General features: G+C 47.7%; 43 protein-coding genes, 1 tRNA gene and 1 rRNA gene (1 of these 45 running past the window's edge). 37 read left to right on the plus strand and 8 right to left on the minus strand.

All coding sequences use genetic code 11. The features are described 5' to 3' along the window. A protein-coding gene (potA, locus tag ACLTOQ_RS11755) for a spermidine/putrescine ABC transporter ATP-binding protein (protein WP_021914657.1) crosses the window boundary here: on the minus strand, window positions 1-559 show its 5' portion. 515 nt of this gene lie to the left of the window's left edge; the window shows 559 of its 1,074 coding nt (coding positions 1-559); the start codon lies at window positions 557-559; the stop codon falls past the left edge of the window. A gap of 122 nt (window positions 560-681) precedes the next feature. Next, window positions 682-1,221, minus strand: coding sequence for a helix-turn-helix domain-containing protein (locus ACLTOQ_RS11760; RefSeq protein ID WP_021914656.1), 540 nt, complete (start codon window positions 1,219-1,221; stop codon window positions 682-684). A 472-nt stretch (window positions 1,222-1,693) separates the two neighbouring features. On the opposite strand from ACLTOQ_RS11760, the gene ACLTOQ_RS11765 reads away from it, so the two are divergent. Next, window positions 1,694-2,755: a lactonase family protein gene (locus ACLTOQ_RS11765; protein WP_412287223.1), complete on the plus strand. Its 1,062-nt coding sequence runs from the start codon at window positions 1,694-1,696 to the stop codon at window positions 2,753-2,755. 132 nt (window positions 2,756-2,887) lie between these two features. Here the strand turns inward: ACLTOQ_RS11765 and aroC are convergent, their stop codons facing one another. Then, window positions 2,888-3,988: a chorismate synthase gene (gene aroC / locus ACLTOQ_RS11770; protein WP_337426264.1), complete on the minus strand. Its 1,101-nt coding sequence runs from the start codon at window positions 3,986-3,988 to the stop codon at window positions 2,888-2,890. Window positions 3,989-4,127: 139 nt separating this feature from the next. On the opposite strand from aroC, the gene ACLTOQ_RS11775 reads away from it, so the two are divergent. The 13 genes from ACLTOQ_RS11775 to ACLTOQ_RS11835 all read left to right on the plus strand — a co-directional run bounded on the left by ACLTOQ_RS11775 (window position 4,128) and on the right by ACLTOQ_RS11835 (window position 19,452). Further along, window positions 4,128-5,246, plus strand: coding sequence for an acyltransferase (locus tag ACLTOQ_RS11775; RefSeq protein ID WP_412287221.1), 1,119 nt, complete (start codon window positions 4,128-4,130; stop codon window positions 5,244-5,246). Window position 5,247: 1 nt separating this feature from the next. After that, window positions 5,248-6,405, plus strand: coding sequence for a tRNA guanosine(34) transglycosylase Tgt (gene tgt / locus ACLTOQ_RS11780; RefSeq protein ID WP_117961350.1), 1,158 nt, complete (start codon window positions 5,248-5,250; stop codon window positions 6,403-6,405). Between the two features lie 76 nt (window positions 6,406-6,481). Continuing rightward, window positions 6,482-6,823 (plus strand): preprotein translocase subunit YajC, encoded by a 342-nt coding sequence (yajC, locus tag ACLTOQ_RS11785; RefSeq protein WP_118763487.1) that lies wholly within the window; start codon window positions 6,482-6,484, stop codon window positions 6,821-6,823. Between the two features lie 191 nt (window positions 6,824-7,014). Next, on the plus strand, window positions 7,015-7,995 hold the full coding sequence (locus tag ACLTOQ_RS11790) for a dipeptidase (RefSeq protein WP_412287220.1): 981 nt from the start codon (window positions 7,015-7,017) through the stop codon (window positions 7,993-7,995). Window positions 7,996-8,094: 99 nt separating this feature from the next. Then, window positions 8,095-9,084: a LacI family DNA-binding transcriptional regulator gene (locus tag ACLTOQ_RS11795; protein WP_118497224.1), complete on the plus strand. Its 990-nt coding sequence runs from the start codon at window positions 8,095-8,097 to the stop codon at window positions 9,082-9,084. 103 nt (window positions 9,085-9,187) lie between these two features. Further along, the gene (locus tag ACLTOQ_RS11800) at window positions 9,188-9,751 is read left to right on the plus strand and encodes a hypothetical protein (protein ID WP_349174118.1); all 564 of its coding nucleotides are present in this window, start codon (window positions 9,188-9,190) and stop codon (window positions 9,749-9,751) included. After that, complete coding sequence (locus ACLTOQ_RS11805; RefSeq protein WP_349174120.1) at window positions 9,741-10,775, plus strand: DUF4097 family beta strand repeat-containing protein; 1,035 nt, start codon at window positions 9,741-9,743, stop codon at window positions 10,773-10,775. Before ACLTOQ_RS11800 ends, ACLTOQ_RS11805 begins: the two co-directional genes overlap by 11 nt. Window positions 10,776-10,926: 151 nt before the next feature. Next, window positions 10,927-12,327: a PTS transporter subunit EIIC gene (locus tag ACLTOQ_RS11810; protein ID WP_412319509.1), complete on the plus strand. Its 1,401-nt coding sequence runs from the start codon at window positions 10,927-10,929 to the stop codon at window positions 12,325-12,327. A 171-nt stretch (window positions 12,328-12,498) separates the two neighbouring features. Next, the gene (gene leuB, locus ACLTOQ_RS11815; protein ID WP_412319511.1) at window positions 12,499-13,581 is read left to right on the plus strand and encodes a 3-isopropylmalate dehydrogenase; all 1,083 of its coding nucleotides are present in this window, start codon (window positions 12,499-12,501) and stop codon (window positions 13,579-13,581) included. A 31-nt stretch (window positions 13,582-13,612) separates the two neighbouring features. Beyond that, on the plus strand, window positions 13,613-15,280 hold the full coding sequence (gene ilvD, locus ACLTOQ_RS11820) for a dihydroxy-acid dehydratase (RefSeq protein ID WP_021914643.1): 1,668 nt from the start codon (window positions 13,613-13,615) through the stop codon (window positions 15,278-15,280). Between the two features lie 21 nt (window positions 15,281-15,301). Then, on the plus strand, window positions 15,302-16,978 hold the full coding sequence (gene ilvB / locus ACLTOQ_RS11825) for a biosynthetic-type acetolactate synthase large subunit (protein ID WP_412270459.1): 1,677 nt from the start codon (window positions 15,302-15,304) through the stop codon (window positions 16,976-16,978). A 209-nt stretch (window positions 16,979-17,187) separates the two neighbouring features. Further along, complete coding sequence (gene serC, locus ACLTOQ_RS11830; protein WP_118497209.1) at window positions 17,188-18,270, plus strand: 3-phosphoserine/phosphohydroxythreonine transaminase; 1,083 nt, start codon at window positions 17,188-17,190, stop codon at window positions 18,268-18,270. A gap of 18 nt (window positions 18,271-18,288) precedes the next feature. Further along, window positions 18,289-19,452: a 3-phosphoglycerate dehydrogenase family protein gene (locus ACLTOQ_RS11835; protein WP_412319512.1), complete on the plus strand. Its 1,164-nt coding sequence runs from the start codon at window positions 18,289-18,291 to the stop codon at window positions 19,450-19,452. Window positions 19,453-19,592: 140 nt separating this feature from the next. Here ACLTOQ_RS11835 and ACLTOQ_RS11840 read toward each other — a convergent pair whose 3' ends face one another. Continuing rightward, the gene (locus tag ACLTOQ_RS11840; protein WP_412287215.1) at window positions 19,593-19,856 is read right to left on the minus strand and encodes a hypothetical protein; all 264 of its coding nucleotides are present in this window, start codon (window positions 19,854-19,856) and stop codon (window positions 19,593-19,595) included. An 81-nt stretch (window positions 19,857-19,937) separates the two neighbouring features. Between ACLTOQ_RS11840 and glgB the strand changes: the two genes are divergently transcribed. The 4 genes from glgB (at window position 19,938) to ACLTOQ_RS11860 (ending at window position 27,399) form a co-directional block, all read left to right on the plus strand. Next, window positions 19,938-22,637, plus strand: coding sequence for a 1,4-alpha-glucan branching protein GlgB (gene glgB / locus ACLTOQ_RS11845; RefSeq protein ID WP_412319513.1), 2,700 nt, complete (start codon window positions 19,938-19,940; stop codon window positions 22,635-22,637). After that, window positions 22,634-23,569 carry a mechanosensitive ion channel family protein gene (locus ACLTOQ_RS11850; protein ID WP_412287213.1) on the plus strand — a complete coding sequence of 312 codons (936 nt, stop codon included), beginning with the start codon at window positions 22,634-22,636 and terminating at the stop codon, window positions 23,567-23,569. The genes glgB and ACLTOQ_RS11850 overlap by 4 nt, the downstream gene beginning before the upstream one ends. Before the next feature lie 199 nt (window positions 23,570-23,768). After that, window positions 23,769-25,514, plus strand: a complete 1,746-nt coding sequence (locus ACLTOQ_RS11855) for an ABC transporter ATP-binding protein (RefSeq protein WP_412287212.1) — start codon at window positions 23,769-23,771, stop codon at window positions 25,512-25,514. Further along, window positions 25,504-27,399 (plus strand): ABC transporter ATP-binding protein, encoded by a 1,896-nt coding sequence (locus tag ACLTOQ_RS11860; RefSeq protein ID WP_412319514.1) that lies wholly within the window; start codon window positions 25,504-25,506, stop codon window positions 27,397-27,399. The genes ACLTOQ_RS11855 and ACLTOQ_RS11860 overlap by 11 nt, the downstream gene beginning before the upstream one ends. A 217-nt stretch (window positions 27,400-27,616) precedes the next feature. Here the strand turns inward: ACLTOQ_RS11860 and ACLTOQ_RS11865 are convergent. Then, window positions 27,617-27,689, minus strand: a tRNA-Thr gene (locus ACLTOQ_RS11865). 169 nt (window positions 27,690-27,858) lie between these two features. Here ACLTOQ_RS11865 and ACLTOQ_RS11870 point away from each other — a divergent pair. The 7 genes from ACLTOQ_RS11870 to ACLTOQ_RS11900 all read left to right on the plus strand — a co-directional run bounded on the left by ACLTOQ_RS11870 (window position 27,859) and on the right by ACLTOQ_RS11900 (window position 34,940). Next, complete coding sequence (locus ACLTOQ_RS11870) at window positions 27,859-29,145, plus strand: aminotransferase class I/II-fold pyridoxal phosphate-dependent enzyme (protein ID WP_337562398.1); 1,287 nt, start codon at window positions 27,859-27,861, stop codon at window positions 29,143-29,145. A gap of 242 nt (window positions 29,146-29,387) precedes the next feature. Beyond that, window positions 29,388-30,185, plus strand: coding sequence for a threonine/serine exporter family protein (locus tag ACLTOQ_RS11875; RefSeq protein ID WP_262585714.1), 798 nt, complete (start codon window positions 29,388-29,390; stop codon window positions 30,183-30,185). Next, window positions 30,182-30,640: a threonine/serine exporter family protein gene (locus ACLTOQ_RS11880; RefSeq protein WP_021914633.1), complete on the plus strand. Its 459-nt coding sequence runs from the start codon at window positions 30,182-30,184 to the stop codon at window positions 30,638-30,640. The genes ACLTOQ_RS11875 and ACLTOQ_RS11880 overlap by 4 nt, the downstream gene beginning before the upstream one ends. Next, on the plus strand, window positions 30,627-30,800 hold the full coding sequence (locus ACLTOQ_RS11885) for a DUF6472 family protein (RefSeq protein ID WP_021914632.1): 174 nt from the start codon (window positions 30,627-30,629) through the stop codon (window positions 30,798-30,800). Before ACLTOQ_RS11880 ends, ACLTOQ_RS11885 begins: the two co-directional genes overlap by 14 nt. Window positions 30,801-31,182: 382 nt before the next feature. Beyond that, window positions 31,183-31,353 carry a hypothetical protein gene (locus tag ACLTOQ_RS11890; RefSeq protein WP_412319516.1) on the plus strand — a complete coding sequence of 57 codons (171 nt, stop codon included), beginning with the start codon at window positions 31,183-31,185 and terminating at the stop codon, window positions 31,351-31,353. Next, window positions 31,334-33,616: a hypothetical protein gene (locus ACLTOQ_RS11895; RefSeq protein ID WP_337598188.1), complete on the plus strand. Its 2,283-nt coding sequence runs from the start codon at window positions 31,334-31,336 to the stop codon at window positions 33,614-33,616. The genes ACLTOQ_RS11890 and ACLTOQ_RS11895 overlap by 20 nt, the downstream gene beginning before the upstream one ends. 73 nt (window positions 33,617-33,689) lie before the next feature. Then, on the plus strand, window positions 33,690-34,940 hold the full coding sequence (locus tag ACLTOQ_RS11900; protein ID WP_021914630.1) for an HlyC/CorC family transporter: 1,251 nt from the start codon (window positions 33,690-33,692) through the stop codon (window positions 34,938-34,940). Window positions 34,941-35,097: 157 nt separating this feature from the next. Here the strand turns inward: ACLTOQ_RS11900 and ACLTOQ_RS11905 are convergent, their stop codons facing one another. Both ACLTOQ_RS11905 and ACLTOQ_RS11910 read right to left on the minus strand, forming a co-directional pair. Beyond that, window positions 35,098-35,904 (minus strand): ABC transporter permease, encoded by an 807-nt coding sequence (locus ACLTOQ_RS11905; RefSeq protein WP_412319517.1) that lies wholly within the window; start codon window positions 35,902-35,904, stop codon window positions 35,098-35,100. Beyond that, entirely contained in the window at window positions 35,891-36,658 is a 768-nt protein-coding gene (locus ACLTOQ_RS11910) for an ABC transporter ATP-binding protein (RefSeq protein WP_337426291.1), read from the minus strand. The genes ACLTOQ_RS11905 and ACLTOQ_RS11910 overlap by 14 nt, the downstream gene beginning before the upstream one ends. Window positions 36,659-36,955: 297 nt before the next feature. Here ACLTOQ_RS11910 and asd point away from each other — a divergent pair, with 297 nt between their 5' ends. The 8 genes from asd to ACLTOQ_RS11950 all read left to right on the plus strand — a co-directional run bounded on the left by asd (window position 36,956) and on the right by ACLTOQ_RS11950 (window position 46,069). Next, complete coding sequence (asd, locus tag ACLTOQ_RS11915) at window positions 36,956-38,041, plus strand: aspartate-semialdehyde dehydrogenase (RefSeq protein ID WP_337598776.1); 1,086 nt, start codon at window positions 36,956-36,958, stop codon at window positions 38,039-38,041. 74 nt (window positions 38,042-38,115) lie between these two features. Further along, complete coding sequence (locus ACLTOQ_RS11920; protein ID WP_337598774.1) at window positions 38,116-40,257, plus strand: DNA topoisomerase; 2,142 nt, start codon at window positions 38,116-38,118, stop codon at window positions 40,255-40,257. Between the two features lie 57 nt (window positions 40,258-40,314). Then, entirely contained in the window at window positions 40,315-40,989 is a 675-nt protein-coding gene (locus ACLTOQ_RS11925; protein WP_021914625.1) for a hypothetical protein, read from the plus strand. Window positions 40,990-41,214: 225 nt separating this feature from the next. Continuing rightward, window positions 41,215-42,267, plus strand: a complete 1,053-nt coding sequence (locus tag ACLTOQ_RS11930) for an ABC transporter substrate-binding protein (RefSeq protein ID WP_337622700.1) — start codon at window positions 41,215-41,217, stop codon at window positions 42,265-42,267. A 156-nt stretch (window positions 42,268-42,423) separates the two neighbouring features. After that, on the plus strand, window positions 42,424-43,353 hold the full coding sequence (locus ACLTOQ_RS11935) for an ABC transporter permease (RefSeq protein ID WP_412319518.1): 930 nt from the start codon (window positions 42,424-42,426) through the stop codon (window positions 43,351-43,353). After that, window positions 43,346-44,140 carry an ABC transporter ATP-binding protein gene (locus tag ACLTOQ_RS11940; RefSeq protein ID WP_021914622.1) on the plus strand — a complete coding sequence of 265 codons (795 nt, stop codon included), beginning with the start codon at window positions 43,346-43,348 and terminating at the stop codon, window positions 44,138-44,140. Before ACLTOQ_RS11935 ends, ACLTOQ_RS11940 begins: the two co-directional genes overlap by 8 nt. Window positions 44,141-44,346: 206 nt before the next feature. Beyond that, complete coding sequence (locus ACLTOQ_RS11945) at window positions 44,347-45,039, plus strand: iron-sulfur cluster assembly scaffold protein (protein WP_021914621.1); 693 nt, start codon at window positions 44,347-44,349, stop codon at window positions 45,037-45,039. Between the two features lie 19 nt (window positions 45,040-45,058). Then, the gene (locus ACLTOQ_RS11950; RefSeq protein ID WP_021914620.1) at window positions 45,059-46,069 is read left to right on the plus strand and encodes a GGGtGRT protein; all 1,011 of its coding nucleotides are present in this window, start codon (window positions 45,059-45,061) and stop codon (window positions 46,067-46,069) included. Window positions 46,070-46,238: 169 nt separating this feature from the next. On the opposite strand, the gene ACLTOQ_RS11955 is transcribed toward ACLTOQ_RS11950, so the two are convergent. Beyond that, window positions 46,239-47,102, minus strand: a complete 864-nt coding sequence (locus tag ACLTOQ_RS11955; protein ID WP_138344479.1) for an AraC family transcriptional regulator — start codon at window positions 47,100-47,102, stop codon at window positions 46,239-46,241. Window positions 47,103-47,304: 202 nt separating this feature from the next. Between ACLTOQ_RS11955 and ACLTOQ_RS11960 the strand changes: the two genes are divergently transcribed. The 4 genes from ACLTOQ_RS11960 to ACLTOQ_RS11975 form a co-directional block, all read left to right on the plus strand. Then, window positions 47,305-50,343, plus strand: a complete 3,039-nt coding sequence (locus ACLTOQ_RS11960) for a glycoside hydrolase family 2 TIM barrel-domain containing protein (protein ID WP_412319521.1) — start codon at window positions 47,305-47,307, stop codon at window positions 50,341-50,343. 167 nt (window positions 50,344-50,510) lie between these two features. Then, entirely contained in the window at window positions 50,511-51,908 is a 1,398-nt protein-coding gene (locus tag ACLTOQ_RS11965; protein ID WP_238033580.1) for an MFS transporter, read from the plus strand. Window positions 51,909-52,259: 351 nt separating this feature from the next. Then, a complete protein-coding gene (locus tag ACLTOQ_RS11970) occupies window positions 52,260-53,060 on the plus strand; it encodes a helix-turn-helix transcriptional regulator (protein ID WP_278608263.1) in 801 nt (266 codons plus the stop codon). 591 nt (window positions 53,061-53,651) lie between these two features. After that, a 16S ribosomal RNA gene (locus tag ACLTOQ_RS11975) occupies window positions 53,652-54,331 on the plus strand; the annotation flags it as partial.

Here is a 54,331-nt window from a genome sequence, read left to right on the forward strand (position 1 = left end):
TGCCGAGCTCATTTTTCAGACGGATCAGCTCATACTGCATGTCCTGGCGCAGCTTTAAGTCCAGGGCACCAAGGGGCTCATCGAGAAGCAGGAGCTTCGGCTCATTTACGATCGCCCGTGCAATGGCAATACGCTGCTGCTGACCGCCGCTTAGAGAATCAGGCATACGGTTTTCGTAGCCGTCAAGGTTGACCAGCTTGAGGGCATAACGGATTTTGTCCTGAATATAGCTTTTGGTCTTTCCCTTGATCTTTAAGCCGAAGGCGATATTTTCTGCGATCGTCATATGGGGAAAGAGGGCATATTTCTGGAAAACGGTGTTTAGCTGACGTTTGTTGGGCGGCATGTTTGTGATGTCCTTGCCGTTGAATAAAACGCAGCCATTATCCGGCTTTTCAAAACCGCCGATAATGCGCAGAGTTGTTGTTTTTCCGCAGCCGCTGGGGCCAAGGAGGGTTAAAAACTCGTTCTCTCGGATGTAGAGGTTCAGATCATCCAGTACGGTGTTGTCATCGTAAATTTTGGTGATGTGCTGTAAATCGATCAGCCGGTTGCTCATTGGTACTTCTCCCATGCGGTATCCGACAGCGGATACTGTCCCTTCCTTCAAATAATGAAATGTCAGCGCAAAAGACGACTTTTCCTGACAGTGTGTTTATAGTTTGCGTTAGCTTCGAACAATTAAAAGCTTGGAGGACTGGAAACCCAGATCAGGCTTGCTCCCGTCTTTTTACTTGCCGAAATATAATGTGTCGACTTAGGCGTAAAATAAAAGGATTCGCCCTTTTTGGCGCGGTAGCTCTTTTTGCCGATATGGATCGTGATGCTGCCGCTTAATATATAGCCGAACTCTTCCCCTTCGTGTGGGTTGTCTGGATAGGTGCTGCCGCCCGGTGCAAGCGTCAGGCGGATGGGCTCCATAATGTTTTTCTGGGCGTTTGGAATGATCCATTCGGTTTTGTTGCCGTATTCTTCGTCCAGCTTTTCAAAGTAGTCGCTTTCTTTAAAAACGATCTGCTCTTCCGGTTCTTCATTAAAGAAATCCTTTAAATCTGTTCCCAGTGCCTGCAGGATGTCCATCAGGGTTGCGATGGAAGGAGAGGTCAGATCCCGCTCCAGCTGAGAGATAAAGCCTTTGGAAAGCTCTGTCCGGTCAGCCAGCTCCTCCTGTGTCAGTCCCTTTTGCACTCGCAGTTCCTTTACCTTTGCTCCGATTTTCATGTCTGATCCTTCATAGTTATTTTAAACAAAAAGTTTAATGATACTAAACAAACGCACTGAGCTTTATTATACGTTTTTTGACGGGTCTGTCAATGGGGAAAATAATATTTTACATAGTTTTTTCGCGGGTGCAGGCAGAACGCCATTTTAGAGCGATTTTTGGCGCCTTGGGCTATTCCCGCGCAGGGGCAAGGCTGCGTGCGCGCAGACACGCTTTTGCTCGGATGAAAGCGCAGCGGTACATAAGGCAGCAAAGCACGCTGCCCAAGTACCGGCGCTTTCAAACGGTCTGCGGCTGCATCGCAGCCTGTCCCTGTGCGGGACCACCCCAAGGCGCCAAAAAACGGTTTTGGAGGGTTCGTTGTGAATGCAAGGATGGAACTGGAACGAAAAGTGAAAAAGGGATTAACAAAAACGGGACAGGTATGGTAAAATAAATGAGCAGAACATTTTTGCCGCAGGAGGTTTGAACATGACAAATCAGAAAAAGTACGTTGCCTATGTCTCTACCTATACAATGGGAGACAATCATGGTATTACGATTTATGATGTAGATGTAGAAAATGGAAGATTTACATTAAAGGATCGTGTCGAGATTACGAACTCATCCTATCTGACGATTTCGCACAACCGTAAATGGCTGTATTCCATTACAGACTTTGGTGTGGAATCCTATGAAATTTTAAAGGATGGACATTTAAAACCGATCAACATGGCGGGCATTAATGGCATGCGCGGCTGCTATCTTTCCACAGATTATGAAGATCGTTTTCTGTTCGTGGCAGGCTGGCATGACGGCAAGATCACAGCGCTGCGTTTAAAGGAGGACGGCAGTGTCGGAGAGATTACGGATGAGATTTTCCATCGTGGACTGGGCAGTATTGCAGAGCGGAATTTCCGTCCCCACGTCAGCTGTGTGAAGATGACGAGGGACAATCATTATCTGTGTGCAGCAGATCTTGGCATGGATCATGTCAAGGTATACCGCCTCGATCATCAGACCGGTAAGCTGACGCTGGCAGATGTTATCCGCAGTGAAATGGAATCTGCACCCCGTCATATCAAATTCAGCAGGGACGGAAGGATTCTTTACATCGTTCATGAACTGAAAAATATCATAGATGTTTATACCTATGAAGAAAAAAAGGGCAATCCGTTCTTTGAAAAGGTACAGACGATCTCCACAGTCAACGATTATCATGCGAGTAATTCCGCAGCGAGTGCGCTGAATCTTTCGGAGGATTTCCAGTATCTGATCAGTTCCAATGCGGGAGATAACAGCGTCGTAATGTACAAGATTGACCAGAAGACCGGACTTTTGACGAAACTGTTCTGTCTGCCTATCAGTGGAGAATATCCGAAGGATGCGATGCTGTTCCCGGATAATAGACATCTGGTTTCCTTAAATCATGAATCGAATACAATGACATTCTTTACAGTGCACCCGGATACCGGATTGATCGTTATGAACGGGCCGGAGATCAAGGTGGATCAGCCTAACTGCGTTATTTTCCACAGACTGGAAGAAGAATAGAATCAGAAAATTCCCCATCGGCAAAGGCCGGTGGGGAATTTTTATGGGTGCGCCTTGAAACGTGTGTGGATAGGAAAAAAATCATTGGCGTTGCAGCTGGTGCAGAGCTTCTGCCAAAGAAAACAAAAGTGCTTATTTCGTGTAGATTTTTTCAAGATGATCCATTCGTGCCCCCATATTGGACAGCATCAGGTCCAGTATGGTCAGGGCTGTCATGCTTTCTACAACCACGACTGCGCGGGGAACGATGACAGGATCGTGGCGTCCCTTGATCTGCAGCGTACGTTCAACATGGTCACGGCCGATGGTTTGCTGTGGCTGAAAGATGGATGGAGTTGGCTTGATATGAGCGCGCAGAAGGACGGGAGAGCCGTCGCTGATGCCGCCTAAAATACCGCCGGCGTGGTTGGTTTTCTTGGAAACCTGTCCATCCTTTATGCAAAAGGCATCGTTGTTTTCGGAGCCTTTGCGGGAAGAAACCTCGATGCCGTCACCGATTTCAACAGCTTTGACTGCACCGATGGACATGATCGCTGAAGCAAGCCTTGCATCAAGCTTGTCAAAGACCGGATCGCCGATCCCGGCAGGAAGACCGGTCACACAGCATTCGATCACGCCGCCGGAGGAATCCTGATTTTTGATACAGGTTTCGAGAAAGGCTTCTGCGTCGGCGGAAGCTTTTTTATCCGGCATACCAGTAGCGGTCTGAGTGATTGCTTCCCGGTCAAAGGTATCCGGATGAATGGAAACAGGACCGATCGAACGGGTATAGGCGCAGACATCGATACCGAGCCGGTTTAAGATCTTTATGGCGATTGCACCGGCGGCAACACGTCCGGTCGTTTCTCTTCCGGAGGAACGGCCGCCGCCGCGATAGTCACGAAAGCCGTATTTTTCATCAAAGGTGTAGTCTGCATGTCCGGGACGGTAGTTCTGGGCGATTTCCGTATAATCGGAGGATCGCTGAGAGGTATTATAGACGAGCAGAGAAATCGGAGTTCCTGTTGTTTTTCCGTCGAAAATGCCGGAGAGGATCTGAACCTCGTCAGCCTCCTTTCGTTGAGTGACATATTTGCCGGAGCCGGGCTTTCTCCTGTCGAGATAAGGCTGGATATCAGCCTCGCATAAGGGAAGGCCTGCCGGACAGCCATCTATGACAGCGCCGATCGCCTTGCCATGGGATTCTCCCCATGTGGAAACGCGGAAAATGGTGCCAAAAACAGAACCGGACATGAAACACACTCCTTTCGATAAGGGATTTTTCCCTATAGTATAAAACATTTTTTTGACGGATACAAGGGAATCTGTTATACTAATTTTTATCTATGCATGGTGAAAACGATTTTCTAGAGAAACGGGGTATATCTGATTTATGAAAAAAACAAGACAGGCGAATCTGGAGCTTCTCAGGCTTCTCGCCATGGTATTTGTTGTGACGGCACACCTGATGAACCATGGAAATCTGATCGGAGCTGCGAAGATGGGGACTGCTTCTTATTATCTGGTTTGGACGTTGTTTGGCGTTTCCTTTACCTGTATCAATCTGTATCTGTTGATCAGCAGCTACTTTCTGACGGAATCGAGATTCAGCCTTTGGAAGCTTGTAAAAATGGCGGTTCAGGTACTGTTTTATGCTTTGGGAATTACGACGATTTATTGGATTTTTACAGATGTACCCCATGACTTGGAATATCTGGTCTATTCGATTTTACCGATCTCATCGGATTTTTATTGGTTTGTTTCCATGTATGTAGGCATGTATGTGCTGGCACCGGTGATGAATAAGCTGATCCTGGCACTGACTAAGCGTCAGCTTGCCTGTGCGTGTGCTCTGGCTCTGGCTTTGGTGTCTGTGTGGCCAAACATTTTTTATTTTTCTTCGGCCCTTAATACCGCCGGCGGTGTAAGTATATCGTGGTTTTTGACGATTTATCTGTGCGGAGCCTATATCCGTTTGTATTATCAGCCGGATGGAAAATTCCTGAAATGGTTCCTGCCTGCAGTTGGAACCTCCCTGCTGATTCCCCTCAGCCGGTTTGTGATCGAGGCACTGCTGTCCTTTCCGTTTGGCGCGATCAGCTTTCTGGACGATCTGATGTGGGGGTATAGTGTGTTTTATGTCTATAGCTCGATTCTGGTGACAGCTACGTCGATTTTTTTGTTTCTTGCATTTTTGAATCTGAGGATTGCACCGGGAAGAGGCGCAGGCCTGATCAATCGGATTGCAGGTGCGTCCTTTGGCGTTTACCTGATCCATGATCACTACTATATCCGGGAAAGTCTCTGGACGAAAATCGACGGCGCTGCCTGGCTTGGACACTGGTATCTGCCCTTTGCCTGTATTGGGGTGATAGCAGCGATCTACCTGGTATGTACAGCGATCGAGCTGCTTCGGCAAAAACTGTTTGCACCCTTTGAAAAAAGTACGGCGATCGCAGGCTTTTTCCAAAAAGCGGATGATAAATTAAAGAAAATCTGGAATGGAGATTAAGATGAGTGAAAAGATGACCTACAAGGTATTGAAACAGGAGGGACGTGCAAAACGTGCGGTAATGGAAACTGTGCATGGTACGATCCAGACACCGGTTTTTATGAATGTCGGAACCGTTGCTGCGATCAAGGGTGCGGTTTCTACGGAGGATCTGGAAGGACTGGGCACACAGGTGGAGCTTTCCAACACCTATCATCTGCATGTGCGTCCCGGTGATGAAAAGATCAAGGCGATGGGTGGACTGCATCGCTTTATGAGCTGGAATAAGCCGATTTTGACCGATTCCGGCGGATTTCAGGTGTTTTCACTGGCTGGTCTGCGGAAGATCAAAGAGGAGGGGGTAACCTTCCGCTGCCATATCGACGGGCATAAGATCTTCATGGGACCGGAAGAGAGTATGCGGATTCAGTCCAATCTCGCATCTACCATTGCAATGGCATTCGATGAGTGTGCGCCTGCAAAAGCGGAGAGAAGCTACGTGCAGCCTTCCGTAGACCGGACGACAAGATGGCTGGAGCGCTGCAAAAAAGAGATGGCTCGCCTGAACAGCCTGGACGATACGATCAATAAGCAGCAGCTTTTGTTCGGCATTAACCAGGGTGCAATTTACTCGGATATCCGAGTAGAGCATGCCAAACGGATTACAGACCTGGATCTGGACGGTTATGCGGTCGGCGGTCTTGCAGTCGGTGAGACCCATGAGGAAATGTATCATATTCTGGAAGAGACAGTTCCCTATTTGCCCGTGGACAAACCGACCTATCTGATGGGAGTCGGTACACCTGCAAATATTTTGGAGGCAGTGGAACGCGGTGTGGACTTTTTTGACTGCGTATATCCCACCAGAAACGGACGTCATGGACATCTATATACAAACTTCGGCAAGATCAATCTGTTCAATGCGCAGTATGAGCTGGATATGCAGCCCATCGAGCCAGGGTGTCAATGCCCTGTCTGCAGACGGTATTCCAGAGCCTATATCCGTCACCTGTTAAAAGCAAAAGAGATGCTGGGCATGCGCCTGTGCGTCATGCACAACCTGTATTTCTATAATACGATGATGACAGAAATCCGGGATGCGCTGGATAAGGGAGAATTTGCAGCATATAAGAAGCGAAAACTTGACGGCATGCAAAGAATTGTGTATGATGGAAAATAGGCTACGGTAAAGAGACCGGGCAGGGAGAATCCTGCAGGGCAGGGTTTTACTTTATAAACCAGGAGGAATATAGAAAATGAGTATTTTACTGACAGCATCTGAGTCAGCAAGCGCAGGCAGCATGATTCCGCTTATTTTAATGTATGTGGTAGTTTTTGGTGTATTTTTCTACTTCGTACTGTATCGTCCGCAGAAGAAAGAGCAGAAGAAGACCAGCGCAATGCTTTCTACTCTGGAGATCGGAGATTGCGTTCTGACCACCAGCGGCTTCTACGGAATCATCATCGACATCACAGATGATACCGTTATCGTTGAGTTCGGCAACAACAAAAACTGCCGTATTCCGATGCAGAAGAGCGCGATCGTACAGGTGGAAAAGGCTGATGCAGAAGCACCTGCAGATACAAAGAAGAAATAAGACGAATTTTGAGACAGATAAAAGAACCGGAATATGCGCATGTGATAGGCTCACAGGACGTGTGTTCCGGTTTTTTCGTCACACAGCGATTTGTGACGCAGGCATCACAAAGCAGCTGGGATCGCAGAGCCGAACTGGACGTTTTCCTCGCGACACCTTCGGCACAAAGCGCCTGCGGAATGGAGGATTTTATGAAAGTTGTTGATATGCACTGCGACACGATCGCAGCACTTTATGAAAACAAAGAAAAAGGGTGGACACTGCAGGACAACAAACTGCATATTCGTCTGGATAAGATGAAACAGGGGGATTACCTGCTTCAGAATTTTGCACTGTTCGTCTGTACAGAAAATTGTGAAGATCCATATCAGCAGGCGCTGACACTGGCGGACTGCTTTGATCGGCAGATGGCACTGTTTCCGGAGCAGATTGGTCAGGTCAGATGCTATAACGACATTTTGGAAAATCAGAAAAACGGGCGCATGAGCGCGCTTTTGACAATCGAAGAGGGTGCGGTGTGTCAGGGCAGCCTGGAAAAGCTGCGGGAATTTTATGACAGAGGTGTCCGAATGTTGACGCTGACCTGGAATTTTCCAAACGAGATCGGTTTTCCGAATTTTGGCATTTCCGGGGATGGCAAGCCGGATAGGACGGTTCCGAACACGAAGGATGGGCTGACAGAGTTCGGATTTTTATTTCTGGAAGAGATGGAGCGGCTCGGAATGATCGTGGATGTGTCCCATCTGTCGGACGCGGGCTTTTATGACGTGGCGTCCCATGCGAAGCGTCCCTTTGTCGCAAGCCATTCCGATGCCCGCGCAATCTGTCCGGCGGTGCGCAATTTAACGGACGACATGATCTGTTTGCTGGCAGAAAAAGGCGGTGTGACCGGACTGAACTTCTGTCCGTCCTTTTTAAATGCCCAAAAGGACTATCCGGGCACAGCTGCAGACGTGGCACGCCATGCGGCACATATCATAAAAGTCGGCGGAGAGGACTGCCTGGGACTGGGCAGCGATTTTGACGGAATTCGGACCCATGCAGAGCTCCCGGGCGCAGACGCAATGCCGGTTCTGGAGGATGCGCTTGCAAAGGCAGGGCTTACCGCCAGACAGCGTGATAAGGTCATGGGAGAAAATGTACTGCGCGTATACCGGGAGGTGTTGGGATAAGGCGCTGTATTCTGCTTGCAGATTTTCAGACGGAATGTTATACTGAGATCAATCTCACAAAAGAAAAATGCTGCAGAGATTGAGGATGGATTTTTTGAAATGAACATAAATGAAATTGCAAAGTTGGCAAATGTCTCCCGGGCCACCGTTTCCCGTTACTTTAACGATGGCTATGTCAGTGCAGAAAAGCGGGAGCAGATCCGCAGGGTGATCGAGGAGACAGGTTATAAACCGTCTGCGCAGGCACAGATGCTGCGTACCAAAAAGACGAAGCAGATCGGTGTGATTATCCCGAAGATCAATTCCGAATCCATCAGCGGGATGATCTCCGGGATCAGCAAGGAGCTAAAGCAGGCGGGCTTCTGGCTGCTTTTGGCAAACACGGAAAACCAGGAACGCGAGGAAGTGGAGTATTTAAAGCTCTTTTCCGAAAATCAGGTGGACGGGATTATCCTGATCGGGACGATTTTCACACCGGCGCACAAGCGTGCACTGCGCGCGCTGCAGGTTCCGGTCGTGGTGCTGGGACAGAAGCTGGAAGGCTACAGCTGCGTCTATCAGGATGATTATCTTGCAGCAAAGGAATCCGCGCGTATGATGTTAAAGGATGCGAAGCATCCGGCGTGTCTTGGTGTGACGAAGCGAGATCATGCAGCCGGGGAAGAACGTTTCCGTGGATTTTTGGATGTTCTGGAAGAAAAGGGAATAGACTGGGACAACAGCTTTTATGAGGAAAGTGCTTTTTCTGTTGAGGACGGCTATGAGGCAATGGGACGCTTATGGGAGCGGCATCCGGAGATTGATGCAGTATTTGGGGCAACGGATTCTGTAGCGCTCGGCGCGCTTGGCTGGCTGCAGGAGCATCAGATCCGGATTCCGCAGCAGGTTGCGATTTCCGGCGTGGGCGACACGGTTTCCGGGCGGATCGTTGCGCCGAAGCTTTCCAGCGTGCACTTTTTTTACCAGACCAGCGGACAGGAGGCGGCGCGGCTTTTGCTGGAGCTGATGAATGGAAATCCTGCGGGAAAAGAAATTAAAATGGGTTTTCGTACAGAGGAGAGAGGGACGACGCGCCAAACTGCGATTTAGAAAAATTTAAGAATTGTTTTGGAAAAGCTTCCACAGTTTTTGCGGGAGCTTTTTTTGTTGTGTCGGTATGCTTGTACTCAGAAAGAGAAAGCGAGGAATAGCAATGAACGAAACAAAAACAAAACAATCTGTAACACAGCAAAAATCAAACTGGAAGCCCTGGCAGATCGTGCTGGTGATCCTCCTCGGATTATGTGCCCTGCCGGTGGTGGTCCCGGTAGGGCTCGGACTGCTTGCCGCTGTAGTCGGCATTGCAGTAGCACTGGGTGCCTGCGTGCTCGGTCTGTTGGCCTGCAGTGCAGCCTGCGGCATCGGAATGATCCTTGTGCTGGCAGCACTGCTTCTGGGCGGACTGTTTTTCATCGGGACAGGAATTGTTTCGATGTTTCATGCGGTTGGCAGCGGCTTTGCGATTCTGGGCAGCGGCTTTATGATGACAGGCTCAGCAATCCTGGGCACAGCATTGCTGATCGGACTGGTGTGGCTGATCTGGAAAGGAATTTTATGGATCCGCAGCAAGGCTGGCGGAAAGAAAAAAGCCGGCAGCGCAGAGCCGGAACCTGAGGCAGCGCCCGGCGAACAGATGACGGGCACATCTGCTGCTGAAACGGACAGCAACGGATTTCACCTGCTGGAGAGAAAGGAGACGGACAGCGATGAAAAATAAAACATTGAAAAAGACGCTTCTGATCTCGACAGGTCTGTTGGCAGCAGGCGGCATCTGTATTGGCATTGGGATTGCGATGGGAGGAAGCCCGGTGTTTTATCTGGATAACGAAGGAATTCATTTGAAAGAGACAACAGCCTGCCCGGAGACGGTACAGGATTATGCCGGACAGAAGCAGCTGGCAGCGTTTGAAAAAATTGAGGTGGATCTGAAATACGGAGAGTTTTCTTTGGAGGAAGGCGATTCTTATAGTGTTGAATATCTTCTGGCAGGCGATCGGGAAGAACCGGTGTGCCAGGTGGAGAATGGAACACTCATAGTGAAAGAAGGCGATTTCGGGGAAACGCAGGAAGGAAATCGGTGGTATTTCCGGCTCTGGGGAGAAGAAGGAGAACGGCGGCAGGATGATCCTTATGTGAAAATCACAGTGCCGAAGGGTGCCAGGTTGAAAGAGGTTTCGGTCGATGCACCGTGGGATATCGATCTTGCAGCGAATCTTTCTGCAGAGAAGCTTTCTGTAAAGACGAGCTATGGTGAGATTAAAATGGAGGACTGGAACGGAATTGACCTGAGTATTTACGACGAAGACGGTGACATCAAGACCGGAAATCTGACCGGTAATAAGGTAGAGATCACCGGTCTGTATGGAGATCTGAACATTGGCTGTATCGAAAGCACACAGGCGTCTTTGGAAGCGGAGAATGGTTCGGTAACTGTTTTTGCAGGAACGCAGGGCACGCTGGACGTAAAAAACAGTTACGGGGATACGAACATATACGAAATGCAGAAGGCGGATGCATATGGATATGATCTTCGCACAGAATATGGTGAAATTCATTTTTCGGGATATGAGATGATGGAAAATGAGAACGGAGACGCAGCAGAGTACAGAAAACAGGCACCCGGCAGTGCTGTCATCCGGGTATCCGCAGAAAACGGCGATATCAAAATCCGGGAGAATGTTGCGCAAAGCACTTTGGAAGAAACAGTTGCAGAAACAAAATCTGTAGACGAAGAGGAGTGATTTCAATTTCATAAAGACGTAGAGACAGCTCCGGCAATCTAAAAAAAGGATTGTCGGAGCTGCTTGTATAAGTTGCCTGAAAAGATGTATACTCTTTTTGGCGAAAACGTGAATTTACAAAATGTCGTGAAAACAGAGGGCGGGGGTTACCATGGATTACAGGAAAACAGCACAGCAGATCTGTGACAACATAGGAGGCAGGAAAAATATCATCAGCGCTGAGCACTGTGCGACGCGACTGCGTCTGGTCATCGGAGACAATGACAAGTGCAGCAAGGAAGCAATCGAAGCAATCGACGGTGTGAAGGGAGTCTTTTTCGCGTCCGGACAGCTGCAGATTATTTTCGGGACAGGAACGGTCAACAAGGTTTACGACGAATTTATCCAGATCGCGGGCATCAGCGCATTTTCCAGGGAAGAAGTCCGACAGGCAGCAAGCACAAAGACGAGCCTTTGGAGGCGTGCAGTAAAGACATTGGGAGATGTATTTATTCCGATCATTCCGGCGATCGTAGCGAGCGGTCTGCTGGTGGGGATTCTGGAAGGACTTTGTGAGGTTTATCCTGCAATGGAGCAGTCCGGTACATATACGATCCTTCACCTGTTTTCGAATGCGGCATTTGTTTTTCTGCCGATCCTGATCGCGATCAGCGCGGCAAAGGTATTTGGCGGAAATCTGTATCTTGGTGCAGTTATCGGTATGATCATGATTCATCCGGATTTGATGAATGCATGGAGTGTTGTAGATGCAGAAAGTATTCCTAAATTGAATGCATGGTTCGGGTTATATCAGATCGAGCTTGTCGGCTATCAGGGACATGTCATTCCGGTTGTGATCGCAGTATGGTTTATGAGCATGCTGGAAAAGAAACTGCACAAGATCGTTCCGGAAATTATCGACCTGTTTGTGACACCGCTTGTGACGGTGCTTGTAACGGGGTATTTGACCCTGACAATTTTCGGACCTGTTTTTTCCTGGGTGGAAAACGGCGTACTGGAAGGCGCTCAGTGGCTGATTACGCTTCCCTTTGGAATCGGTGCGGCACTGTGCGGCGCGGTCTATGCGCCGACGGTTGTAGCGGGTGTACATCATATGTATAGCGCGCTGGAAGCGGGACTGATTTCAAAAAGCGGATTAAATACGTGGATGCCAATTGCGACGGCAGCCAATGTCGGTCAGGGTGCAGCGGCGCTTGCTCTGGCATTAAAAACCAAAAACAGCAAGGTAAAGGCCCTTGCGCTGCCGTCTTCGCTGTCCGCATTTTTAGGCATCACCGAGCCTGCAATTTTTGGTGTCAATATCCGTTACATGAAACCGTTTGTGGCAGGAATGATCGGAGGGGCCTGCGGTGCACTGATTGCCGGATGGACAGGCATCGGAGCGACAGCTTATGGCGTAACCGGACTGTTCGGATATCTGATTACGACGGATGATACGCTGCAATATACCCTTGTGATTGCGGTAGCGTTTGTGGTCAGCTTCGTGATTTCATGGGTGCTGTATCATGATGAGAAAGCGCCTGGCGAGAAAACCGCCGCACGAAAGCAGTAAACCTATATCCGAAAAGAATGGAAAACACGAAATTCATTCCTTCAAGTTATAAAAGCCATATCAAACCGATATGGCTTTTTTCCTGTTTTTATTGAAAAATATACAGTGTTACGTTAAACTTAGAAAGAACAGCTCAATTACAATTGGGCGCAGTATTGGAGGAACAGCTCGATGAAATTACAGATTGCATGTATTCCGGGCGATGGAATCGGACCGGAAATTGTAGCACAGGCGAATAAAGTACTGGATCAGGTGGCAAAGAAATTCGGCCATGAAATAGAGCGCAAGGAGATTTTGATGGGCGGTGCATCGATTGATGTGCACGGCGTACCGCTGACAGATGAGGCGATTGCGACAGCGAAGGCGGCAGATGCGGTTCTGATGGGTTCGATCGGCGGAGATACCAACACCTCCCCCTGGTACAAGCTCCCTCCGGAAAAGCGTCCGGAAGCAGGTCTGTTGAAGATCCGCAAAGCACTCAACTTATTTGCAAATTTAAGACCGGCTTATTTGTATCCGCAGCTTGCAGGCGCGTGCCCGTTAAAAGAAGAAATTAGCCAGGCAGGCTTTGACATGCTGATTATGAGAGAGCTGACCGGCGGTCTGTATTTTGGCGAGCGCCATACGACGACAGAAAACGGCGTGCGCAAGGCAGTCGATACCCTGACCTACACCGAAGAGGAAATCCGCCGAATCGCGATCAAGGCGTTTGATGTAGCGCGCAAGAGAAAAGGCAAAGTGACGAGCGTGGACAAGGCAAACGTGCTGGATTCCTCGAGACTGTGGAGAAGCGTGGTGGAAGAGGTGGCAAAGGATTATCCTGATGTGGAGCTGTCTCATATGCTCGTGGACAACTGTGCGATGCAGCTGGTCAAAGATCCGGCGCAGTTCGATGTGATCCTGACCGAAAATATGTTTGGCGATATTCTTTCGGATGAAGCGAGCATGGTGACCGGCTCGATCGGTATGCTGTCTTCCGCAAGCTTAAACGATACAAAGTTCGGCTTATATGAGCCCAGTCACGGCAGTGCGCCGGATATCGCGGGCAAAGATCTCGCAAATCCCATTGCAACTGTGCTGAGTGCTGCCATGATGCTGCGTTACACCTTTGATCTGGATAAAGAGGCAGAAGCAGTGGAAGAAGCGGTTCGCAAGGTTCTGGCAGAGGGCTATCGCACCGGAGATATTATGGCCGTAGGGTGTACATTAGTTGGATGCAGCAAGATGGGCGATCTGCTTGCAGAGCGGATTTGATTTTTGATAACAGAATGCGAGGAACGAACAAATGAGAAGTGATAATGTAACAAAAGGCGTCCAGCAGGCACCGCACAGAAGTCTGATGAATGCACTGGGAATGACAGAGGAGGAAAAGAACAGACCGCTGATCGGTATCGTAAACTCCTATAACGAAATCGTGCCCGGACATATGAACCTGGATAAAATTACAGAAGCGGTCAAGCTCGGCGTCGCGATGGCTGGAGGCACCCCGGTTGTATTCCCGGCAATCGCAGTCTGCGATGGTATCGCGATGGGACATGTCGGCATGAAATATTCCCTCGTAACCAGAGACCTGATCTGCGACAGCACCGAGTGTATGGCGATGGCACATCAGTTCGATGGTCTGGTATGTATCCCTAACTGTGATAAAAATGTGCCCGGTCTTTTGATGGCAGCGGCAAGACTGAATATCCCGACGATTTTTGTTTCCGGCGGTCCAATGCTGGCAGGACATCTGCACGGCAGAAAGAGAAGCTTATCTTCTATGTTTGAAGCAGTAGGCTCCGTGGCAGCAGGCACCATGTCGCTGGAAGAGCTGCAGGAATACGAAGAAAAAGTATGTCCGACCTGCGGTTCCTGTTCCGGTATGTACACCGCAAACTCCATGAACTGTCTGACAGAGGCGCTGGGCATGGGCTTAAAGGGCAACGGCACAATTCCGGCAGTATATTCTGCACGTATCCAGCTGGCAAAGCATGCCGGTATGCAGATTATGGAGCTGGTTCGCAAGGATATCAAGCCCCGCGACATCATGACAAAGGATGCGTTCTTAAACGCCCTGACCGTCGATATGGCGCTCGGCTGTTCTACAAACTCCATGCTGCATCTGCCTGCAATCGCGCATGAGGCAGGCGTAGAGCTGAACATGGAAATCGCAAATGAAATTTCTTCCCATACACCGAACCTGTGTCATCTGGCACCTGCAGGTCCGACTTACATTGAAGACTTAAATGAGGCTGGCGGCGTATACGCAGTTATGAATGAATTAAATAAGAAGGGACTGTTAAAGACAGACCTGATGACGGTAACCGGAAAGACCGTCGGCGAAAATATCGAAGCCTGTGTAAACCGCAATCCCGAAGTGATTCGTCCGATTGAAAATCCCTATTCTGAGACAGGCGGTATCGCTGTACTCAAAGGCAACCTGGCTCCGGATACCGGTGTTGTAAAGAGAAGCGCTGTTGTACCGGAAATGATGGTTCATGAAGGCCCTGCAAGGGTATTTGACTGCGAAGAGGACGCAATTGCTGCGATCAAGGGCGGCAAGATTGTTCCCGGCGATGTCGTTGTGATCCGTTACGAGGGACCCAAAGGCGGCCCCGGCATGAGAGAAATGCTGAATCCGACTTCTGCAATCGCAGGTATGGGTCTTGGTTCCAGTGTTGCGCTGATTACGGACGGTCGTTTCTCCGGCGCATCCAGAGGTGCGTCGATTGGTCATGTTTCCCCGGAGGCTGCTGTCGGCGGTCCCATCGCGCTGGTAGAAGAGGGCGATATCATCAGCATCAATATTCCGGAAAATCGTCTGGATATGAAGGTTTCGGATGAAGTGCTGGCAGAGAGAAGGGCAAAATGGCAGCCCAGAGAGCCGAAGGTAACCACCGGATATCTTGCACGTTACCGGGAAATGGTAACCAGCGGAAACAGAGGCGCTGTACTCGAAATTAAGAAATAAGGATAAAAAGGGGAGGACGATATGGTTCGTACAGGTGCTGAAATCGTCATAGAGTGTTTAAAAGAACAGGGCGTGGATGTTGTGTTCGGATATCCGGGCGGCTCCATTTTGAATGTATATGATGCGTTATACAATCATAGCGATGAGATTTTCCATGTGCTGACATCTCATGAACAGGGTGCTGCACATGCAGCAGATGGCTATGCGCGTGCAACCGGAAAAGTTGGTGTGTGTATGGCGACCAGTGGTCCCGGCGCGACGAATCTGGTTACCGGCATTGCGACCGCGTACATGGATTCCGTTCCGATGGTAGCGATTACCTGTAATGTAACGCTGCCGCTTCTGGGAAAAGATTCCTTCCAGGAGGTCGATATCGCAGGCGTGACGATGCCGATCACCAAACACGGTTACATTGTAAAAGATGTCAATATTCTGGCAGATACGCTGCGCAAGGCATTTCACATTGCAAAATCCGGCAGACCCGGACCGGTACTGGTAGATATTACCAAAGATGTAACGGCAGCGAGCTGTGAATATACACCCAAAGAGCCGGAATCAGTTGAACGTGCCGGACATTACACGCAGGAAGATCTAGATGCCGCGCTGGAAGTGATTTCCAAGGCGAAAAAACCCTATATTTACCTGGGCGGCGGAGCAATTCTTTCTGGCGCTTCAGAAGAGGTGCGTGCCTTTGCCAAAAAACTGGATTCTCCGGTCTGTGATACCCTGATGGGAAAGGGGGCATATGACGGTTACGATCCGCTCTATACCGGTATGATCGGTATGCACGGCACAAAGACCTCCAACCTCGGAGTGAGCGAATGTGACCTTCTGGTGGCACTGGGCGCGAGATTTTCTGACCGTGTCATCGGCAATGCATCCTTATTTGCAAAGAATGCAAAGATCCTGCATATCGATATTGATGCTGCTGAGATCAATAAAAATATCCATGCGGACGTGTCCATTGTCGGAGATCTGAAGGATGTTTTGACAAAGCTGATCGCACGGATGGAACAGATGCATCATCCGGAGTGGACGGCGCATATTCTGGAATTAAAAGAAAAGTATCCGCTCAAATATGACGACAGCCAGTTGAGCTGCCCTTATATTATAGAAGAATTAGACCGCATTACGAAAGGCAATGCAATTATCACAACCGACGTCGGACAGCATCAGATGTGGGCGGCGCAGTATTATCATTATACGAAGCCCCGCACGTTTTTGTCCTCCGGCGGTCTTGGCACGATGGGCTACGGTATCGGGGCATGCATCGGCGCGAAAACAGGCTGCCCGGACAAAATCTGCGTTAATATCGGCGGAGACGGATGCTTCCGTATGAACCTGATTGAGCTTGCAACAGCCAGCAGATATCAGATTCCGATCATCCAGATCATCATCAACAATCATGTTCTGGGCATGGTGCGCCAGTGGCAGACGCTCTTTTATGGAAAACGCTATTCCCAGACGGTTCTGGAGGATGCAGTGGATTACTGCAAGGTAGCAGAAGGATTGGGATGCGCGGCAATCCGCGTCACTGCGAAGGAGGAGGTTGCTCCGGCAATTGAAAAGGCAATCGCACTTCAGAAGCCGGTTGTCATCGACTGCAGAATTCCTGAAGACGATAAGGTATTTCCGATGGTTCCAGCGGGTGCAGCGATCAGCGAGGTTTTCGATGGGGATGACCTTGCAAGCAAATAAATTAACGTAGTAGTTGACTAAAGTGAAAAATACGGGTACAATAGACCGAAAGGTCGGTATCCGTATTTTTATTCAGGCATGAGCGGTATTCGATATCATTTTTTTTAATCCAAATGTCCGTATCACAAAAACACATGTTTGATTAGAACGGGCAGATCGGCTTTTTAGAAAATTCAAGTGCCGCACAGGCGGCGGAATGAGAGGTAAAAATGTCCAGAGTGTACAATTTCAGTGCAGGCCCGGCTGTCCTGCCGGAAGAAGTGCTGCAGGAAGCAGCAGACGAAATGCTTGATTACAGAGGCTGTGGAATGTCAGTTATGGAGATGAGCCATCGTTCCGGTACCTATCAGAAAATCATCGATGAGGCGGAGGCTGATTTACGTCAGCTGATGGGAATCCCCGATAACTATAAAGTGCTGTTTTTACAGGGTGGCGCAAGCCAGCAGTTTGCGATGATTCCGATGAACCTGATGAAAAACCGCGTAGCGGATTACATCATAACCGGACAGTGGGCGAAAAAGGCGTGGAAAGAGGCTTCCATTTACGGAAAGGCAAATGCGGTTGCATCCTCCGAGGATCAGACCTTTTCCTATATTCCGGACTGCTCCGATCTGCCGATCGACCCGGACGCGGATTATGTATATATTTGTGAAAATAACACCATTTACGGAACCAAATTCAAAACGCTTCCGAATACAAAGGGAAAACCCCTTGTTGCGGATGTTTCCTCCTGCTTCTTATCCGAGCCGGTTGATGTGACCAAATATGGCATGATTTACGGTGGCGTTCAGAAGAATATTGGACCTGCCGGCGTAGTTATCGCAATTATCCGGGAAGACCTGATTACAGAAGATGTGCTGCCCGGCACGCCCACCATGTTAAAATATAAAATTCATGCGGATGCGAAATCTCTTTACAACACGCCTCCGGCATACGGAATTTACATCTGCGGCAAAGTATTTAAGTGGCTGCAAAAGCGCGGCGGTCTGGAAGCAATGAAAGAATACAACGAGAAAAAAGCGAAAATTCTGTATGATTTCCTGGATGAAAGCAAGCTGTTCAAAGGCACCGTCCGCAAGGAAGACCGTTCGTTGATGAACGTTCCGTTTATCACAGGCAATGCCGATCTGGATGCAAAATTTGTTGCAGAGGCAAAGAAAAACGGTCTGGAGAACTTAAAGGGACACAGAAGCGTCGGCGGCATGCGCGCAAGCATTTACAATGCAATGCCGATGGAGGGCGTGGAAAAGCTGGTTGCCTTTATGAAAGAGTTTGAAGCGCAGAATCAGTAAGCAGAGTGGGAGGTTTCAATGAGAAATTATTATTGCATGAATCCGATCGCACAGGTCGGACTCGATAATTTTTCGAAAAATTATATCAAAACAGACGAAATTACAGAAGCAGAAGGCATCCTGGTTCGAAGCGCATCGATGCATGATATGGAGCTGCCGGATGGACTTTTAGCGGTTGCAAGAGCAGGAGCTGGCGTCAACAATATCCCGCTGGAGAAATGCGCGGAAAAAGGTATCGTCGTGTTCAATACACCGGGTGCAAACGCAAACGGCGTAAAAGAGCTGGTCATTGCCGGAATGCTTTTAGCAAGCCGTGACGTCGTATCGGGCATCAACTGGGTGAAAGAAAATCAGGAAGATGAAAATATTGCGAAGGATGCGGAGAAAGCGAAGAAGAAGTTTGCCGGTACAGAGGTGATGGGCAAGCGCCTCGGTATCATCGGACTGGGTGCGATCGGCGTCAAGGTTGCTAACGTGGCGCGTCATCTCGGAATGGAAGTGCTCGGCTATGATCCGTATGTATCGGTCGATGCGGCGTGGAAGTTAAGCCGCGACGTCAGACATGTGCTGGATGTCAATGAAATCTATGAGCAGTGCGATTATATCACAATCCATGTGCCACTGATGGACAGCACAAAAAATATGATCAGCGCAGAAGCTATCTCCCGGATGAAGGACGGCGTGATTTTGTTAAACTTTGCAAGAGATCTGCTGGTGGATGAAGAAGCTGTGTTAGACGGAATTACCGCCGGAAAAATCCGCCGCTACGTTTCGGATTTCCCGAATCCGGTCACGGCAGGAAAGCCGGGCTGCATCGTCATCCCGCATCTGGGCGCTTCGACCGAGGAGTCGGAAGAAAACTGTGCGGTTATGGCAGTCAGACAGCTGCAGGAATATCTCGAAAACGGAAATATTCTCCACAGCGTCAACTTCCCGGACTGCGATATGGGTGTGTGCACGGCAGAAAGTAGAGTCGTGATTTTCCATAAGAATATCGCAAACATGATCGCGAAGTTCTCCTCCGTCCTCGGCTGGAACAACTTAAACATCGCAAATATGATGAACAAATCCAAAGGCGATGTTGCATATACGATGGTCGACCTGGAGTCCCCCGTAAGCGGCAGTATTGTCAATCAGTTAAAGACGATCGACGGCGTGTTCCGCGTGCGGGTGGTGAAGTAAAACGCAGGCGTTCTGTAACGGAGAGTCACAGACCCCGGAGAAAGGCAGTATGGTGCCAGTCTTCGGGGTCTTTTCTGTATGGTACTGTGGGTATATTCTGTGTTTGAGCGTGCGATCCGTGCTGCGTTTGCACAAGATATTTATTTCTGTCCCTGTGCCGGTGTGTTCTGTGCTGCCAGCTGTTTTTTAAACAGGGTGCGGAAAATCAGGCGGGAGAGCGGTCCGCAGTAGAACATCTGCCAGAAAAATGCCATCGGCAGGTTGCAGCCAAAGGTGTGCGCCCATGTGCCGAAGCTGGGCTCCTTGAACAGCAGGGTAGCGACGAGACTCATGATCGGACACATGATGCAGATGATCATCAGGGAAATCGCGGGGGACTGCCGTGCAGTACACCGCTTAGACATTTTCCCTTGCCTATTGTGCCCGGGAAGGGTAAAATAAAAATAAGAGGAGCGCGGCAAAAGCGTCAGGCAGGAGGGTATCGAATGAACGAAAAACTGTATAGGCTGATGAACTGGCCTGAAATAGAGGCAATTATTTATTCTGAGGAGGACGATCCGCACCGGCTTTTGGGACCGCACCGGGAAGGCAATGCGACGGTGGTGCAGGCATTTTATCCGGGCGCTGTTTCGATGGAACTGAAGCTGCCCGGTCAAAAGACCGTGGAAATGGAGCAGGCGGACGAGGCTGGCTATTATGCCGCACTGGTTGGCGGTAAGGAAATCGGAAGCTATACATTAAAGGCTTCTTTGGAAGATGGCACAACAGAAGAATTTGAAGATCCCTATCGGTTTGCTCCGGTCATTACCAAAGAGGATACGGCGCGGTTTGCGGCAGGAATCCATTATGAAGCTTACCGTATCCTTGGTGCGCATATGATGACCATCGACAAAACCCAGGGCGTGCATTTTGCAGTCTGGGCACCGAATGCGCTGCGGGTCAGTGTTGTGGGAGATTTTAACCATTGGGATGGACGCAGACATCAGATGCGCCGCCTGTGGGATTCCGGTATTTTTGAAATTTTTATTCCCGGAGTTAGAGAGGGCGAGAATTATAAGTTTGAGCTGAAATTAAAGGGCGGTCTGACTTACCTGAAGGCAGATCCCTATGCGTTTGGACAACAGCTCCGCCCGGACACGGCATCTGTTGTTCGCAACATCGATGGCTTTGCCTGGGAAGATGAAGCATGGATCTTGGCACGAGAAAAAAGCTGTCCTGAAAAAGAGCCGATGAGCGTTTATGAAATGTATCTGGGCTCCTTTGCAAAGCCCGAGGATGGCCGCAGATATTATAACTATCGGGAGTTTGCACCGAAGGTTATTTCCTATGTGAAGGAAATGGGCTATACCCATGTGGAGCTGATGCCGGTTATGGAGCACCCGCTGGATGGATCCTGGGGCTATCAGGTCATCGGCTATTATGCGCCGACTGCACGTTATGGCACACCACAGGATTTTATGTATTTTGTCAACGAGCTGCACAAAGCAGGAATCGGCGTGATTCTGGACTGGGTTCCGGCCCATTTTCCGAGAGATGCTTATGGACTGTCCGGGTTCGACGGGACATGCCTGTATGAGCACAAAGACCCGAGACAGGGGGCGCATCCGCATTGGGGAACGCTGATCTATAATTACGGCAGACCGCAGGTAAGCAACTACCTGATTGCCAATGCGCTTTACTGGGTGGAGCAGTTCCATGCAGACGGAATCCGGATGGACGCGGTCGCTTCAATGCTGTATCTCGATTACGGAAAGCAGGATGGCGAATGGATTGCCAACATGTACGGCGGCAATGAAAATCTGGAAGCGATCGAATTTTTAAAGCATACAAACAGCATGATTCAAAAACGCGGCAGGGGCGCGGTTACGATCGCGGAGGAATCCACAGCATGGCCGAAGGTGACGGGCGATTTAAACGATGGTGGTCTTGGCTTTACGATGAAATGGAATATGGGCTGGATGAACGATTTCCTCGACTACATGCAGTATGACCCATATTTCCGTGCGTATCATCACAACGATCTGACGTTTTCGATGGTTTATGCGTATTCCGAAAAGTTCATGCTCGTGTTATCCCATGACGAGGTTGTTCACGGCAAAGCGTCGATGCTTAGCAAGATGCCGGGAGAGGAAGCGGACAAATTCGCGAACCTGCGCGCAGGCTACGGTTATATGATGACGCATCCGGGCAAGAAGCTTTTGTTTATGGGACAGGATATCGCAGAGTACGACGAGTGGAACGAAGAGCGGGGCGTGGAATGGGAACTGCTAAAATATGATTATCATGAGCAGATACGCCGGTTTGTGAAGCGGTTAAATGAGCTGTATCGTAAAAACCCTGCGCTGTATGCGGAAGACGACAGCTGGGACGGCTTCGAATGGATTGACTGCATTGATGCAAACGAATGCACGCTTTCCTATCTGAGAAAGAGCGACAAAGAGGAAGAGACGCTTTTGGTATGCCTGAACTTTGCAAATGTGGACAGACCGGAGTATCGGGTGGGTGTACCTTTTGAAGGAAAATATACGGAAGTTTTAAACTCTGACGATATCGCCTTTGGCGGAAAAGGAAGAATTAACTCCTATGTACTGGAAGCGGAAGAAGTCGCATCCGACGGCAGGGAAAATTCGATCCTGATGCATCAGGCGCCGCTGTCTGTGAGCATTTTTGCCTATACGCCTTACACGGACGAAGAAAAAGAAGAGCGCAGAAAGATCGCCGAGGCTGCCCAAAATGCGGCGGAAGAGGCTGCGAGAAAAGCTACAGAGGAAGCTGCGAAAAAAGAAGCAATCGCTAAAAAAGCAGCGGAGGAGGCTGCAAAGAAGGAAGAAGCTGCGAGAAAAGCTGCAGAAGAGGCAGCTGAAAAGGAAGCGGTGGCAAGGCAGGCAGCAGAAGAGGTCGTAAGAAAAACGGCTGCTGCCAAAAAAGCGGTGGAAGAGGCTGCGAAGAAAGCAGCTGCCATGAAAAAGAAAACCCTGAAGGAAGAGCTGACCGAAAAGGCAGAGCAGGCGGACAGCGCGATTCTTGAGGGAAAAGAAAAAGAAAAGCCTGCACGCCGCACGACCCGCAAAAAGACAGCGACCGCGAAGGCTGTCGCACCGAAAGAGCCGACGGCTAAGAAGCTTGCGTCTGTAGCTAAGAAGTCTACCTCTTCCGCGAAAGTGACGAAAGGAACCAAAGCATGAGGAAGGTGCTGATGTCCGGCGCAGCATTTTTGACATCCTCTGTGACGCTGACAGGCGAGGAGATAGAAAGCCTTGCACCGGACGAATCCTTAAAGGATATGGAAAAACAGCTGAGCCTGCTGGAACGCTACTTAAACGAGCTGCCGGACAAGCTTCTGGGGCTTGGCGTCCGCACGGTGCTGGCGCTCATCCTGTTTGTGATCGGCAGCAGACTGATTGCGATGATCCGGCATTTTTTCAGACGGGCGATGGAGCGTTCCAGCGCGTCGGAGGAAGCGGCGCAGTTTCTGGACTCCTCGATTAAGTTTGTTTCGTATACGATTCTGGTGTTCATGATTCTGCAGCTGTTTGGTGTGGAGGCAGCAAGCATTGCGACGGTGATCGGTTCGGTCGGCGTAACGATCGGTCTGGCGATCCAGGGAAGCTTAAGTAACTGTATTGGCGGAATCCTGATCATGATGCTGAAGCCGTTTCATGTCGGAGATTATATCATCGAAGGGGGAGGTAACGAAGGGATTGTTCAGCAGATATCTGTCTTTTATACGAAGCTTGCAACCTATGATAATCAGATTATTCTGATCCCGAACGGAAACCTCGCAAACAGCAGCCTGACGAACGTGACGGATGAGGCGGAACGGCGTGTGGATTTGAAAGTCGGAATTTCGTATGATTCTGATATCCGCAGCGCACGGAAAGCAGTGCAGGAAATTGCGAAGAAAAACCCGTATGTGCTTCCGGAACGGGAGATCACAGTCAACGTAGACGAACTGGCAGACAGCAGTGTTGTCCTTGTTGTGAAATTCTGGGCGAAGAAGGAAAACTACTGGCAGGCGCGCTATACGATGCTGGAGGATATCAAATACGGCTTCGATGAAGCGGGCATCCGCATTCCGTATCCGCAGATGGATGTACATCTGGAGTCCGGGACTTGACTTACAAGAAAATCCATGTATAATTATTCCATATCTGCATAGAGCAGAAAAAGTCGGCGTGCGAGCCTTATCGCCCGCCGCTTTTTTTCCTCTTTACGCACCGGCTTGAGCGTATACATAGCCTGCCGGGGCAAAAGGTGGATACAAAGCTCGTTTGAACGGGCAATTTCACAGATGAAAGGAGACAAACGTAAAAAGTATGATAAAAGAACTGATGAAGTCGATCAGGGAATACAAGCGCGATTCGATCCTGACACCGATTCTGGTATCTCTGGAAGTGGTCATGGAATGTATCATCCCGTTTGTAGTCGCTCAGCTGGTCAATGAAATCAAAGCCGGAAGCGGTATGGGCGTCATTTCACGGTATGGTCTGATTCTGGTGGTGATGGCGCTTATGTCCCTCGCATTCGGAGCCGGAGCCGGTTCGGTCTGCGCGTCCGCGTCCTGCGGATTCGCCAAAAACCTGCGCAAGGATATGTTTTACCGGATTCAGGATTTTTCCTTTGAAAACATCGACAAATTTTCTACCTCGTCTTTAGTGACGAGAATGACGACGGACGTTATGAACGTCCAGCTGGCATTTATGATGCTGATCCGACTTGCGATCCGCAGCCCGCTGATGTTGATCTTTTCCTTTACGATGGCGTTTATTATGGGCGGAAAGATGGCGCTGATCTTCCTGGTGGTCATCCCGATTCTGGGGATCGGACTGTTTGCCGTGATCCATAAGGTAGGCCCGCTGTTTAAACGGGTATTCCGTAAGTACGACGCTCTGAACAATTCGATTCAGGAAAATGTCAAGGGCATGCGCGTGGTAAAATCCTTTGTGCGCGAGGAGTACGAAAAAGAAAAATTCCATCATGCGGCAGAAGAGGTTTGTCAGGATTTCACCCGCGCGGAGAAGATTCTGGCGATCAACAGCCCTCTGATGCAGTTTTGCCTGTATGTGGTTATGATTTTTGTCCTGTCCTTTGGTTCTTATACGATCATCACGAGCGGTGGTCTGGATCTGGACGTCGGACAGTTTTCTGCCCTTTTAGTATACAGCTTCCAGATATTAAATAGCCTGATGATGTTCTCGATGGTATTTGTCATGGTGACGATGGCTGCGGAATCCGCACAGCGAATCGTGGAAGTGTTAAAAGAGGACAGTACGCTGACAAGTCCTGCAGACCCGGTGGAGGAAGTGGCAGATGGTTCGATCGATTTCGACCATGTCAGCTTCAAATATTCTCTGCAGGCGGAGAAGATGGCGCTTGCCGATATCGATCTGCATATCCGTTCCGGGGAGACGATTGGAATTATCGGTGGTACCGGTTCTTCGAAGTCTTCCCTGATCCAACTGATTTCCAGACTTTATGACGCGACAGAGGGCGTTGTAAAGGTTGGCGGAAAAGACGTCAGAGAATATGATCTGGAAGCGCTGCGCAACCAGGTAGCAGTTGTATTACAGAAAAATATTCTGTTTTCCGGAACGATCAAGGAAAACCTGCGCTGGGGCAACCAGAACGCGACGGATGAGGAATTAAAGGAAGCATGCTGTCTGGCGCGGGCGGATGAATTTATCATGCAGTTCCCGGATCAATACGATACGCATATCGAACAGGGAGGCAGCAATGTGTCCGGCGGTCAGAAGCAGAGACTTTGTATCGCAAGAGCGCTGTTAAAGAAGCCGAAGATCCTGATTCTCGACGATTCGACCAGTGCGGTGGATACCAAGACGGACGCACAGATCCGCAAGGCGCTGCGTGAGTACATTCCGGAAACGACCAAGATTATCATCGCACAGAGAATTTCCTCCGTGCAGGATGCGGATCGGATTCTGGTCATGGACGGCGGTACGATCTGCAATATCGGCACCCATGAAGAGCTTCTCAAGACGAGCGAGATTTACCGGGAAGTATATACTTCCCAGAACAAGGGAGGTGATTCTGATGAAAAATAAGGGACAGGCGAAAAAAGGAACGATGAAGCGTCTGATCAGGATGCTGTTCGAGTTTTATCCGGTACTTCTGCCGTTAGTTTTGGTCTGCATCGTACTGAATGCGCTGATCAGCTCGATTCCCGCTATTTTTCAGCAGAATATCATCGCAGTGGTCGAGCAGTACTGGCAGACGAAGGACTGGGCGGCGGCAGCGCCGACGGTGACCAGACTGGTCCTCATCCTGGTTGTACTGTATGCGCTGTCTCTGGCAGCAGGCTATGCGTATTCCTATGGAATGGCGATTATCACGCAGGGCTCCCTGAAGAAGATGCGGGAAAAGATGTTCAACCGCATGCAGGATTTGCCGATCAAGTATTTTGATACACATAACCACGGCGATATCATGAGCTATTATACTAACGATATCGACACGCTGCGCCAGCTGATTTCTCAGAGTATTCCGCAGCTGTTGATTTCCTGTATCACCGTGGTTACGATTTTTTCCATCATGCTGTATTACAGCATGTGGCTGCTTTTGGTCGTGCTCTGTGGCGTTGCACTGATGTTTGTCGTTACCAAAAAGGTCGGCAGCAGCTCGGCACATTTTTTCTTAAAGCAGCAGATCGCAGTCGGCAAGACAGAGGGCTTTGTGGAAGAGATCATGAACGGACAGAAGGTTGTCAAGGTGTTCAGTCATGAGTCCGAGACAAAAAAGGATTTTGACCGGGTCAACGACGAGCTGTTTGAAATGTCCTGTCAGGCAAACCGTTATGCGAACATGCTGATGCCGATTCTGATGAATATGGGCAATATCCTTTATGTTGTCGTAGCGCTTGCTGGCGGCATGTTGTTATTGTCCGGCGCACCGAACTTGAGTTTGTCAGGCATGGCACTTTCCATCAGTATTACCGTACCTTTTTTGAATATGACAAGACAGTTCTGCGGCAATATCGGACAGGTGTCCAATCAGGTCAACTCAGTTGTCATGGGTCTTGCGGGGGCAGATCGTATTTTCAGCCTGCTGGATGAAGAGCCGGAGACAGACGATGGCTATGTAACCCTGGTCAATGCAAAAGAAGAAAATGGTGAACTGGTCGAATGCAGCGAGCGTACAGATATCTGGGCATGGAAGCATCCGCACAGCGCGGACGGCAGTGTGACCTATACGCGTCTGACGGGCGACGTGCGCCTGAAGGATGTGGATTTTGGTTACAATCCGGATAAAATCGTCCTGCATGATGTCAGTCTGTACGCAGAGCCCGGACAGAAGGTGGCGTTTGTAGGCGCGACCGGCGCCGGAAAGACGACGATCACAAACCTGATCAACCGGTTTTATGATATCGCGGACGGCAAAATCCGTTATGACGGAATTAATATCAACAAGATAAAAAAAGCGGATCTGCGCCGTTCTCTTGGCATTATTCTGCAGGATACGGTGCTCTTTACCGGAACTGTCATGGAAAATATCCGCTATGGCAAGCTGGATGCGACAGATGAAGAGTGTATCAGGGCTGCAAGGCTTGCGGGTGCGCATGATTTCATCACACGTCTGCCCGAAGGCTACCAGACGGTAATCGACGGTAACGGATCGAATCTGTCCCAGGGACAGAGACAGCTGATTTCGATTGCGCGTGCTGCAGTTGCAGATCCGCCGGTTATGATTATGGACGAGGCGACATCTTCGATCGATACCAGAACAGAGGCGATTGTGCAGAAAGGTATGGATGCGCTGATGCACGGACGAACCGTATTCGTTATCGCACACAGACTGTCCACAGTTCGGAATTCCGATGTGATCATGGTTCTCGAGCATGGACGGATTATCGAGCGCGGCAGCCATGATGAGCTGATCGCGCAGAAAGGAAAGTATTATCAGCTTTATACCGGCGCATTCGAGCTGGAATAAAGTGTAGTATGAGACTGCGCAGCTTCTTTTGCGCATGAAATAGCGCTCCCTTTGTAGCTGTCTGTAAACAGATTTTTATGCGAGCATAAAATCTGTTCGCGGACAGCTACAAGTGAATTGGGAAAACAAAAAGGCACTGGAATACCAGTGCCTTAAACAATAGAATGCTCGCAGAGCGTGCATTCTATTGTCATGAATTAAAATTCCTATAAAGAAAAGCCGGAAAAGGGACTCGAACCCTCGACCTACTGATTACGAATCAGTTGCGCTACCAACTGCGCTATTCCGGCAGAACTCCAACAATAGATATTATACTGATGTTTCATCGGTTTGGCAAGTCTTTTTTGAAAAAAGTTTCGTCTTGACAGCATTTCTGAATTGTGGATAATGTAAGGAAGAGTAAAAAAGTAAATAAACTCGTAAATGAAAGGCCGGTTACGCGGCAGAATGGGAGGAAGCATGACAGCTTATAAAGACAGAAGCAAAGAAGAGTTACTGCAGGAAAAGAGTCAGCTGGAGGCTCAGTATAAGGAGTTCCAGGGTAAAGGACTGAAACTGGATATGTCCCGCGGTAAACCGAGCGCAGCGCAGCTGGATCTTTCCATGGGTATGATGGATGTACTGGACAGCTTTACAGATCTGAAGTGTGAGGCAGGAATTGATTGCCGTAACTATGGTGTTATGGATGGCATCCCGGAAGCAAAGCGTCTGTTGGGAGAACTGATCGAAGTGCCTGCAGATAATATCATTATCTACGGCAACTCCAGTCTGAATGTAATGTTCGATGTAGTGAGCCATGCATTCACCCACGGTATTATGGGGATGACTCCCTGGCATAAGTTAGACAAGGTAAAATTCCTCTGCCCGGTTCCAGGCTATGACCGTCATTTTTCGATTACAGAATATTTTGGCGTAGAGATGATCAATGTTCCGATGACTCCCCAGGGCCCGGATATGGATCTGGTGGAAAAGCTGGTCAGCGAGGATGAAGCCATTAAGGGTATCTGGTGCGTACCGAAGTATTCCAACCCACAGGGCTACACCTACTCTGACGAAACTGTCCGCAGATTCGCTGCCTTAAAGCCTGCGGCAAAGGATTTCCGTATTTTCTGGGACAATGCTTACAACGTACATCATCTGTATGACGAGCCTCAGGATGTTATCCTGGAGCTGCTTTCCGAGTGTGAAAAGGCTGGCAACCCGGATATGGTTTATAAATTCAGCTCCACCAGTAAAATCAGCTTCCCCGGTTCCGGCGTCGCTGCAATTTCTGCTTCCAAGGCAAACCTGGATGATTTAAGAACACATCTGACGATTCAGACGATCGGTCACGATAAGTTAAATCAGCTGCGTCATGTGCGTTACTTTAAAGATATCCACGGCATCGAGACGCAGATGAAAAAGCATGCAGAGATTCTGCGTCCCAAATTTGAAGCAGTACTGGAAATCCTCGACAGAGAGCTGGGGGATCTGGAGATCGGTACCTGGACAAAGCCTCACGGCGGCTACTTTATTTCCTTTGAATCTCTGGACGGCTGTGCAAAGGCGATCGTTGCAAAAGCAAAGGAAGCCGGAGTTGTCATGACCGGTGCCGGGGCAACCTACCCTTATAAGAAGGATCCTCATGACTCCAACATCCGTATCGCCCCTTCCTTCCCTCCGATCGACGAGCTGGTTCAGGCAACGGAGCTGTTTGTTCTGTGTGTAAAGCTGGTAAGTGTAGACAAGCTTCTGGAAAACATGTAAAATAGCACAATAGAATGCACGGTGCATGAGGCTTCTATTGCCATGAATAATGATGCGCGCCTGAGATTGTAGCAGCTGGGCGCGCATTTTTATCATATAGGAAACTTTGTTTCTATACGATTAAAACGCTTCGCGAGGATGTGCACTCGGCGCAAGGGTAGATGGCTGCAAAAGCAACAATAGAATGCACACTCTGCGAGCATTCTATTGTCATGAACCAGAGTTTTTGTAGGGGGATCAGGATGTCACAGGAGGAACAGACAATAAAGCTGGATCAGCGGGATGTGCTGGACGCAGCGATGACAGCAGGGCATATTTTGCTGGAAAACGGCGCGGAAATATTCCGTGTGGAAGAGACGATCGACCGGATCTGTCATCATTTCGGCGTACAGTCAGAAAACGCCTTTGTACTCAGTAACGGCATTTTTCTGACGTCCGGAGATGAGCATGAAAAACGCTTTGCCCGGGTGGAGCATATTCCAGTTCGCGGTGCACAGCTTCATCGGGTTGCGGCGGTCAATCAGCTCTCACGGGAAATAGAAGAGGGAAAATACACACTGCCGGAAATCCGGGAAAAGCTGGAACAGATCCGAAATGCGCCGGGCGCTTCCAAAAGGGCGCTGGTGCTGATGTCCGGTCTTGGCAGCGGCTGTTTTTGTCTGATGTTCGGCGGAATGTGGCAGGACTGTGTCGCAGCCTTTGTGATCGGGTGTCTGCTGTATCTGTATTTGCTTTGGTTAAACGGCAGATGCTCTAAAATTGTGGAAAATATCGGCGGCGGAATCATTATTACGGTGTGCAGTCTTTTGTTTATCCATATGCCGTTCGGAATGGATATGAGCCATATGATCAGCGGTTCCATCATGCCTCTCGTGCCGGGACTCGCATTTACGAACGGAATCCGGGACATCGCGGACGGCGATTACATTTCCGGGACCGTCCGCATGATCGACGCGGTGCTTGTTTTTTTGTCTGTGGCGGCAGGCGTCGGCTGTGTGCTGAGCATTTATCATCATCTGACGGGAGGTGTCATGCTGTGACGGATTTGCTTCAGATTCTTGCGGCTGGAATCGGCACGGTCGCGTTCGGCGCGTTATTTGGCGTGCCTTCCAAATATTATCCCTACTGCGGTCTGATCGGTGCGTCCGGCTGGGCGGTCTATGTTTTTTTGTGGATGCGGACGGGCTTTTGGTCGGAAGCGGTCGTTGTCTTTTTGGCGACAGTGCTGGTTATTCTGATGTCCCGTTTTTTTGCCGTGCGGGAGCGTTGCCCGGTGACGATTTTTTTAATCTGCGGCATTTTACCGCTCGTGCCGGGAGCCGGAATATACTGGACGTGCTATTACCTGGTGACGGGACAGCTGGGCGAAGCTTCTACCCGCGGATTTTCTGCCCTCAAGGCGGCGGTTGCGATTGTGCTTGGAATTGTGTTCGTATTTGAAATTCCGCAGCGTTTCTTCAAGGGAAAGGCGGTCAGAAAAAATGACAAACTGTGAAGCGTGCGCTTATTACAGCTATGATGAGGATTATGAATGTTATATCTGCGAAATGGATCTGGACGAGGACGAGATGCTGAAATTTTTGAGCAGCACGTTTGATGCCTGTCCCTATTACCGTTCCGGGGATGAATACAGTGTTGTGCGGCACCAGATGTGACGGCGCATGGGAAATATCGTTTTTTAAATCTGGACGTCACTCGCTTTCATTAAATTTTTATATCCCAATTATAATCAATTTATAAAATTGGAGAATCCGCTTGACGGGTTCTCTTTTTTCGTGCTATCATCCAGACACATACAGAGCAGGAGCTCGGAAAGTTCGCCCCATGCAGAAATAGCAGGAGGCAATATCCTTTCGGAACGAAAACGTTCCATTTCTTTTGCAGATAGCCGATTGGGTCTGCAGTCTTTTTCAAACAATAGAAGATCCCCGGACGGGATGCTATTGTTTTCAGAAATTGATTTTCGTTTTTCAACGACAGTTTCCAGAGTTAAAAAATCAAACAGACAGTCAGATTTTGCTGTCAGACAGGAGGTTTATGCAAAAGCAGACACTCCTTGGACGCGCAAACCGGGTGAGGGACAAGCCTGAGTTCTACCCTGTTGGTTCACGTCATTTCGTCCGGCTGTTTTCGACGTATCCTTCCGATACATCCGTCGGACGTCGTCTTGTGGGAGGAGAAAAATCCCATGCAATCAAACAATTCTAAAAAGACCTTTCGCCCTGAAACAGAGGAAAAAGGCAGAAAAAGAAATTCCCAGAAAAAACAGGCAGCTGCAGCGGGCGTTGCGATGACGGCGATTGCCGTGATTTTACTCGGTGCAGGAATCGGCTATTCCGTGCAGAGGGCGGGAAAGACCGAGAGCATTTCCCTGGAGGAAATGCAGAACAGTGTGAGCAGCGCGCTGAAAGGAGAGATGGAATCGGCGGCAACGAGTCTGGAACAGTTAAACCAGAATATTGCCGACAATCAGAAAAAGCTTGACGAGGTCAATGCACAGCTTGCGCAGCGCGAGGAAAGTCTGCTGCAGGTAGAAACGATTCAGCACAGGCTGGAAGAAAATGCGTCCGGGATGACCGGAAAAGTGACCGATCTGGAAAAAACGACCCATACGAAGGTAAATGAAATCCGGACGGATATGGAGAGTATCCATACAGATGTCACAAAGACGTTGGAAGAAATTTCCAGAATCATGCAGGAAATGGATGCCCAGAAAAAACAGGACAATACCGATCACAAAGAATCCATAACGGAGATCAACAGAATCAACGAGTCGGTGCAGTCTGTCAATCAGACCGTGTCCAGGCTGGAGGACCGCCTGAACACCTCTTATGAGAACCTGAAAAATCTGGTGCAGGAAGTCCGCACAACAGAGGAGAAGAACCGGGAACTCTGGACACAGGAACAGACCCAGCTGACCGAGCAACAAAAGCAGCTGTTAAAAGAGGTTGAGGAAAGCAGACAGGAAACAATCAGAAGTCTGGCTTTAGTTGAGAGCAATTTAAAAAATATGCTGGAATCCGATATGGTGCAGATTACAGCTGCCTTTGGTTCGCTGACAGCAGAGCTGCAGACGAGAGTGCAGGAGCTTTCTGCCCTTCTGGAAAACAGAATGAACCGGGTTGACCAGAATTTAAGCGGACTGGACAAAAACGTGACCGGGCTCGGCAACAATATTTCCGGTTTAAGCGAGAATGTGAACGGCCTGAATGAGAACGTTGACGGCGTTGGCAAAAATGTGGAAAGCTTGTTTACGAGAATCGGTGAGATGGACAACGGGATGCAGACGAACCTGACGACGCTGCAGCAGACATTTGCCAAGCAGTTCGGAGATCTGAATGTATCTGCCGGACAGAATACGGAAGAGTTGAAATCCTATCTGGAGGAGTTAAACAACGGCCTGAAACAGGATATGAATCAGGTTTTTACATCTGTGAGTAATGGTAAGAAAAAGCTGGCGTCCGCATTGCTCACAAAAGGAGTTTCCACAAACGAGGACGCAACATTTGCCCAGCTGGCGGAAGCAATTTTAAACATTGACCAGAAGCTCGTCATTGGCGTGGAAGAGATTCCGGGTACGATCCGTTATCAGTATCATTATCATGTGGATGTTTCCGGCAACCAGCCGCACACGGAAAAGAGCGATACGGCAGGGGGTTGCTATACCGGGACACATGGCCATGTGCATAGCGTGGAGGATGGCTGTTACAAAGAAGAATCCTACCATGTTCACCGGGATGACTGCTCTGGCTATCCGGTCTGGGTGGACTGGGCTCCTGGCGTGGAACCTTACTGGGGGTTTATTTATACCTGCGGGGAGCCTGCAAATGCGACCAGAAGGGTGCTGATCTGCAGCAAGCAGGCGGGTTCAACCGATTACTATGTACCGTCCTGTGGTTTGGCAGATGGTCAGATCATCGGAGCGGAAATTGTGTACGATCAGGCGCATGCGCAGGTAAAAGCACAGGAGGAACAGCAGTGCAGAGATGAGCTTGTGAGACTTGCCCTTTCGATGCAGCCTGCCCTTGGAAGCAATACATCTGAAACAGAACAGATCGGAACGGACGCAGACAACATTCCGCCAGCACCGGAGCAGATCGCAGCCGAGGCGGAGCGGAAACGTCAGGAGGAAGCTGCGGCAGAAGCAGAGCGGCGGCAGGAAAGCGAGGGCGAAGTAAAGACAGAAGCAGACCGGCGCCAGGAAAGCGAAGGCGAAGTAAAGACAGAAGCAGAGCGGCGGCAGGAAAGCGAGGGCGAAGCTGCAGCAGATGCAGACCGGCGCCAGGAAGCTGGAGGTGCATCGAAGTCAGACAGCAGCACAGACAATGTGGGCACATCCAAAGGGGCAGACGTAGATCGGCGGGAGGAGAGTGCAGACACACCGAAGTCAGACGGCAGCACAGAAAATGTGAATACAACCGCCACGTCCGCTACAGACAGTCAGAAAATATCTGAGGCATCCGAAAATTGATAAAAGAATTGCATAATGACTCTCTTTCTGCTAAAGTAAAGTTTAAACCAAAGTAAAGGGAGATCATAATATCATGGGAAGTAATGGAGTCATGCTGCTGATTATTATTATCTGTGTCATCCTGTCCGGATATTTTTCAGCAACAGAGACGGCTTTTTCAGCAATCAACAGAGTCAGAATCCGCAATCAGGCAGAAAAGGGAAACAAGAGGGCAGCACTGGTGCTGCAGCTCTCTGACAACTACGACAGCCTGTTGTCGACGATTCTGATCGGTAACAATATTGTCAATATCGGATGTTCTTCTCTGGCGACAATTTTATTTGTAAAGCTTCTTGGAGAAGAGATGGGCGCGGGAATTTCCACGCTGGTGATCACCGTTGTGGTATTGATTTTCGGTGAAATTTCGCCAAAGAGCATCGCAAAAGAATCCCCGGAAAAATTCGCTATGTTTTCCGCACCGATGATCAATGGGCTTCGGATCGTTCTGACACCGATCAACTGGATGTTCGGGCAGTGGAAGAAGCTGTTGTCCTGTCTGTTTAAAACGTCCGGCAGTCAGGGTATTACATCGGAAGAACTGTTTACGATCGTAGAGGAAGCGCAGGAAGAGGGAAGCATTGATAAAGAAGAAGGAAGTCTTCTGCGCAGCGCATTGAGCTTTGACGATCTGGAGGCGGGAGATATTCTGACCCCACGGATCGATATGGAAGGAATCCCTGTGGAAAGTACCCAGGAGGAAGCTGCAGAAGTATTTGCAAATACCGGCTATTCCAGACTTCCGGTTTATGAAGAAACATTGGATCATATCGTCGGCATTTTGTACCATAAGGATTTTTATAATCGGGTTTACGGGACGGATACGAGCATCCGGGAAGTGATGCGTCCGGCACTGTTTACGACAGCAAACCAGAAGATCGATGAGCTGATGCAGGAGCTTCAGAAAAAGAAACTGCATATCGCGATCGTTTTGGATGAATTCGGCGGGACGGTTGGCCTGATCACGCTGGAGGATATCCTTGAAGAGCTGGTGGGCGAAATCTGGGACGAACACGACGAGGTCGTTCAGGAGATCGTGCAGATTTCTGAGCGCGAATATAAGTTCAGCGGACGGGCGAGCGTGAAGAAGCTTTTCGACCTGATGGATGAGGAGGATGAATCCGAGGCGGCGACCGTAGGCGGCTGGGTTATGGAACAGTTAAAGAAAATCCCTGCGGTTGGGGACAACTTCGACTATAAAGGTACCCATGTGGAAGTAACTGAGATGGAAGAAAAGCGAGTATTATCCGTGCACGTCATCCTGCCGGAAGAGGAGAAAACGGAGTAAACACGCGCTTCCCACAAAAAGAGACTTCCTGAAGGAGATTTTCTGACAGGGAGCGCTGTGCGCGGCAAAAAGAAGACAACAGGCATCCGGAACGCTGTTTGAAGCAGCGAACTTCCGGATGCCTGTTTTAACTTATAGAAAAACACTTTGCACAGTCCTACACTTTTTTCTTATAACAGTGCTCTGCAAACTGCAGCAGCTGATAAAGCCCCATCGCAATGATACACAAAAGCAGGATGGATGTAATGAGCATATCCAGCTGCAGTACCTGGCTTCCGTAGATGATCAGATAGCCGAGCCCGCGTCTGGCAGCGAGAAATTCGCCGATAACGACGCCGACTAACGAAAGCCCGATATTGACTTTCATATTGCTTAAAATGACCGGAATGGAAGCGGGCAGGACAACCTTGAAAAAGCAGTCCCGTCTGGTGCCGCCGAGCGTTCGGATCAGGAGAAGCTTTTCAGGATCTGCCTGCAAAAATCCGGTATAAAGGTTGATGATTGCACCGAAGATGGCGACGGAAATGCCGGCGGCGATGATCGTATCCATGCCGGTGCCGAGCCAGACGATTAAAAGAGGGGCGAGCGCGGATTTCGGGAGACTGTTTAAAACGACGAGAAACGGCTCCAAAATTTCAGACAACCGGCGGCTGTACCATAAAAGCGTGGCGGCGGAAAGGCTAACGAGGGCGACGAGAAAAAAGCTGATGACCGTTTCAGTCAACGTGATACCGATATGGGTAAACAGGGAACGCTCGGAAACCATGCGGACAAAGCAGGCGACGACACGGGAGGGACTGGAGAAAAAGAAGCTGTCGATGATATGGAAGTCTGCGAACAACTCCCAGACTGTCAGGAAAAGAAGCAGCATAAAAATCCGGGCAAAGTGGACGAAATGATGATGGCGTCTGTGAGCAAGCAGGAAAAGCTGCTGGTCGGACAGTGTTTGGTCAGTTGTTTTCATTGGACAGTTCCTCCCAGATCTGATTAAAAAGCTGTCCGTATTCCGGCGCGCGCCGTGCGGCAAGCGGCGAATGGTCTGCGGCAGTCAGGTGAATGGGAAATTCTGCTTTGACACGGGCGGGGCGGGCAGACAGGATGAGAACGCGATCGGCGAGGCTGATAGCTTCTGCAAGATCGTGAGTGATGAGAATGACGGATTTTTCTGCCTTACGGATCATGGCAGCAATATCGGCGGAAACGGTCAGCCGGGTCTGGTAATCCAGCGCGGAAAACGGCTCATCGAGCAACAGGATATCGGGCTCGAGCGCCATCGTGCGGATGAGGGCAGCCCGTTGGCGCATGCCACCGGAAAGCTGAGACGGCTTTTTATATTGAAATTCCAGAAGCCCGTAGTCGGAGAGCATCCTGCGAACGCGTTCCAGGTTCCTGACGGTATCCTTGTGGGCGATTTCCAGTCCGAGCGTAACATTTTGCCAGACGTTTCGCCATTCAAATAAAAGATCGTGCTGCAGCATGTAGCCGATGCCGGGCTGATGACCATTTTCCCCATAAAACGTGATGCCGCCGCTGCCCGGGGTGAGCAAGCCGGCGATCAGGGACAAAATCGTGGATTTGCCGCAGCCGCTGGGACCGACAATCGCCAGAAATTCTTTGCGGTAAAGGCAGAAGGAAACCCGATCCAGGGCGGGCGTTTCGCCGTTTAGGGTGTGGTAGGAATAGGACAGTTCCTGTGCTTTTAAAAGGACAGAGTCCATAAGCTTTTCCCTTCTTTCTGGCAGGATTGCCCTGAAACTGGGTTCTTTTGCAGGCTATCCTGACATGATCTGCTTTATCATATGCGGAAGCTGCTGCAGTTGCGCATCGATGTTGCATAGCAATGACATAGCTGCCCTGTGGATTCGACAAAATATTTTTACTTTATTGCAATAAAGTAAAAAATATGATACTATCTGATATAAATCTGAAATGGAAACACAATTTCCAATCGGATGAATGGCAACAGCCATCAACCGGAGCAATCTGGATGAAAACAGGAGAGGAGAATTGAAAAAATGAGTGAGAAGCTGAAAGTTGGCATTCTGGGTGGAACTGGCATGGTAGGTCAGCGGTTTATTTCACTGCTGGAAAACCATCCCTGGTTCGAAGTGGCTGCCATTGCAGCAAGCCCCCGTTCCGCAGGCAAGACCTACGAAGAGGCAGTCGGCGGCAGATGGAAAATGGACACACCCATGCCGGAAGCGGTAAAGAACCTGATCGTATTAAACGTTAACGATGTGGAGCATGTAGCATCTCAGGTTGATTTTGTATTCAGCGCTGTCGATATGACAAAGGACGAGATCAAAAAGATCGAGGAAGCCTATGCAAAGACAGAAACACCTGTTGTTTCCAATAACTCCGCACACCGCTGGACACCGGATGTCCCGATGATGGTTCCGGAGATCAATCCGGAGCATGCGGCAGTTATCGAATCTCAGAAAAAAAGACTCGGTACCAAGAGAGGCTTCGTTGCTGTAAAACCGAACTGCTCGATTCAGAGCTATGCGCCTGTCCTGACTGCGTGGAAAGAGTTCGAGCCCTATGAAGTGGTTGCTACGACCTATCAGGCGATTTCCGGCGCGGGTAAGACCTTTGCAGACTGGCCGGAGATGGTGGGAAATATCATCCCTTATATCGGCGGCGAGGAAGAGAAGAGCGAAAAGGAGCCGCTGCGTCTTTGGGGCAAAGTGGAGGGCGGCGTGATCGTTCCGGCACAGAGTCCGGTTATCACCTGCCAGTGTATTCGTGTGCCTGTTTTAAACGGACATACCGCAGCTGTGTTTGTGAAGTTTAAGAAAAAGCCTACCAAGGAAGAGTTAATCGACCGTCTGGTTCATTTTTCCGGCGAGCCGCAGAGACTGGAGCTTCCCAGCGCGCCCAAGCAGTTCATTCAGTATCTGGAGGAGGATAACCGCCCTCAGGTTGCTCTGGATGTCAATTATGAAAACGGCATGGGAATTTCGGTTGGCCGTCTGAGAGAGGATACGGTTTACGACTGGAAGTTTGTTGGCTTATCCCACAATACGGTCCGCGGAGCAGCGGGCGGCGCAGTGCTTTGTGCAGAGCTGCTCAAAGCACAGGGATATATCACAAAGAAATAAAAGAGAGACATACAGCAGAAAACGACGGGAGGTAGAAGCTACCTCCCTTTCGCTGCTTTGCAGGACAGAGGTGTATGGCAAAAAAGTTATTTATCGCAGAGAAACCGAGTGTGGCCCAGGAGTTTGCAAAAGCGCTGAAATATCAGATGAGCCGCAGGGATGGTTATCTGGAATCGGAAGAGGCGATTGTGACCTGGTGCGTTGGTCATCTGGTTACGATGAGCTATCCGGAAGTGTACGATATCAAGTATAAAAAATGGTCGGTCGATACGCTGCCGTTTATCCCGGAAACTTTTAAATATGAAGTGATTTCGAGCGTCAAAAAACAGTTCGATATCGTCAGCTCGCTGTTGAACCGTCCGGACGTCGATACAATTTACGTCTGTACAGACTCCGGGAGAGAGGGAGAGTATATTTACCGACTTGTGGAGCAGGAAGCGAACATTCACGGAAAAAAGCGCCGCAGGGTCTGGATTGATTCTCAGACGGAGGAAGAGATTTTGCGCGGGGTGCGGGAGGCAAAGGATTTGTCAGAATATGATAATCTGGCGAACGCAGCTTACCTGCGCGCCAAGGAAGATTATCTGATGGGCATCAATTTTTCCCGTGCGTTGACTTTAAAATACGGCAACCATGTCAAAAACTACTTGCGCCGCGACCGTGCAGTGATTTCAGTTGGCCGTGTAATGACCTGTGTATTGGGCATGGTCGTCAATCGGGAACGCGAAATCCGTTCGTTTGTAAAAACGCCTTTTTACCGTGTGACGGGAGCCTTTGGGATTCCGATGGGCGACGGAAAGGAAAAGCCGTTCGAGGGAGAATGGCGCGCAGTAGAGGGAAGTGCCTGGAACCTTTCGCCGCTTTTATATAAAGAAAACGGATTTTCGGAAAAAAAAGATGCCGAGGCATTGATGGAAAAGCTGGGTGCAATTTTGCCGAGCGGCGCGATGTCCTCTGGATTTTCAGGCGCTTTTCTGGAAAAATGTGAAAAAAAGAAAGAACAGAAAAATCCGCCGCTGTTATATAATCTGGCGGAGCTGCAAAATGATTGCTCCCGGATGTTTAAGATCAGTCCGGATGAAACGCTCAAAATCGCGCAGGAGCTTTATGAAAAAAAACTGACGACCTATCCGAGAACGGATGCTCGTGTTTTATCCAGCGCAGTTGCAAAGGAAATCCATAAAAATATCGGCGGACTTCGCAATTTCGCTCCGGTCAGCGCATACGCAGTGCAGATTCTGGAAGAAAATAGTTATCAGAAAATTGCAAAAACCCGTTATGTCAACGACAAACAGATCACGGATCACTATGCGATTATCCCGACCGGACAGGGCTTTTCGGCGCTGCGGAGTCTTTCTCCCGCGTCGGCAAAGGTCTATGAAGTGATTGCAAGACGTTTCCTGAGCATCTTTTATCCGCCGGCGATTTCCCAGAAGGTATCGCTGACGGTGCTTGTAAAATCGCAGCAGCTGCCGCAGGGTGAACGCTTTTTTGCTTCGTTTAAGGTGCTGACGCAGGAAGGGTATCTGGGCGTCAGCCGCCCATCCTTTTTCAGCTCCAAAAAAGAAGAAAAAGAGGAGAAAAACGGAGAGGAAGAGGAATTTTCCTGCGACGAGGCATTTTTAAAGGTGTTACAGACTATGAAAAAAGGAGAACAGCTTCCGCTGCATTCTCTTTCTATCAAAGAAGGCGAAACCTCGCCGCCGAAGCGCTATAATTCCGGCTCGCTGATCCTGACAATGGAAAATGCGGGACAGTTCATTGAGGACGAAGAGCTGCGGGCACAGATCAAGGGCAGCGGCATCGGAACCTCTGCGACGCGTGCGGAAATCTTAAAAAAGCTTGTCACGATCGAGTATCTGGCGTTGAATAAAAAGACGCAGACGATCACGCCGACGCTGATGGGCGAAATGATTTACGATGTGGTTTCAGATTCGATCCGACCACTGTTAAATCCCGCGCTGACTGCCAGCTGGGAAAAAGGGCTGACCGGTGTTGCGGAGGGGACGATTACATCCGGAGAATATATGGATAAACTGGATGATTTTGTACGCAGGAGGACGAATATCGTTAAACAGCTGCATAATCAGTCCATTTTATATCAGCAGTTCGATGCGATAGCCGGTTTTTACCAGAAAAAAGAAACCGCACCGGCTGTCAAAAAAGCAGGAACAGCAAAAAAAAGGACAGAAAAGAAAGAAAATGCAGAGGGCTAGTGCTTTTCTGCAAAACGTTCGCCGCATTCAGACGGCAGAAACAGGAGGAAAAAGAAGATGGAAGCAATGAAGATCAGAAACCTGTACAATCTGGAAGAAACAATCGCTGCACCGCTTTTGGAGCAGTATGAGTATCCGTGGGAGGTTCTGCCCTATATCAAGGAATTCATCAAAGCACTCGGGAACGCTCTGCCGGAGGATCGCTTCGAAAAAAGAGGAGAGGATATCTGGGTGGCAAAAAGCGCGACTGTTGCGCCGACTGCCTGCTTAAACGGTCCCTGTATCGTGGATGAGGAAGCGGAAATCAGACATTGCGCGTTTGTCAGAGGCAGCGCAATCATCGGAAAAGGCGCAGTTGTCGGTAATTCTACCGAGTTAAAGAACGTCATTCTGTCCAATAAAGTGCAGGTTCCGCATTATAATTACGTCGGGGACAGCATTTTAGGTTATAAGGCACATATGGGTGCAGGTTCCATCACTTCGAATGTAAAAAGCGACAAGACTCTGGTTGTTGTCAAATCTGCAGAAGAAAACATCGAAACCGGTCTGAAAAAATTCGGCGCGATGCTGGGCGACTGCGTGGAGGTCGGCTGCAACAGCGTGTTAAATCCGGGAACGGTAATCGGAAGACATACGAACGTTTATCCGCTTTCGCGGGTGCGCGGATTTATTCCGGAAAACAGTATTTTCAAAGATCAGGAACATATCGTATTAAAGGAAGACAGGGGCTGACCCCTGCCTTTTCTTTTTTAAATTTAATTGTGCTTTTTTGAAAGTTGATTCCATGCCCGCATGAAAATCGGCTTTCAGGCAAGCAGGAAGGGCGCATGGGAACGATTGTGATAGCAGAATAGAAAAAATGCTTGACGAAGCAGTGCCTGCGGTGTATAGTTTACTCAATGGATTAACGCTTGCACGCGTTAAAGCGTAAAAAGTGATTATGAGGAGGAACGAAAAATGAAAAAGTTAGCGGCAATTTCCCTTGTGCTGGCAATGACCGCGGCATCTTTGGCTGGCTGCGGCTCGACAGCAAACACTGCAGCACCGGCAGAAAGTGAAGCGGCAGAAACCCCTGCAGCAACAACAGAGGAGACAACAGATACAGCAGCGGATACGGTAGCAGCAGATGGCAAGGTGTATAACATTGGTATCTGTCAGCTGGTACAGCACGAAGCGCTGGATGCAGCAACCCAGGGCTTTCAGGATGCACTGACAGAACTGCTGGGTGAGGAAAATGTGAAGTTTGACCTGCAGAATGCTTCCGGCGATTCCGCAACCTGTGCAACGATCGTCAACCAGTTTGTATCTTCTGATGTTGACCTGATTCTGGCAAATGCAACGGCCCCTCTGCAGGCAGCAGCGGCAGCTACCAATGAGATCCCGATTCTGGGAACCAGCGTTACAGACTATGCGACAGCACTTTCCATCGATGACTGGACAGGCGTAACCGGCACAAACATTTCCGGTACTTCCGATCTGGCTCCGCTGGATCAGCAGGCGGACATGCTGCATGAGCTGTTTCCGGATGCAAAAAATGTCGGCATCCTGTACTGCTCCGCAGAACCTAATTCCGCATATCAGTCCCAGACTATTCAGGGATATTTAAAGGATTACGGCTATGAATGCACAGAGTACACCTTCGCAGACTCCAACGATATCGCGTCGGTTGTAAACAATGCGATTGCAACATCTGATGTCCTTTATATTCCTACCGACAATACAGCAGCATCGAACACCACGATTATTCAGAACATCTGCCAGCCTGCAGGAATTCCGATCATCGCAGGCGAGGAAGGTATCTGCTCCGGCTGCGGCGTAGCAACCCTGTCCATCAGCTATTATGACCTTGGCTATAAAACCGGCGAAATGGCATATGAAATTCTGGTAAACGGTGCAGATGTATCTCAGACAGCAGTTGAGTTTGCTCCGAATGTAACCAAGAAATATAATGCAGCAAACTGTGAGGCACTCGGTATTACCGTGCCGGATGATTATGTGGCAATTGAGTAATCGCAAGTCACTGTGAGGGTTTGCAGAGCGTTGAGGAGGGAGAAATTCCTCTTCAGCGCTTTTTGTCGATTTTTTATGGAACGACTAAAAAGTATCGGTGACGAAACTAGGACTGCCGATATTTGAAAAATAAAAAGTGTACTGGAGGAGGAAACAGTGAATATTGTAGCATTGTTTAACGCGCTGCCGGGGGGCTGTGCACAGGGGCTGATCTGGGGAATCATGGCGATCGGCGTATTTATTACCTATAAGATTCTGGATCTGGCAGATCTGACCGTAGACGGCACGATGTGTACCGGGGGTGCGGTCTGTGTCGTGATGATGATGAATGGGCATTCCGTTGGATTTTCCCTGTTCTGCGCATTTGTTGCAGGTATGCTGGCTGGTCTGGTAACGGGCATTTTCCATACAGCAATGGGAATCCCGGCAATCCTGGCAGGCATTCTGACACAGCTCGGTTTGTATTCTGTCAACCTGAGAATTATGGGCAACAAGGCCAATGTAGCGCTCGTTACTGATAAATATGACGTGCTGGTTTCTATGCGTTACCTTAAAAACGTTGTTTTTTACAAAAATACGCTGTTTGTTGTAGCAATTGTGATCGTTGTACTGATCGGAGTTTTATACTGGTTTTTCGGTACGGAATTGGGCTGTTCCATCCGCTCCACGGGCTCCAATCAGAACATGTCCCGTGCACAGGGCATCAATACAGACATGACAAAGATCATCGGTCTGATGCTGTCTAACGGCATCGTAGCGCTTTCCAGCGGTCTTCTGGCGCAGTATCAGGGCTTTGCGGACATCAACATGGGACGCGGTGCGATCGTAATCGGTCTGGCTGCGGTCATCATCGGCGAAGTCGTATTCGGCAAAATCAGCCGCAACTTTGCATTCAGTCTGCTGACAGTAGCGCTTGGATCCATTATTTATTACTTAGTTCTGCAGGTTGTTTTGTGGTTTGGCTTAAATTCTAATGATTTGAAGCTTTTGTCAGCGATCGTTGTAGCAGTATTTCTGGCGATTCCTTATATGAAGCGAAAATATTTTTCCAAACCTGTTAAAAAGGGAGGTGTCAGACGTGCTTGACTTAAAATCCATTAGTAAAACTTTTAATGCGGGGACAGTAAATGAGAAAACCGCACTGAATAACCTTTGTCTCCATTTAAATGATGGGGATTTCGTAACGGTGATCGGTGGAAACGGCGCCGGAAAATCTACCATGCTGAATGCGGTTGCAGGTGCGTGGCCGGTTGATGAGGGCACGATTGAGATCGGTGGCGTCAATGTCACAAAGCTTCCGGAATATAAGCGTGCAAAGTATTTAGGGCGCGTGTTTCAGGATCCGATGACCGGAACAGCAGCCAGTATGCAGATTGAAGAGAATATGGCGCTTGCGGCGAGAAGAGGGCTGAGCCGTACCTTGAAAAAAGGAATCAGCAGCAAAGAACGGGAATTTTACAGGGAGCGCCTGGCAGAGCTGGGACTGGGGCTGGAGGATCGTATGACCTCCAAAGTTGGTCTGCTTTCTGGTGGTCAGAGACAGGCACTGACACTTCTGATGGCTACCCTGAAAAAGCCGCAGCTTCTGCTTTTGGATGAGCATACAGCGGCACTGGATCCCAAAACAGCTGCAAAGGTACTGGAGGCAACAGACCGGATTGTTGGACAGGACAACCTGACGACTCTGATGATCACCCACAACATGAAGGATGCAATTGCACACGGCAATCGCCTGGTTATGATGTATGAAGGACATATTATCTATGACGTGGCAGGGGAAGAAAAGAAAAAGCTGCATGTATCAGATCTTCTGGAGAAGTTTGAACAGGCCAGCGGCGGCAGTTTTGCAAATGACAGAATGATTTTATCCTGATTATTTTTGAATCCAAAGGTTTTACCTCTGTGTTTTGTAAAAAATACTGGATTTTTGACGAAAAGTATGAGAAAATAGCATCAGCGTACAGCTGGTGCTTTTTTCATGGAGATCTGCTTCGGATCTCTTATATGGAAGAAAGCTTTGCGCCTTTTTGGTGTGCCTGCTGACGAAAATTTCATCCATTAGACGAAAGGAGATAACACATGATTTATTCACACGAAGTAGAACAGATGTGTCCGGTAGCACAGGGCGTTAACCATGGCTGTGCTCCCATCCCGGAAGAAGCAAAATGGGTAAAAGCCAAAGAGATCAAGGACATATCCGGTCTGACTCATGGTGTTGGCTGGTGTGCACCTCAGCAGGGTGCCTGCAAACTGACACTGAACGTTAAGGAAGGTATTATTCAGGAAGCACTGGTAGAGACCATCGGATGTTCCGGTATGACTCATTCTGCTGCTATGGCTGCAGAAATTCTTCCTGGCAGAACTATTCTGGAGGCTCTGAACACTGACCTTGTATGTGATGCGATCAATACAGCTATGAGAGAGCTGTTCTTGCAGATCGTTTATGGTCGTACACAGTCCGCATTCTCTGAAGAAGGTCTGCCGATCGGCGCAGGTCTGGAGGATCTGGGCAAGGGCTTAAGAAGCCAGGTTGGTACTATGTATGGTACCCTGAAGAAAGGCCCTCGTTACCTTGAAATGGCTGAAGGTTATGTAACCGGTATCGCTTTGGATGCAGACGATCAGATCATCGGCTACAAGTTTGTAAACTTCGGCAAGATGACAGACTTTATGAAGAAGGGCGATGACGCTCAGACAGCATATGAGAAAGCATCCGGTCAGTATGGTCGTGTGGATGATGCTGTAAGAATCATCGATCCCAGACAGGAATAAAAGGAGGAGGTAACGAAGCATGGCATTATTTGAGTCTTATGAAAGAAGAATTGACAAGATTAACGCTGTTTTAAATAGCTACGGAATTGCTTCCATCGAAGAAGCTGAAAAAATCACCAAAGATGCCGGCCTGGATGTTTACAATCAGGTAAAGAAAATCCAGCCCATCTGTTTCGAGAACGCTTGCTGGGCTTACACTGTAGGTGCAGCGATCGCAATCAAGAAAGGCTGCAGAAGAGCAGCTGACGCAGCAGCAGCAATCGGCGAAGGACTGCAGGCTTTCTGTATCCCCGGTTCCGTTGCTGATCAGCGTAAAGTAGGTCTTGGTCATGGTAATCTGGGCAAGATGCTGCTGGAAGAAGAAACAGACTGCTTCTGCTTCCTGGCAGGTCATGAGTCCTTTGCAGCAGCAGAGGGTGCTATCGGTATTGCTGAGAAGGCAAACAAGGTTCGTAAGAAACCTCTGCGCGTTATCCTGAACGGTCTTGGCAAGGATGCTGCACAGATCATTTCCAGAATCAACGGCTTTACTTATGTAGAGACTGAGATGAACTATTACACCGGCGAGCTGAAGGAAGTATTCCGGAAATCTTATTCCGAAGGCCTTCGTTCCAAGGTTAACTGCTACGGCGCAAATGACGTAACAGAAGGTGTTGCAATCATGTGGAAAGAGGGCGTAGACGTTTCCATTACCGGTAACTCCACCAACCCGACCAGATTCCAGCATCCTGTTGCAGGTACCTACAAGAAGGAATGTGTAGAGAAGGGCAAGAAGTACTTCTCCGTAGCTTCCGGCGGCGGTACCGGTCGTACCCTGCATCCCGATAACATGGCTGCAGGTCCTGCTTCTTATGGCTTCACAGATACACTTGGCCGTATGCACTCCGATGCGCAGTTCGCAGGTTCTTCCTCTGTACCCGCACACGTTGAGATGATGGGTCTGATCGGTATGGGCAACAACCCGATGGTTGGCGCTACTGTAGCTGTAGCTGTTTCCGTTGAGGAAGCTGCTAACGCTGGCAAGTTCTGAGAAATCCAGTAAAATCAAGGGTTATCGTGGTTCTGAATGTTCCACGATAGCCCTATTTTTTTCCACGTAGCACACACGAGGTAGCACACAAATTGTGTAAAGCAAAAAGGGCATCTGCAAAAGCAGACACCCCAAGAATGTCCGCACCCTCGACTCCTCTTTGCGGATTTCAGAATTTGTTTCTCAGCTTTCGGTATTCTCTCGGCGAATATCCTTTCAACTTGTGAAAAAGCCGACTGAAATAAAGCTGGTTATCATATCCGACAATCTTAGAAATCTCATTGATGGAATAAGTTGTTGTTTCAAGTAACATCTGAGCATTGTTGATGCGGATTCCCACAATGAATTGCATTGGTGTAGAACCGGTATATTTTTTGAAATTTCGGATAAACCAGCTGACACTCATGCCTCGTGAGGCAGCATAATCATCAATATTGATATTTTGATTGTAGTTTTCACTGAAAAAGGTAACAGCATTATCCATCTCATGATCAAGGTATTCATTTTTTAATATGTGCTCTCTTGTCAGTTCCCGGTGGAAACTGATCAGAAGATGACGTAGCAAAAGGACAAGCATTTCCTCATAATTGTCTTGACAGCGTTGGAGCTCGATAATGATACGTTTGAAAATTTGTTCATATTCATTAGATGTACCCACTTGAAAGACACGTTCTTTATCCGGAAACCCATATTGACGTAAGATATTTTTCACATTGCTTCCTGTGAAGTGAATCCAGTATACTTCTGTCTTATCTTCTCCGTAATATTCATATTTCTGAAGTTCTTTCGGTCTGTACAGTACAATGTTGCCGGCTGGAACAATCGTTTCGTTATTTACATTATCAAAATGAAAATGCCCACAACCAGCAGTGATATATATAATCTGATAATCCAGACGACCCCTTGGACGGTAGGTAGGAAGTTTGGGATGTCTGGAAAGACGGTAAGTACCACAGCTACCTACAATCAGCGGACAACTTTTGTCTTTGAAATCCATATGTGAGTGGTTCAAATAACCGGTGTTCAAATACATAGGACAGCACCTCTTTTCGCACTTTTTATCATTGTATCATTTAGTGCATATTTTGTCTAATCCAATTTATAGACATATTTTGCGGATTAGGATAAGCTATATATATAGCATAACTAAGGAACGTAAACAAAAAAGTAAAGTATAAGGTTTGCTTTAGGGAAACAAAGAACAAAAAAGTATATGTATTGGAGGAGAGTTATTTATGATCGTACCACGTTATTATGAAAATCTAAGCGTACTGCACGAAAACACAATGCCAGCCAGAGCCTATTATATTCCGGCATCCAGAAGAATGGATAACTTGGTGGAACACAGAGAAGAGTCAGATCGTATGCAGTTATTGAATGGAACTTGGAAATTCCAGTATTTTAACAGCATCTATGACATTCAGGATTCTTTCTTTGAGAAGAATTATGATACAGAAAATTTTGATGAGATTCAGGTTCCAAGTGTATGGCAGATGGCAGGATATGATACACACCAGTATACAAACATCCGGTATCCGTTTCCGTTTGATCCACCATATGTGCCACAGGATATTCCGTGTGGAGCTTATGTACATAATTTTGAGTACAGCAGAGATGAGAAAGCATCAAAAGCTTTTTTGAACTTTGAAGGAGTAGACAGCTGCTTTTATGTATGGATCAATGGCTCTTACATAGGATACAGCCAGGTTTCACATATGACCAGTGAGTTTGATGTTACCGATGTACTTCAGGATGGAACGAATACGGTGGCAGTGTTGGTAATGAAGTGGTGTGATGGTTCCTATTTGGAAGATCAGGACAAATTCCGTATGAGTGGTATTTTCCGGGATGTGTACATTTTGAAACGCCCAAAACAGGCAATCAGTGATTATCATATTAAAACAAGAATTGAGGATATGCTTGCGAAAGTAGAAATTGAAATGAAATTCTACTCTCCGTTAAATGTAAAAATTTCGATTGAAGATAGAAACGGAGCAGTTGTAGCACTAGGAAGTATTGCTGAAGAAGGAACAGCTGTATTAGAAATCGCAAGTCCGGAACTTTGGAATACAGAAAATCCATATCTATATAAACTGATTCTTGAAACAGAGAATGAAGTAATTGTAGATCACATTGCATTAAGAAAGATAGAGATTAAAGACCAGGTTATTTATTTAAATGGACAGAAGATTAAATTCCGTGGTGTCAATCGACATGATTCTGATCCGGTTACTGGATTTACAATCAATCCGGAACAGATTACAACCGATCTTACGTTAATGAAGCAGCATAATTTTAATGCGATCCGTTCCAGCCACTATCCGAACGCACCATTTTTCTATGAAATGTGTGACAAGTATGGATTCATGGTAATAGATGAAGCAGATATTGAAGCTCATGGTCCATTTATGATCTACAGAAAAGAAGACACTGATTACAATCGGTTCAAACGATGGAATGAGAAGATTGCAGATGATCCGGTATGGGAAGAGGCAATCGTTGATCGCGTAAAACTCATGGTGGAACGTGACAAAAACCGTTTCTGTATTGTTATGTGGTCAATGGGAAATGAGAGTGCTTATGGCTGCAACTTTGAAAAAGCACTGGAATGGACAAAGAATTTTGATCCAGACCGTATCACACAATATGAGAGTGCAAGATACCGTAATTATGATGAAACATATGATTACAGCAATCTGGATGTGTACAGCCGGATGTACCCGGCGCTTTCCGAAATTCAGGAATATCTGGATAAAGATGGAAGCAAACCCTTCCTTTTGGTAGAGTACTGTCACAGCATGGGAAACGGACCTGGAGATTTTGAAGATTACTTCCAGATGATTCAGGATAATGATAAAATGTGCGGCGGCTTTGTCTGGGAATGGTGTGACCATGCGATTGCTCATGGAACTGCTGAGAATGGAAAGACTATATATGCTTATGGGGGCGACCATGGCGAAGAAATTCATGATGGCAACTTCTGTATGGATGGATTAGTATATCCGGACAGAACGGTACATACAGGACTTTTGGAATACAAGAATGTTTATCGCCCGGCAAGAGTTATTTCCTATAACAAAGAAAGCGGAGAACTGGTGCTTCATAACTACATGGATTTTGATGACTTGAAAGATTATGTGAAGATTAGTTATGAGCTGACACAGGATGGTCTTGTGATCAGCAAAGGCATACTTCCGGAGTTTTCTGTGGCACCACACGGGGAAGGAAAAACAAACCTGGAGATCAATGTTCCAGAGAATGGGAAATGTTATTTAAAACTTATTTACCATCTGAAAAAAGAATTGCCACTGTTGGATGAAGACCATATTCTTGGATTTGATGAAATTGAGGTAAGTAAAGAGGATACAAAATGTAAACTTGCAGAGAAATGGATACCAAAAACAGTAGTGGACTCTGAATTACAGGTAAATGAAAATGATACACAGATTCATATCAAGGGGCGTGAATTTGCTTATACCATAGACAAACGTACTGCACTCTTTACAGAGATGAAATTCGCAGGGCGGGAATACTTGAACCATCCGATGGAATTAAATATTTGGAGAGCTCCAACAGATAACGATATGTACATCAAGTCTGAATGGAAGAAAGCCCACTATGATAAGGCTTACACAAGAGCCTATACGACAGAGGTTGTGCAGGGAAAACATGGTGTGAAGATTACAAGCCATGCTTCCGTTGTGGCAGAGACAGTACAGAAGATTCTTGATGTGACGATTACATGGAAAATAGAAGCTGCTGGAAAGATTGATGCAGATATTGCAGTAACAAAAGACGATGAATTCCCGGATCTTCCGAGATTTGGTGTGAGGATGTTCCTGGATAAAAAACTTTCAGCTGTAAGATACTTTGGAATGGGACCACAGGAAAGTTATTGTGATAAACATCAGGCTGCGAGCCACGGTTTGTACCGGGCAGATGTAGGGGATTTACATGAGGACTATATCCGTCCACAGGAAAATGGAAGCCATTATGATTGTGAATATGTAGAGCTTAACAACAGCCGATATGGAATTGTGGCATCCGCAGAAAAGGCATTTTCATTCAATGCTTCTTATTATACACAGGAAGAACTTGAGAAGAAAACGCATAATTATGAACTGACAGAATCAGATAGTGTAGTATTTTGTGTTGACTACGCATTAAATGGCATTGGTTCTAATAGTTGTGGTCCAGTTGTATTGGATCAGTACCGATTTGATGATGTATTATTCCGGTTCCAGTTTACACTGATACCGTATGTAAAGGGATAATAAAGTTTCATGTAACCCGTAAACAAGGAAAGAGAGTCTGATTGTAATGTAAAGTCCGGATATACAGAGCAATCAGACAAAAACAGAGAAAAAAATATAATTAGACATCATACGGTTAGACATATTGAGATTCTAAGTGCGATGAAGATGAGGAGCAAAGAAATTCGATGGAAGAAAAAAAGTATTTGAAATGGTATAACAAAATTGGATACGGATCAGGTGATATTGCAGGTAATGTAGTCTATGCGTTCCTGACATCTTTTATGATGGTCTATCTGACGGACTCGGTAGGACTTGCTGCAGGTGTCGTGGGTACCCTGATTGCCGTATCAAAACTATTTGATGGTTTTACGGATATATTTTTTGGATCAATGATTGACAAAACACACAGTAAAATGGGAAAAGCGAAACCCTGGATGCTATATGGATACATTGGTTGTGCCATTACGCTGGTCTGCTGCTTTGCAGTACCAGTCAGCTTTGGAACAACGGCTAAATATGCATGGTTCTTTATTTCTTATACACTGTTAAATGGTGTGTTTTATACAGCAAACAATATTGCTTATTCAGCACTTACGTCACTGATTACAAAGAACAGCAAAGAGCGTGTACAGATGGGATCTTACCGTTTTATTTTTGCATTTTCAACAAGTCTTCTGATTCAGGCGATTACAGTTGGATTTGTAGATAAATGTGGTGGAGATGCTGCGGCATGGAGAACGGTTGCTATTATCTATGCAATCATTGGTCTGGTCGTAAATACGATTTCAGCACTTTCTGTTAAGGAACTTCCGGAGGAAGAACTTAATGAAGGAGAAGTAAAGAATGATAATGAAAAGTACGGAATGGTACAGGCATTCAAGCTTCTTGTTAAAAACAAATATTACATGATGATTTGTGGAACATATATTTTACAGCAGTTATATGGTGCCATGATTGGAGCTGGCATTTATTACATGACATGGGTACTGAAAAATAAGAATTTGTTTGGACAATTTGCATGGGCAGTAAATATTCCACTGATCATTGCCCTGATTTTCACACCGACATTAGTTGGTAAGTGGAAAGGTATGTATAAACTGAACTTAAGAGGTTATGTCTTAGCAGTCATCGGTAGAGCACTTGTTGTTGTTGCAGGATATATGGGCAGTGTTCCGCTGATGATGGCATTTACAGCTCTTGCAGCCTTAGGTCAGGGACCATGGCAGGGAGATATGAATGCAGTTATCGCATCTTGCTCTGAATACACTTATCTTACGCAGGGAAAGAGAATTGACGGAACGATGTACTCTTGTACTTCTCTTGGTGTAAAAATCGGTGGAGGTATTGGAACCGCTGTTGTTGGATGGATGCTTGAGTTCAGTGGATATGTCGGAACAAATGCAACTCAGCCACAGTCTGCACTTGATATGATGCAGTTCATGTATCTTTGGCTTCCGTTAATCTTTGATGTATTGATTATGTTTGCACTTTCAAGAATGAATGTAGAAGATGCAAATAAAAAACTGAAAGCAGAAAAAGGAATTGCTGCAGATGAAGTAACAGATGCATTAGACATAAATTAGAATTGACAGGAGAAAGCGTTGTCTGGTCGTTGCTCGATGAGACAGTGCTTTTTTCTATATATAAAGTGATAGAACTGTATTTTGAAAATAAAAAAGGACCACTTCATTTTTGTGAAATGGCCTTAAGAAAATATTCAGTTTTCACAAAATAGTCCTTTTAGTATTTATACATGGTAAGGATGCTCAAAATATTCAGTGTAGAATACTAAAAGGTCATTCAGATATTTTTTTAGGTTGCTCATTTGCAATTCCTCCTTTCCTTATTTACAAGTTGATTATAAGATAGGTGTAAAAGGATTGCTTGCCAAATCGAAAGAAGATATAGACAAATGTTGCAAAGGGGAGTATTTCATGCAGTTAAAATATGTTGACACAAAAGAGGAGATCATAGCAATAAATAGGAAGTCAAAACATATTGAACCACATCTTCATAATGCACTGGAGATCGTTTGTGTAACAAGTGGAGCATTAGAACTTGGTGTCGGACAGGAACTATACCATATGGAAAAAGGAGATATAGGCTTTGTATTTCCAGATGTTATTCATCACTATCAGGTACTGACACCCGGTGTAAATAAAGCGACTTATCTGATTGCATCGCCATTTACGATAGCCAAATTTGCAGATATCATGCAATCCATGGCTCCTGAATACCCAATCATCAAAGCGGAAAAGGTTGAACCGGAGGTATATAGGGTTATAAATGCAATTTTAGAGACAGAACAGTCGGATATTACTGTTGCACAGGCATATCTTCAAATTGTGTTGGCACGCTGCATAGGAAAATTAAATTTGGTAGAAAAGAGTAATGTGGGGAGCAACGATCTTATTTACCAGACAGTTTCCTATATATCAGCAAATTTTAAGAAGAAGTTTTCTCTGGAAGAGATGGCAAAAGATCTGGGGGTGAGCAAATATGTTTTATCCAGACTCTTTTCCAAAACATTCCATAGAAACTTTAATCAATATCTTAACGATGCAAGGCTGAACTATGCATGCCATCGTTTGGAAAATACGAGTGATTCTATTACAAACATTTGTCTGGATAGTGGATTTGAAAGTCAGAGAACATTTAACCGAGTATTTAAAGAAAGATATAAAATATCACCAAGTGATTATCGAAGTACTTGTGTGAAAGAGATGTTGTCATAAAAGGTTCTGTTGATCGAAATATTTACTTTGATTTTACAGTGCTATGTATTTGATTTCATGTGTGGATGATATAATATAAAAATATTTGTAGAAAAAAGAGTTTTATTCTATTATGAAAAGAATAAGGTGTATTCTAAAGAAAAATAGAAAAAATGAAAAAGGTGCTTGACATCGACAAACAGTCCTGATATACTTTATGACTGTTGCGACGAACGAAAGCAACACGGATTTCTGAAAAGAAATTCAAAAAATAAAAAAATGCTTGACACGAGCCGAAAGTTCTGATAAACTAATGAACTGTTGCTGCGAGTGATAAGCAACCGGGTTTCGAAAGAAGCTTGAAAATAAAATAAAAAAGTTCTTGACAAACAGAACTGCTTATGATAAACTAAATAAGCTTTCTGACAAACAGAACAAATGTTCTTCAAAAGAAATGCTTCTTAAGAAGAACAGCACCTTGACAAATAAACAGTAATGCAACCCTGAAAATTCCAAACAGAACAAAAGTTCTGAGAGAAATTTCAGAGAACAAAAACCTAAAACAACAGTAGAACGGTAAAATTAGCTAGACTGATTTTGACCGGACAAACTTAAACATGAAGTTTGATCCTGGCTCAGGATGAACGCTGGCGGCGTGCCTAACACATGCAAGTCGAACGGGTCATGGATGAAGTTTTCGGATGGATTTAAAACAGCTTAGTGGCGGACGGGCAGTAATGCGGGTAACCTGCCACACTGGGGATAACAGTTAGAAATGGCTATACCGCATAGGCGCACGTTCCGCAGGGAACAGTGTGAAAACTCCGGTGGTGGAGATGGTCCGAATCACTAGCCGTTACGGGGTAACGGCCCACAAAGCGACGATCAGTAGCCGACCTGAAGGGTGAACGGCCACATTGGACTGAGACACGGCCCAGACTCCTACGGGAGGCAGCAGTGGGGAATATTGCGCAATGGGGGCAACCCTGACGCAGCAATACCGCGTGAGTGAAGAAGGTTTTCGGATCGTAAAGCTCTGTTATTGGGGAAGAAAACATGACGGTACCCAATGAGGAAGTCCCGGCTAACTACGTGCCAGCAGCCGCGGTAATACGTAGGGGACAAGCGTTGTCCGGAATGACTGGGCGTAAAGGGCGCGTAGGCGGTCTATTAAGTCTGATGTGAAAGGTACCGGCTCAACCGGTGAAGTGCATTGGAAACTGGTAGACTTGAGTATTGGAGAGGCAAGTGGAATTCCTAGTGTAGCGGTGAAATGCGTAGATATTAGGAGG

It is taken from the genome of Gallintestinimicrobium sp., from assembly GCF_046968865.1.
GTDB lineage: Bacteria > Bacillota > Clostridia > Lachnospirales > Lachnospiraceae > Gallintestinimicrobium > Gallintestinimicrobium propionicum.

Coding starts and splice junctions, on each gene's coding strand:
- ACLTOQ_RS11905 (WP_412319517.1), bottom strand. CDS start 35,904: ATGAAAACAACTGACCAAACACTGTCCGACCAGCAGCTTTTCCTGCTT.
- ACLTOQ_RS11840 (WP_412287215.1), bottom strand. CDS start 19,856: ATGTCTAAGCGGTGTACTGCACGGCAGTCCCCCGCGATTTCCCTGATG.
- ACLTOQ_RS11890 (WP_412319516.1), top strand. CDS start 31,183: ATGCAAAAGCAGACACTCCTTGGACGCGCAAACCGGGTGAGGGACAAG.
- ACLTOQ_RS11950 (WP_021914620.1), top strand. CDS start 45,059: ATGGCATTATTTGAGTCTTATGAAAGAAGAATTGACAAGATTAACGCT.
- ACLTOQ_RS11885 (WP_021914632.1), top strand. CDS start 30,627: ATGACAAACTGTGAAGCGTGCGCTTATTACAGCTATGATGAGGATTAT.
- ACLTOQ_RS11910 (WP_337426291.1), bottom strand. CDS start 36,658: ATGGACTCTGTCCTTTTAAAAGCACAGGAACTGTCCTATTCCTACCAC.
- ACLTOQ_RS11945 (WP_021914621.1), top strand. CDS start 44,347: ATGATTTATTCACACGAAGTAGAACAGATGTGTCCGGTAGCACAGGGC.
- ACLTOQ_RS11860 (WP_412319514.1), top strand. CDS start 25,504: ATGAAAAATAAGGGACAGGCGAAAAAAGGAACGATGAAGCGTCTGATC.
- ACLTOQ_RS11895 (WP_337598188.1), top strand. CDS start 31,334: ATGCAATCAAACAATTCTAAAAAGACCTTTCGCCCTGAAACAGAGGAA.
- ACLTOQ_RS11900 (WP_021914630.1), top strand. CDS start 33,690: ATGGGAAGTAATGGAGTCATGCTGCTGATTATTATTATCTGTGTCATC.
- ACLTOQ_RS11800 (WP_349174118.1), top strand. CDS start 9,188: ATGAACGAAACAAAAACAAAACAATCTGTAACACAGCAAAAATCAAAC.
- ACLTOQ_RS11970 (WP_278608263.1), top strand. CDS start 52,260: ATGCAGTTAAAATATGTTGACACAAAAGAGGAGATCATAGCAATAAAT.
- ACLTOQ_RS11875 (WP_262585714.1), top strand. CDS start 29,388: ATGTCACAGGAGGAACAGACAATAAAGCTGGATCAGCGGGATGTGCTG.
- ACLTOQ_RS11805 (WP_349174120.1), top strand. CDS start 9,741: ATGAAAAATAAAACATTGAAAAAGACGCTTCTGATCTCGACAGGTCTG.
- ilvB (WP_412270459.1), top strand. CDS start 15,302: ATGGTTCGTACAGGTGCTGAAATCGTCATAGAGTGTTTAAAAGAACAG.
- serC (WP_118497209.1), top strand. CDS start 17,188: ATGTCCAGAGTGTACAATTTCAGTGCAGGCCCGGCTGTCCTGCCGGAA.
- yajC (WP_118763487.1), top strand. CDS start 6,482: ATGAGTATTTTACTGACAGCATCTGAGTCAGCAAGCGCAGGCAGCATG.
- tgt (WP_117961350.1), top strand. CDS start 5,248: ATGAGTGAAAAGATGACCTACAAGGTATTGAAACAGGAGGGACGTGCA.
- asd (WP_337598776.1), top strand. CDS start 36,956: ATGAGTGAGAAGCTGAAAGTTGGCATTCTGGGTGGAACTGGCATGGTA.
- ilvD (WP_021914643.1), top strand. CDS start 13,613: ATGAGAAGTGATAATGTAACAAAAGGCGTCCAGCAGGCACCGCACAGA.
- ACLTOQ_RS11810 (WP_412319509.1), top strand. CDS start 10,927: ATGGATTACAGGAAAACAGCACAGCAGATCTGTGACAACATAGGAGGC.
- ACLTOQ_RS11855 (WP_412287212.1), top strand. CDS start 23,769: ATGATAAAAGAACTGATGAAGTCGATCAGGGAATACAAGCGCGATTCG.
- ACLTOQ_RS11925 (WP_021914625.1), top strand. CDS start 40,315: ATGGAAGCAATGAAGATCAGAAACCTGTACAATCTGGAAGAAACAATC.
- ACLTOQ_RS11965 (WP_238033580.1), top strand. CDS start 50,511: ATGGAAGAAAAAAAGTATTTGAAATGGTATAACAAAATTGGATACGGA.
- ACLTOQ_RS11960 (WP_412319521.1), top strand. CDS start 47,305: ATGATCGTACCACGTTATTATGAAAATCTAAGCGTACTGCACGAAAAC.
- ACLTOQ_RS11835 (WP_412319512.1), top strand. CDS start 18,289: ATGAGAAATTATTATTGCATGAATCCGATCGCACAGGTCGGACTCGAT.
- ACLTOQ_RS11920 (WP_337598774.1), top strand. CDS start 38,116: ATGGCAAAAAAGTTATTTATCGCAGAGAAACCGAGTGTGGCCCAGGAG.
- ACLTOQ_RS11955 (WP_138344479.1), bottom strand. CDS start 47,102: ATGTATTTGAACACCGGTTATTTGAACCACTCACATATGGATTTCAAA.
- leuB (WP_412319511.1), top strand. CDS start 12,499: ATGAAATTACAGATTGCATGTATTCCGGGCGATGGAATCGGACCGGAA.
- glgB (WP_412319513.1), top strand. CDS start 19,938: ATGAACGAAAAACTGTATAGGCTGATGAACTGGCCTGAAATAGAGGCA.
- ACLTOQ_RS11850 (WP_412287213.1), top strand. CDS start 22,634: ATGAGGAAGGTGCTGATGTCCGGCGCAGCATTTTTGACATCCTCTGTG.
- ACLTOQ_RS11790 (WP_412287220.1), top strand. CDS start 7,015: ATGAAAGTTGTTGATATGCACTGCGACACGATCGCAGCACTTTATGAA.
- ACLTOQ_RS11870 (WP_337562398.1), top strand. CDS start 27,859: ATGACAGCTTATAAAGACAGAAGCAAAGAAGAGTTACTGCAGGAAAAG.
- ACLTOQ_RS11930 (WP_337622700.1), top strand. CDS start 41,215: ATGAAAAAGTTAGCGGCAATTTCCCTTGTGCTGGCAATGACCGCGGCA.
- ACLTOQ_RS11795 (WP_118497224.1), top strand. CDS start 8,095: ATGAACATAAATGAAATTGCAAAGTTGGCAAATGTCTCCCGGGCCACC.
- ACLTOQ_RS11765 (WP_412287223.1), top strand. CDS start 1,694: ATGACAAATCAGAAAAAGTACGTTGCCTATGTCTCTACCTATACAATG.
- ACLTOQ_RS11760 (WP_021914656.1), bottom strand. CDS start 1,221: ATGAAAATCGGAGCAAAGGTAAAGGAACTGCGAGTGCAAAAGGGACTG.
- ACLTOQ_RS11775 (WP_412287221.1), top strand. CDS start 4,128: ATGAAAAAAACAAGACAGGCGAATCTGGAGCTTCTCAGGCTTCTCGCC.
- aroC (WP_337426264.1), bottom strand. CDS start 3,988: ATGTCCGGTTCTGTTTTTGGCACCATTTTCCGCGTTTCCACATGGGGA.